A 49,645-nucleotide genomic window follows, 5' to 3' on the forward strand; every position below is an offset into this window, starting at 1 on the left:
CCCTACCGGATTTCGCAAGCCGCTGGCATATACCCTCAACCCTGTTCCATCGGGTTTAAGTTCCAATATAGCAGCACGAAGAAACTCATTCGCTATACCCTTCTCTGCTATATTTGATCCGGAACCAACCGCTATATATATTCTGGAGCCATCTTTACTGGCCAACAGATTTCTGGTCCAGTGGCGATTTGCTTTACCGGCAGGAAGATCCACCAGCTTCTCTCCTTTTCCCGTGATAGATAATTGTCCGGATGTATAGGGATATCGCCATAATCCATCGGTATTGGCTACATAGAACCAATCTCCCAATATCAACATACCGAAAGGCTGGTTGAGGTCTTTCAAAAACACCTTGCGTATTTCAGGTTTACCATCGCCATCGACATCACGCAATAGAGTAATGCGATCAGCACTGTGCCGCAGACTATTTGATTTGGAGGCCCCTATAATATGCGCACCAATTCTTTCGAGGAAAGGATGATTGGAATTACTTTCTGCTACGAGTATATCTCCATTCGGTGTAGTATAGAGCCACCGTGGATTATCAAAGCCATCGGCATAGCGCACTACGGTAAATCCTTCCGGTGCCTTGGGTGTTTCTCCCTCTTTCCAGCCAATCACATGGCTGAAGTTCATAGACGACTTCGTAGCATGCGGTGCCGGCAAACTATCAGACAATACCGCGCGTGCTTTGCCCTGTGCCAAACCTACAGATGCACTTAACAAAAGCAAAAGCACCGAGAAAATGTATCTCATAGCATCGGAGTTGATTGTAGAATATACTTTCCGTTTTCCTCAAGCCGTCACTTCTTAAAGAGTGTGGCTCCGAAGACGATCACAATAATGAACGCCACCAGGAAAATGAAGAAAAGTATTTGTGCGATGGTGGCGGCTCCTTCTGCTATACCACCGAATCCGAATATTGCCGCAACAATGGCAATGATGAAAAATATGGCTGCCCAGCGTAACATATATTATACTGTTTAGTGATGAAATATATTTACTAACAGGTATAGCAAATTAAAATGTTATGCCATGAGCGAATAGCCGGTAAACAAAGTGCCTGCGTGACAGCGATTGCGTAAAATGATCTACAGCAGGATAGCGCGTTTCTATAAGAGGGTAAAACAACGAACAAGTCACATACTGCCGGCAACTAAATTTGAATATACTTTCACTTTATCAGTATCGTATACCTTGCGAGTAGTGAAAGCGTAATTTTAAGAATCTTTTAAGCGCAATCGTTCAACATAATATATAGGGTGGCGTTACTATTGTGAACGTGATCAGTATATATTTTTTTACTGATCGCCAAGTATATATAGTCTTGAACTTACTCACCATTTTACTTATGAAGAATGTAAATTTTCTGAAGGCAAGTGCCTTCATCGCTCTTGCCTTTTTAATGACTCAGTGTGCTATTGTACGTCCCGGAGAAGTGGGCATTGTACAACGTATGGGTGTTATACGCGGAGCATCCATCACACAAGGTAGTCGTTGGTTCAATCCATTTACTTCTAAAGTTGTCAAGATCAATGCCCGCACAGTAGAAAGCTTTAATACACTCCCGCTCCCGACCAAGGAAGGTCTCAGTGTAAATACCGAGATCAGCTTACTGTATCACGTAAATCCTGAATCTGCCAAAGCTGTATACACGCGATTCGGCAGAAACTATGAAGAGGTTATTGTGCTCAGTAACTTTCGTGCAACCGCGCGGGAAGTATCATCGCGTTACTTTGCCAAAGAGTTGTATGCTACCGAGCGAACCAAGATCGAAAAAGCTGTAGCCGAAGAGTTGAGTTCGCATATAGCACAATATGGATTTGTTGTAGACGCGGTACTGTTAAAAGATATAGACTTACCTGCTCAACTGGCACAGGCTATCGAAAACAAAGTAAATGCCGAGCAGGCTGTTTTACAGATGGAGTTTGTAGTGGAGAAACAGAAGAAGGAAGCTGAGCGTTTGGTAATAGAAGCAGAAGGTATCAAGAAAGCACAGGACATCATCAACCAATCACTCACCGAAAAACTGCTGCAGTATAACAACATACAAATGCTGAAGAGCCTGGTAAATTCACCCAACACAAAAGTAATTGTTACCGGCAGCCAGCCATCGCAGTTGATGGTGAATACGGATAAGAATCCGTAAAGCTATATTTCGATTGATAGAAAGAAGGTCTGTGCATAGCATGGACCTTTTTTATAGGTATATAGCAGGTAGAGTTTCATTCAATTGTCGGAGAGAGAGAATTGCACTATCAGTGCTAACGGAAAGTAATACGCGCTTTTCAATACCCCTAAAAACAAAAAACCGCGATAGTTCGCGGTTTAAAATGTTGAGAGCCCCCTGTCGGAATCGAACCAACGACCTACTGATTACAAGTCAGTTGCTCTACCAGCTGAGCTAAGGAGGCCTTTCTCTTCACGCCTTCTGCGTTAATGAGGGTGCAAAAATAAATCAAGTATGGATATCCGCAAATGTTTCTTTGAAAAATTACTGAAGAAAATTTCATTTTTTTTCGATACTGAATCCACTTTTCTATTGGAGAAATGAACAACTGTGTAGAAATAAAAAGTCTCACCCCTGTAAGTGAGTGAGACTAAATGACTTCGAATATATAAACCGTTCTAGATGGTTTTAAGCATCTTTAATTGATCTTTCAATTGCTTGAGGTGCTCAGTTGCTTCCCTGATCTTGTCGTTAAATTCAATGCGCACACTTTCGGCATTTTGCGAACGTGAAAAGAACTCCAGGTTGTTTCTCCAGAGAGCAATGTCGTTCTCCACCTTGCTGATCTTCTTGCGAATCGCCTGTTCTTTCTGGAAGATCTTGCGATCGGCCATCGGATCGTTCTTCAGATCGCTAAGCTGGTTCTCCAGCAACAGCTTGCTCTTATCGTCTTCGCTAAAGCCCTGTATATGGCCTACAAACTTATCTACGGCTTCATGGTAGCGGTTACGGATCGCACTGATGTCTTTGCGCGGAACAAAACCTATCGCGTTAAATTGATCCTGTAATTCTTTCAGTATATCCGCAGAGGCGGTACCTGCTGCTGCATGACTCTCGAGAGTCGTGCATATATCTTCTTTCAGTCTGAGGTTCTCGACCTGTTCGTTTTCTACTTTGCCATGCTGTGTGCGGCGTTGATCGAAGAAGTAATCGCAGGCATCTTTAAATTCCTTGAATACTTTCTCGCGAAACTTCTCCGGCACAGGACCCACTTCTTTCCATTTTTGCTGAAGTACTTTCAATTCATTGGAAGTCTTCTCCCAATCATGACTCTCTTTCAGCGCCAATGCTTTTTCTACCAGCTCATTTTTCAATTGCAGATTCTTCTCGCGCTCTTCATCGAGCTTCTTGAAGAAAGCATTTTTGTTATTGAAGAATGTTTTGAATGCACCCCAGAATTTTTTGTTGATCTCTTTGGCTTTTGCACGCGGCAATCCTCCGATCACTTCCCATTTCTTCTGTACATCGAGTATCTCTTTGGTCTTCTGATTCCACTCTTTAATGCGATCGGAAGTAAATGTAGAGAACTCCTGTACTTCATCGCTAAGCCTGGCCTTCAAATCAAGATTACCGTGAAGTTCCTGTTGTAATTTTTGAAGGTACGCATCACGCTTGGCATATACTGCATCGGATGCTGCCTTGAAGCGTTGCCATACTACTTCTTTATCATCTTTCGGTACAGGACCTATATGTTTAAATTCGTGATGCAGTTCATTCAACTCACGAATAGCATCTTTGATGATCTCGACATCGGCCAGTTTTTCGGCACGTATACAAAGCTCTAACTTCGATTCGAGGTTTCTCCTGCGATCAAGTTCCTTGAGTTCGAAATATATACTTTGATTATCGTAGAAGCGGTCTACCAGCGCATGGTAATTTGCCCACAACGTTTTTGCCTGTGTGCCCGGTACAGGCCCTATAACTTTCCATTCTTTCTGCAGCTCCTTGAATTGCTCAAACTGCTCATCCGAATTTTGAGAATCGGCCAGTACACGGATCTTCTCCAATAACTCCTGCTTTCTCCGAAGGTTATCATTCTTCTTCTCTTCCTGCAGGCGAAGATGATTCGTCTTCCGGTCGCGAATCAATTTGATGTTCGCATCGAATATAATATCCGATTCATCGCCTTTATATTCGAAGTCTTCTGCAGTACCTCCTGCAGCAACGAACTTCATCAGCGCTTCCGCTTTCTCTTTCTCGCGTATATCATCATATAGCGGTTTGATTTCGCGTATGATAGTATCGACACGTCTGAAGTTATCGTCTTTGGCAAGATCTCTGATAACATTGGCGAGTTGAACCTTCGAGTAATTACTGTAGTCAACATGTTCTTCTTCAAGCGGTTCGTCCGCTCCTTCATGATGATCTGCCAGATCAATCTCTGAGTTCAATGTATTGCCATGGTTCTCCGCCAACCCGGCCTCGTGAACATTTTCCTCTCGTTTATCTCTTTCCATTTCCATGGTCAATAAGTCAATCTAATGATACGCGCTTAGCGTAAATTTAACTAAAAAAGCCTAATTCATTCGCGGATCTACCGGGTAGTTGGAATATATCGAAAAACGCCCGCCCATACTGTCGAGTGCTTTCTTCCAAATCATAGAAGGTTCGGTATCGAATAACAGCTCATCGGTAGCGAAATCACATACGATCCATGAATCATCTTCCAGCTCTGTTTCCAATTGTCCCGGCCCCCAACCACTGTAACCCAGATAAAACCGTATATCTTTTGATTGAACGACACCTGTGTCTATCTGGGTTATCAGTCCTTCAAAATCTCCTCCCCAGTATACATCCTTTATTATCTGTACAGCATTTTCCAACACAAGGTTCCGATGAAGAAAATGTAAAGTATCCTGCTGCACAGGTCCTCCTACGTAAACGATGCCTTCAAGTCTTTTAATATCCTCCATCACTTCATTTACTTTAAGTATAGAAGGTTTGTTCACAACAAAGCCGAACGATCCTTCTTCATTATGTTCACACAACAACACAACCGTGCGCTCAAAATTAGGATCCGGAAGAAAGGGTTCTGATATAAGTAACCTTCCCTTCTCGGGCTTCAATTGATTTTTATACTTGAAAAACTCCATTAGGGTCTTATTGTATGACGGAATTTATCCATCAATTGTTATATGAATAAAATACTTAACCCTCATCTGTGCAAATTTTATTTCTGATGGCATACGAGGTTACAAATTGTGGTTCCTTAAAACGATTGTTAATCAGGCCGGAAAGTTTTAGAGGAACCAACACCTGCGTGTATAGTTTTAAACTCTAATTTTGATTCTGCATGAGAAATATCATGTTGAGACATTGTTGTAATGCAGACCTTTACAGACCATTACATCTTTACTTTTAAATTTTTAGATACTATGGCGGCCATCGCTGATTTGAGAAAAGAATATTCCAGGGCATCGTTAGATGTTGCTAATGTACTGCCAGATCCTGTTAAGCAATTTGAAAAATGGTTTCAGGAAGCTATACAAGCGCAAGTGCCTGAACCTAATGCCATGACGTTGTCGACTATCAATGCACTTGGCGGACCTTCCAGCAGAATCGTTTTATTGAAAGGTATTGAGAATAACAAGTTTGTATTCTATACCAACTATCAAAGTTCAAAGGGGAAAGAACTGGAGCGTGTACCAGCGTGCGCGCTAACATTCTTCTGGCCCGAGCTTGAGCGCCAGGTAAGAATTGAAGGTATAGCGAGTCGTGTAGATGCAAAAAGATCGGAGCAGTATTTTCAAAGTCGCCCGCGCGGTTCTCAGGTTGGCGCCTGGTCGTCACCACAAAGCACCATCATCAAAAATCGAAATATACTTGAAGAACGTGTTGAGCAGATTGAAAAGAAATTTGCCGGATATGAAGTATTACCCAAGCCACACCAATGGGGAGGATTTGAAGTGGAGCCTGTTATGATTGAGTTCTGGCAAGGAAGACCCAGCCGCCTGCACGATCGCATCCAGTTCAACAACGTAGATGGTTCCTGGAAAATTTACCGCCTGGCGCCATAGTATAGGTATATACATGCAGGTTAGTATAGGTATATTTCAGAAATGACTGCAGGCTTCAAGATGCTGGCCGCTAGTGGTGAAGTGTGAGATTAGTGGAGTCTCTTTACACTTCGGCATTCGTTAATCGATATTCCTTGTTCGATATTCGAAAAGCTGCTGGCTTCCGGCTACAAGCTACCAGAGATGTTGAGAATAGAAATGTGCATTCTATACTGCAACATTCGTAGAAGGCCTAACACACACGTGCTAACGCACCAACATAAAACACGTTATGCCAGATCGAAGAGATCATTTACCCCAATCAATCTCCTCACGGTAAAGCCTTCACCATGTGAAGCACCAATGGCGTGACCAAACTCAAGCGCGCGTGATTCGATCATTTTAAGAAAAGCAGGATTGGAAATATAGGTCTCTGGTTCTTTGCTTGCAGGATCAAAGAACTGCGACTTAAATGCTTTGATGGCGTCTATCTTGGTGTTCCAGTGGCCGGATATATCTACAACAAAATCAGGCTCAATGAGCAGGCTCTGTATATAGTGATATACTACTTTTGGTCGCCAGGGCTGTTGCAGGTTACCCTGCTCATCTTTGGTTTCAATCTTTACCAACCCTGAGAGAAAGCTTGCATCATACGCCAGCGATGCTCCTTTGCCATGATCGATGTGGCGGTCGTAAACAGCATTACACAACACAATCTCGGGCCTGAACTTTCGTATAGCCTGTACAACTTTCAATTGATGCTCAGGATCATTCTGAAAGAATCCGTCTTTCAAACCCAGGTTTTCCCGCACTGATACACCCAATATTTTGGCAGCGTTGGCGGCTTCTTCAGCGCGTGTTTCTACTGTGCCGCGTGTACCGAGTTCGCCTTTGGTAAAATCAACGAGCCCAACGGTATGGCCAAGCGCAATGTGTTTGGCAATCGTTCCGCCACAGCCGAGTTCAGCATCGTCCGGGTGTGCGGAAAGAACCAGTATATCAAGTTTCATTTGGTGGAAATGGTTAATAGCAGATCAATCAAGTTTGTTACAAACTTAATCAATCTGCTATATATCAAATGTTCGTGGAATTTTTATCAGGCGGTTTGCAGCTCTTTGGCTACCAGGAATTTCTCTGCATCGAGCGCACCCATACAACCTGTACCGGCTGCGGTAATTGCCTGGCGGTATACTTTGTCGGTGGCATCGCCTACGGCAAATACACCTTCTATATTTGTTCTGGTGGAACCTGGTTGTACTTTGATATACCCGGTTTCATCCATCTCGATAAAATCTTTGAAGATATCGGTGTTAGGTTTGTGACCGATCGCGAGGAAGAATCCCTGCAGGGTAATATGTTTCTTCTCTCCTGTTTTGTTATTGACTAAACGTATACCCGTTACACCATTGTCATCGCCTATAATTTCTTCAGTCTCAGTGTTCCAGTGTACTTCTATATTTGGTGTACTCAACACGCGGTTTTGCATGATCTTGGAAGCGCGCATCTCTTCACGTCTCACGATCAAATGTACTTTTGTACAAAGCTTGGCGAGATAGGTTGCTTCTTCTGCAGCTGAATCTCCGGCACCCACCACTGCTACTTCTTTACCACGATAGAAATATCCATCACATACTGCACAGGCAGAAACACCTCTGTTATAAAATTTCTCTTCAGAAGGAAGACCTAGATATTTAGCGGTAGCGCCTGTGGCTATAATAATCGATTCTGCTACGATCTCATCTTTCTCATCGATTGTTACCTTGTGTGGATAGCCCGAGAAGTCAACCGAGGTTACAAGACCATAGTTGATCTTGGTACCAAAACGTTCTGCCTGTTTCTGCAGATCAATCATCATCTGCGAACCATTTATACCTTCCGGATAACCTGGAAAGTTCTCAACATCATTCGTTGTAGTAAGCTGTCCTCCCGGCTGCCCTCCGGTATATAATACAGGATTCAGACCTGCACGAGCAGCATAGATTGCAGCGGTATATCCGGCCGGGCCGGAGCCAATGATGAGGACTTTCACTTCTTCTTTTGCCATAAATAAAATTTGATACGATAACAAAATAAAGGGCCTCGTAATTCGAGACCCTTAATATATTTCAAAAATTTTGGATTCTAACCCAGGTAAGGCTTCAAAGCTTTACTTCTGGATGTATGACGTAAGCGTCTGATGGCTTTCTCTTTGATTTGACGAACACGTTCGCGAGTCAGGTTGAACTTCTCACCGATCTCTTCCAGCGTCATGGAATGCTCACCGTTAAGACCAAAGTAAAGCGTAATAACATCTGCTTCGCGTTGTGTAAGGGTAGAGAGTGCACGTTGTACTTCTCTGCGAAGAGAATCGTTCATTAACCCTGAATCAGGTGTTTCTTCGCTGTCATTCTCCAACACATCCAGCAAGCTGTTCTCTTCACCCTGAACAAACGGTGCGTCCATGGAAACATGGCGACCTGATATCTTCATGGTATCGACAACTTCTGCTGTAGTTACATCGAGTACTTCAGCAAGCTCTTCCGGAGAAGGCTCGCGTTCATACTTCTGTTCGAGTTCAGAAAATGTTTTTGAAATTTTATTCAACGAGCCTACACGGTTCAAGGGTAAACGAACAATACGAGACTGTTCGGCAAGAGCCTGCAGAATCGACTGACGGATCCACCATACGGCATAGGAGATGAATTTAAAACCACGTGTCTCATCGAAACGCTGAGCAGCCTTGATCAAACCTAAATTGCCTTCATTGATAAGATCACCCAATGAAAGACCTTGATTCTGATATTGCTTGGCAACGGATACAACGAAACGGAGGTTTGCTTTTGTGAGTTTCTCTAATGCTATCTGATCACCTTCTTTGATACGCTTTGCCAACTCCACTTCCTCATCTGGCGTAAGGAGGTCAACCTTACCAATCTCCTGAAGGTATTTATCCAGTGACTGGCTCTCTCGGTTGGTAATTTGTTTACTGATCTTAAGCTGTCTCATGTTCCTTCTGTACTCTGTTTACGTTTATCTAACAATATACTGTTAAAAGTTAGTTCCTGTCAATTACTGGTCTACGATTATTCAGCCGCAGTTGTTTCCTTCTTTGGCGGACGAGGTAATAATACTTTTCTTGATAGACGGAACTTGCCAGTTTTTTTGTCTACTTCGATCAGTTTTACTTTTATCTCTTCGCCTACTTCCAGTACGCCTTCCATTGTTTCCAGGCGTTCCCATTTGATCTCTGAAATGTGCAGCAAGCCATCTTTACCTGGCATGAACTCCACAAATGCACCAAATGGCATAATTGACTTCACTTTTCCATCGTAAACTTCTCCTACTTCCGGAACCGCTACAATTCCCTTAATGCGTTTCAACGCAGCATCCATTACTTCCTTGCTGCTGGCAAAGACATTAACAACACCTTTGTTGTTAACCTCTTCAATAACAACGGTAGCGCCTGTTGTATTCTGAATATCCTGAACAACTTTACCGCCTGGACCGATTACAGCACCGATCATTTCTTTCTCGATGATGACGGTTTCAGCACGTGGTGTATGTGGCTTCAGATCAGCGCGCGGAGCCGCGATGGTCTTCTTCATTTCGTTGAGTATATGAAGTCTTCCTTCGCGAGCCTGCAGCAATGCTTCGTTCAGTACTTCGTATGTCAGGCCATCAACCTTGAGGTCCATCTGGCAAGCAGTTATACCGAACTCAGTACCGGTAACTTTGAAGTCCATATCGCCCAAGTGATCTTCATCTCCGAGAATATCAGAAAGTATAGCATACTTGCCTGTTTCGCTATCGGAGATCATACCCATTGCTATACCTGATACCGGACCTTTCACTGGTACACCGGCATCCATCAATGCGAGCGAGCCCGCACATACTGTTGCCATGGATGATGAACCGTTTGATTCAAGGATATCGGATACAATCCGTATGGTATAAGGATTCTTTTCGTCTGGAGGAAGCACTTGTTTCAGTGCGCGGAATGCCAGGTTACCGTGACCAACTTCACGTCTGCCAGGGCCTCTGTTCGGTTTTACTTCACCGGTTGAAAAACCAGGGAAGTTATAGTGCAGGATAAACTTGCTTGATCCGGAGATCATGGCCCCGTCTATCATTTGCTCATCGAGCTTTGTGCCCAGGGTAACCGTTGTAAGCGATTGTGTCTCGCCACGGGTGAAGATAGATGAACCGTGTGTTGAAGGAAGATAGTCAACTTCAGACCATATCGATCTGATCTCCCGAGTTTTACGACCATCCAAACGTACCTGTTCGTTAAGTGCCAGGTTACGCGCAGCCTTCTTTACAATATCTTTATAGTAACGCTTTACCAGCGCAATGTTCACCGTTGTGTCTTCCGGAAGAGATTCAAGATACTCGTCCAGTGGCTGAGATAAGGCTTCTGATCTTTGCTTCTTGTTGGTCAGCAAACGGGCCGCTGCTGCATATACCGGCTCATAGAACTTAGCCCACAACTCAGCACGAAGTGCTTCATCATTATCTTCGTGATTGTATACACGCTTTTCTTTTTTACCGGCAGCTTCTGCAAATTCGATCTGCACTTTGCATTGCTCGATGATGGTTGTGTGAGCCACTTTCAGTGCTTCCAGCATTTCAGCTTCGCTCACTTCTTTCATCTCACCTTCTACCATCAATATGTTTTCGATAGAAGCAGCAACGATCAGGTCTATATCTGCGCGTTCTTTGTCAGCCAGTGAAGGGTTAATTACAAACTTGCCATCGATACGTGCAACGCGTACTTCTGATATTGGTCCTTGGAAAGGTATATCTGAAATCGATAAAGCAGCCGATGCAGCAAAAGCAGCCAGAGCATCCGGCAAAGCATTCTCATCACCGGAGATCAGGTAGATCATCACCTGTGTATCTGCATGGTAATCGTTTGGGAAAAGCGGACGTATAGCGCGGTCAACCAAACGGCTGATCAGCACTTCGTAATCGGATAATTTACTTTCGCGTTTTAAAAATCCACCCGGTACTTTACCGGTGGAAGCAAATTTTTCTTGATAGTCAACAGACAATGGAAGGAAGTCTGTTCCTTCTTTGGCGTCCTGAGCCGATACAACGGTAGCCAGTAACATGGTGTTACCCATCTTCAATACAACAGAACCATCGGCCTGGCGTGCAAGCTTTCCGGTTTCAATAGTTATCTCGCGGCCATCCGGCAACTTGCAAGATTTAGTAATAACATTCGGTTTCATAAAATAGATGTGTTAGAGATGAATCCCGCACAGGATTTACCTCGTTTTTTAAAAATGCAAAAAGGGAACCTTTGTTCGGGTTCCCTTCGGGGAATGTAGATTTCTTATTTTCTAAGGTCGAGATCTGCTAGGATCGCCCTGTAGCGTTCGATGTTGGTGTTTTGGAGGTAATTCAGAAGCTTTTTGCGCTTACCTACCAATTTCATGAGGCCTTGTTGCGTAGCGAAATCCTTCTTGTTTTCTTTCAAGTGCTCGGTCAAGTGATTGATCCGATGAGTGAACAGGGCAATCTGCGACTCCGGAGAACCCGTTTCTTCTTTCTTCTTACCGAAGCCGTGTTTCAAAAACAGACCTTGTTTAATTTCAGTAGTTAAATACATCTCAAAAAATATTTTATCTCTTTATTTCAGCGGGCAAAGGTAAGCCAAAATGGCCGAATTATCCAAAAAACCATCAAACTTTCGAACAGATTTAAACCGGTTGCACCTTGTTTTGTTTTCTTTTCTGTGTAAACCATCTCTTCACTTTATCGGCTGCAACACTATAAAAATCAGCTTCAAAGAGGCGTGCATCAATGCGTGCCTGGCGTAGGAAGAACATTCCTGTAATAAATAAAAGAACGTCTGCCATCCAAACCCCGGCCGGGATACTCAGGCTCCCCTGCTTGGCCAGCTTCTCTCCCTGCATGGTGAGTACATAATATACTATAAAGAATAGTATAGATACCAAGAAGGGAACACCGAGCCCACCGCGCTTGATGATCGCCCCCAGCGGAGCTCCGATCAGGAACATGGCGATGCAGGCAAATGAACTGGCAAAGATCTTATGCCACTGTATTTCAAAGATGCGTAACTCAGTAGTATAATTATCGATACTGGTATTGGCGTTTTGAACCTGGCTTTTTACCTGGCGGGCCATGTTTGCTGCACCCTGCCATACATCTTGTGCCGGCTCTTTTAAAAATATACTATCTACTTTAGCCTGGAAGGCTGAATCGGATAGTATGATCTTCTTGGGAGGAACGGCCGGTATAACAGGCGTTACCTTTTTAGGCTTAGGCTTTGACCTGGAGCGATTACGCACCGGTTTCTTCTTTACAGTATTTAGCTTGGCAAAGTCACGATCGTCACGCCTCTTCACAGCAGTTTTATGGGTGTTCGGTTTCTTATCCGTATCTGCTTTCCTGGCGACCGGTTGAGATTCTGCTTTTTTAGGCTCCTCTTTTTTCGATTCTTCTTTCTTTATTACAGGCGGAGGTGTTGCTGCCTGCTGGGCTACCGGCTGAGGTTCTAATTTCATCTTATCACGATAGGGCAATGAGTTGATCGAATCGCGATAGCGTTTATAGTTTAATACCTCACGCGGCATGATGAGTGTATCTTTCCGAAAGTAAAAACTGAAGTAACTCGGCCTGTATAAATAGTGTGTTAAGCGTTGGCCCATAACCTCGCGGCTTACAGAGTCTATATCTCCATCCAACTGACTGAGGTTACGCATGATTCGGTTATTCTGAAACCATTTCTTATCGGTGCGATCCATCTGGAATGATGACAGATCGAATACTACTTGTGTCTTATCAAATTTACTTCGACTTAACGTCTCCGGATTTTTATTTCGCTTCTGCCCCACTACTTCGCGTTCGTTGCTGGCGCCTTCTGTATAATTGAATCCATTGAACAACTCGAATTTAAGATAGCGCTCATTTAGTATAGTCTGCATTCTTCCCGAATCAGCGATTGTTACTTCTTTATTGCCATCGTTCTTCCGGTGATCATATACTATCACATCTTTCAGGGTAATACCATCCGGAAATTTCTTGTTTACCTTGATGCTGATATCATTTATACCATTATAGAAAGCCCCTTCACGCAAGTCGAGTGCAGGTTTCTTTTGTTTGATATCGTAGAGAAGACTATAAGCTTCCAGTGCAGCTTTCGGCACCAGGTCATTGTTCGCATAAAAAGCGACAACCGTTAATCCCAGCACAAAAATGAAAATAGGCAACAAGGCTCTCACCAACGAAACACCCGAAGCTTTGATCGCGGTGAGTTCAAAATGTTCTCCCAGATTTCCGAACGCGATCAGCGATGAAAGTAATACGGCCAACGGTAGGGCTGTGGGCACCGTGAATACAGCAAAGTGAAAAAACAATTGACCAAGTGTCCAGTAATCTAGCCCTTTCCCAATGATGTCATCAAAGTACTTGAGCATGTTTACGTTGAGCAGAATGAAAACAACTACCAGGAAGGTGATGAGGAACGGGCCGATAAATGCACCCAGTACGAGTTTGTCGATTCTTTTCATGGTTAGTCCTGCGCTCAAAAATAACGCCAATGCCACGGAATTAATCACGATGGAGAATAAAAAATGAAATTAAAGTCTCTCCATCCACATGTTACCTGAACTGGTGTGACTGAAAAACATGGAGAACAGGTCTGAAGGATCGGCTCCCGAAGTTGAAACTAAGAAATTGGCATACAAGAAGTTGATTCTATACTTCTACCAAAATTCCGATTTACTATAGAAGGCCGGGCACGGTATAAGTTTATACTTTCTGCGATTCTTATCGTTGCGAGCAGGAAGTTCGTACGTGAGTGAAAGTTCGTGGGCTCCTCCGGAAGAAGTTTCGAGCTTGGAGATAGTAAAGTCGTAGCTATACCCTACGGTCAGGTTCTTCAAATATAGTCCGGTAAAAAGGATCAGTGCATCCTGCTCAAGTGCATTGGCTACATTTTTGGAGAACGGCTTTCCCCGATACCACACGCCTACTGAGACAGGATCGACATGAAAGTTAACGCCCAGGTCAAGTTGTGAGAACGAAGCACCCTGCATACGGTAAATGAACGAAGGTGTCAGATATACTTGCTTGCCGGAGCGTGGCCCCTGACTCAATTCCAGTTTCATACCCGCATGTATGGCGGTCTTCATAGCAAGTCGGCTCTCCTCTCCTACAACCGAAATGTTCGGGCGATTCATGTGCATGAACGATGCACCTAACCATAACTTCTTCGAGTATAGTAAAAAGCCAGAGCCAAAGTCAGCATAGTTAGGTCTGCCGATTTGATCCAATGCCGGATCGAGCGATGTGCCATTATACTCCAGGTCATCGCCCATGCGAAGTTTAGAACGATCTATACCATTGGTACCATAACCAAAAGAAAGGCCCGGAGAGAATACCAGCTGATCGTTCAGTTTTACTTTATAAGAGTATAATATACTGATCGATGTACTCCGCCAATTAGCAGACCCCATTTTATCGGATGTGACCAGAACGCCTATACCACTGCGTATCGAGTTGATAAATATATCGTACGATGCAGCATAAGTAGAAAATGCCTGTGGAAGACTCGGCCACTGCAGGCGATGATTTACCACTAAACGCTGGCGTGGTGTTATACCGGCAAAGCCCGGGTTCAGATATAGCGGTGCCTGGTAATATTGTGAGAACTGCGGATCCTGCGCGAAGGCAACACTGGAGATAAATATCAGGCAGATTTTTATAACGATCGATTTCATGTTAGTTGTTTCTGAAATATGCGAGTACGTATGCCGGGCGATCTATCGAATAAGTGTAACATCGCCTACGCGGGTAATGCGTTGACCATCCGATTGCGTCAGGGCTATTTTATATACATATACTCCTGCCGGCATAAATTTTCCATGGCGGTCGTATCCATCCCACCCTATATCTGTATCGTGACTTTCAAAGACCATGGAACCCCAGCGATTAAATATTTGCAGCGTATATTCGGTGGCGCCTTTTATTTTCGGCAGGAACACATCATTGATACCACCGCTCACCACCCGACCACCGGAAGGACCAGCCGGACTTGGCGTAAATGCATTGGGTATAACCATCGATCCTCCAACAATCGCAGTTACTTCCTGCTGAGCCGAATCGTAGCAGGCAAACAGACCATCTGTAATGCCATCGCCATTTATATCCTGATCGCCATAATCTTTACCGGCACGCAGTGTTACGGTATATTTCCCTTCCGTAGTATAGGCATACCGTGGTTCGAAATCGGAAGAGACGCCTCCGTCACCAAAAGACCATTGGTATATATCGGCCCCGGTGGAGAAGTTCATGATCTGAAGTTCGGTATCAGGAACATAAAGAAGATCGGTACGCACTTCAAAAGCAGCATCCGGCACATCAAACACTTTTATACCGGTAAATTGTGCATCAGCCGATTGGCCTGACACGGAATAGTTCACATTCAGGTATATATCATATATACCCGGACTGGTAATGCGAAATACCGGAACACGCAAGTTGGAAGTAGTAACCAATACACCCTGGTTATATAACTTCCATAAAAAAGTATCCGCACCGGTCGATGTATTGTTCACCACTATATCTACCGGAAAACATGCAGCCGAGGGTGTAGCCGTAAAAGACGCTGTTAATTCAGACACTGGTATACGAAGCACCTTTGTGACGGATGCCACACAGTATTCATCAGCCTGTGCAGCCAATCGGTTCACAGCACTTAGCGTAACATTTTTGGCTCCTGTAGTTTGATATTGTACGGTATAATGTATACCATCATCACTTACCAGTGTACCGTGCAATCCGAAATCCCAGCTATAGTTAAAGTTCTGTGGCTCGATAGAACGACTGGTATTGGTAAACGTAACTTCCGATACTTCGCCCTTCAGCGGCACAATCGTACCGATCTGGAAATCTACCGTTGTGCCCTGGTATACATTAACTTGTTTTTTATATACTGCCTGGCAACCTTCCTGGTTTGACGCCTCGTATACGATCTCGTAAACAATTGGATCTTTCATGGTATAGTTGTTAAGGGTATAATTTACTGTATGTTGTCGCGGCTGCTCATCCAGTCGTGCAGAAGAACCGAGTTCACGATAATACCAGGTGCCTTTATCAACACCCGAAGAATTATCGTAGAAGGTAATGGTTTCGCCACTGCATAGCGATGTTTCTCCTGTTACAATATTGATCGCTATAGAGGGAAACACTGTTACATCAGTACTGGTATATTTCTCCATGCAGGCCGGGTGTTTGGCAAACAACTTCACGTTATAGATAGCAGCATCTTGCGTGGAGCTTGTAGGGAAACGATGTTTGACTTGCTGCAGACCCGTTGCTATAGAACCTGACTTAAATTCGCTGATTGTTCCATCGGCCCACTCCCAACGGTAGTCAACACCATTATCAACTTTCCAGGTAAAGGTAAATTCTCCGCCATCGCATTGCATACTGGAACCTGTTACCGTGAACTCCGGATTTACCTGGATCACCTGCACAGACACGGGTGCCGGCAATTGTTTTACCTCACAACCATTGCCATCTGTTACTGCTGTTATCGTATAGGTATCATTTGCTTTTACACTGGGAATTGTGATCACCGTGTTCTTTCCGCCTTGACGTTTTGGAGATATACCCGCTGTAGCAGAAGTATAGATATACTCGATAGGCGCTGTGCCGGTGGTAAGATCGAGCAGTAACGACAATGGTTCGCCATAACAAATCTGTGGAGTGTTTGTTTTGAATGTTACTTCGGGTGTTGGATTGATCGTGATGGTTATCTTCTCTGTTTTTCCCTTCACATCGCAGGAAGAAGGTGTGCCATGCAACGTAGATATACTTCTCACCAGTCTCCGATAATAGTGTTGTTCTCCCTGCGGATTTGCCGTGGTGAGTATAGAAGGATCGTATGATTTACCGATAGCATTAGGTATGGTGCTCCACGCGGCATCATTGGTTACATCGCCACTCAAAGATTCCTGCCACTCATAGGTATAATTACCGGTGCCTCCGGATGCAGGAGCGATTTCCTGTATGGCAGCAGGATGGGTACCGGAACATATACTCTGATTGTATCCGATAAGTCCGCTATACAATACCGGTGGACTTACCAGGAATGCTGAAGTGGGTTGTGATGTGCAGCCGTTCGCATCCAGTATGGTAATTGTATAGGTGCCGGCTGTGAGGCTGGTGAAAGTAATACTTCCTCTCCCCTTTAGATTTACTATATCGGTGCTGCCGGCTTTGGTAAGTATAGCAGTATAATCCTGCGCAGTGTTACCGCCCGTAAAGAATACAGTAATGGAACCATCGCTGGCATCTTTACAACTTACATGGAAACCATTGGCATCGGCCGGTATAGTTACCTGGGTGACAGATACCGGTTCCGGTTGTGTGAGCACCTGTGTGTTGGATGTTGCTTCACAGCCATTGGAATCTTTTACGCGAACACTATAACTGCCTTGTCCGAGGTTTTCAAATATACCATCGATGTTCGGGTCTGTTATACCGGTTTGCAATATTTTATACTCGGTATAGGGTGTTGTGCCTCCCGTTACGGTAGTGCGCAGTATACCGTCTTTCTGCAGGAAACAGCTTATCGGTTTATCGATTGTGAGTATAGCTTTCGGAGGATCGATAACAGTAATCACTTTTGCTGCTACCGGGCTTGCACACACCGCATTGTTTTCACGCACGGAAAGAACTATATCTTCCGTTTGGAAATTCACCAGTATATTACCGGTAGATTGTCCTTCAATAATATCAGCGCCCCCCGCTGTATTATCCGAAGCTTTGCGGATTTCCCAGTTATAGGTTGATGATGGATAATTATTCGGTGATACATAGAATGCTACAGAAGTATTGTTCTCGCACACTACATCGGCTCCCCGGATCAACGGAGTGGGCGGAGCCGGCAACACGCGGATCTCTTTTTCAATAACAGCACCACTGCATCCATTCAGTTCTGCTCGCACTTTTATCTTGCCGGTATATATATTAGGGAATTGCAGCATCAGGTAAAAGTCGTTCACCTGTCCACCACCAAAAACTTTGAATTGTGTGTTTGGATCATCCGGCACTTCCCAATAATATTTAGCTCCCGGTATAGGCGACACCTGGTATATTTCAACCGGAGACAACGTTGAGCCTTTACACACAGACTCACGACCATTGATGGCGATAAGTGATGGACTACCATTGATCAGAATAGTAAGTTTAGCAATGGCTACGCACACCGGTGCATCGGTATACGAAACACGTGCATATACTTCTCTTTTACTGGTAACGTTAATGTTACCTATAACAGGCGATGTATTGGCAAGCGCATCAGCTTCGCTATTATACCACGCTATTGTTACCTGCTGTTCCGGGGTAACAGCCGATGTATACCTTGCATCACGAAGATCTATACCGGACACGGTAAGGCTGCCGGGCGTCTCTTCACAAAATGTTACCAGGCCATTGATCACGCGTGGTAACGGGCGTACGTTGACCGTTACCCGGGCATCGCTCGTGCAGGCTGTATTTAACTCACGTACACGTGCTATATATACCTGCCCGCTGGCTACATTTACCTGGGGCGATCCGGGATTCGTTATTACTATACCAACCGGTGGCGCAGCATCTTTATACCAGGTAATCTCTCGCTCCGTTGCATTCAGCGTAGTGACAGCGTTTTCATAGTTGGAAAGTGTTACACTGGTAAATCCGGAATTTACTTCACACTCGGTAATGCCTACATCTTTTACCTGCGGTGGTGTTACGCGCTTTAAGGTAATCGATGAGGGTTCCGATATGCATTTGCCACTAACACTTGTTACCGTCCACGTTACAATGGTGCTTGCAGGTACATCCGGTAAATTCCGTACGGTAGTATTCGGATCACGTGGATTATCGAACGTAACGCCTGCCTGTGTTGTGCTCCATTGACCACTGGCACCGTATAGAGGTTCCGTTGCGTTCAGCTTTGCAGCATCACTGCAAATGTTTAGCAAGTCTGTTCCCGCAATAGCTTCCGGCTTGCGATCTATATTGATCGTAATTGCCTGCTCCACCGTTGTACACACACTCGCAGCATTGGGTTGTGCTGTGAGCTTTACCTGAACGGGCACCCCCATTATATAGTCATCCGCAGAAGGTATATAGGATGCTGCCACCGTATATATACCTGAACCGCTGATAGCACTGGTTGTTATCGTTCCCTTACCGGATATGTTTACCCACGATGCCTGAGCGAAAGGCCCATCCACTGTACCAGTCAACGGTATCGGTTCCAGTTTTACAGCATCCAGACATATAGCGGGTATATCGGAAGCTTTTACGCGTACAGGCTCATCAAAGCGAATGGTTACATCATCCGATTTTACAAAGCAATTATTACCACCACTGCTGACCGACCAGCGAAAAGTATAACTGCCATATACCATTGCCGCTGCTCGAAGCATGATTGAAGAAGTTGGAGATGAAGGATCGAGTATAGCAACATTGCATACATCGCCGCTGCAACCACCCGGACCGCTCACAATAGTCCACGTACCGGAGCCAATAGCCGGTGCGTTGCCTTCCAGCTCTGTCTGTGATCCGCAGACGGCTTTATCATTTCCGGCATCCGGATCAGAAGGAGTCGTTCCGAAATCAATGATCACATCATCATTGCTGGAACACATACCATTGGTTACCGTCCAACGCATGCGATATACGCCGGCATACTGTGCCTGTATCGTTATAGCGGTATTGGGGTCGTGTAGATCGGTTGTGAATGTCGGGGCCGGGAGACCCGCGGGCACGCTGGCGACATACGTCCACGTTCCGCTTCCGGGTGCAGGATCGCTGGCATTCAGTGGAGCAGAAGTCAGCGAAGAACAAACGAACTGATCCTTCCCCGCATCAGCCTGGAGAGGCTCTGCAAAAACTTCAACCAATTCTTCATTACTGAATACTTCATTACATCCGCCATTCTTTACCACAGCACGGAATGCATATTTTCCCGCTGCTAAAATTCCAGGAGTTATCGTATTGGCGGATGCTGCACCGGTATAGGGAGTATAACTTCCGGCATCTTTCTTTACTTCCCATCGCACAATGTCGCCTGTGTTTCCCGAAAGCGTTATTGGATCAATAGCCGTACTGGCACATACATCGCTCACTGTGGACAACGTACCGGCTACTGTAGGGCGATAGATACGAATGTTAAATACTCGGGACTTCAAACACGTGGGTGCCCCGGTATACTGCCGATTAACAGTAATGGTGCGGTCTACATAGAGTGCAGTACCAAAACTGGCTATAGCAATGTTGAAAGTAGCAGAAGATGCAGTGCTCGATGCAAGCGTTACACCGCTCGATCCAGCCCAACTATAAGATGTTGCACCTCCTACAGGTTCTACTACAGGAGCCGGCAACGATATGGTTAACGTACTGCTGTTACATACAGCTGTTGAAAGCGCTATAGCAGGATCCGGTATAGTCAGTGCTTCGCGGATGGTGCGAACCACCAATGTCCTGGGGCTCTCACAATTGGTAGCACCGGCCGTAGTGGCCTGTTGACTTACCCATGCTTTTAATGCCACTGCCGTTGTATTATTTACCCAGCCGGGATGTGCAGTAACCGCCAGTGTTTTACTGGTAGCAATCAATTTACCCGGACGATCGGGCCCGGGTATATTTTCATACCAGCGTACAATATTGGCTGCAGGTACATTGCTTACAACAAATGCGGAAGGAGTTGTTCCATTACAAACTGTTTGGTTAGTGGCTGTGGGAGCAACCGGTGGCGCTACAATTCTTATATAGGATATTCTTACAACCGGAGCGTGATCGCCATTGGCAACATCGGCCGGAGGGCCTGGTATAGCAGGATCATCGTACGGATTGCAGAAGTTCCAATAGCGTAAAGTTATAGCAAACACATCACCTGCTTTTGGAAAGCCTGTACCAAAACCACCGGGTGCCGTGATGCGAAGTGTGGGTCTTCTGCGGGCATCGTCTACATATACCGGACTAGCCAGGTATGCTATACCACGCGGGTCACTATAGTTGGCCTGTATATCTGCACCACCGGTGCCGGTAACTGGTACACCATCTATAGCTATATTCGGAATCTTGCTGCCGGTAACAGGCGTATTGTAAATGATCTGCTGCCAACGGTTCTCAATATTAGGAGACTCTATCGGGTTGGGAGGTTGCTGCATATATAGCGAACTGCAGTTCCAGTTGGTTGCATCATCAAAAACAACATCAATGTTCTCGCCCTCACACACCAGGTGTTCCGTAAGTTTTGTAACAGGCGATATAAGACCGACTGATCCTCCGTTGAAATCATCTGTACGCCAAGAAGCAATTTTCTGCAACTGTCGTGTAGTCGTGCAGAATTTTCCGTTGTATCGCATGGTAATAACCACCGGATATTCGCAATTACTTTCTGAGGGAAAGGTATGTGTACGGGCAGCCGAATATTTCGTATCACCGGTAAGCAAGGGTATAACTTCGGTAGCGCTTCCGTCACCCCAATCGTATACCAGCTCCAGCACACCTGTCGGTACAGGAGACGTGAATGATACGTTATAGGTAACATTCGCATTAACCGGAGCACAAAGCCCTACGGGAAATTTATTACTGCCAAGAGAAGTAACGGTGGGAAGTCCTTCGCACTGCGCGGATGCCTTTGAAAAACGGAGCAGCATTACACTAACGAGCGCACAAGACAATACAAGTTTTACACCTGATAATGTACTCATGATTGGGGGTTGTTTTTTAAAAAAATTCAGGATACTGCTTACTTACAAATTCAGCTAAAGACAATCTCCGACATCGCAGCTCAAATAATATTCGCCAGGGCAGAGTAGAGAAAGAAGGGCGAACAGCAACACGGTAACCTTAGCGTGTTAAACGTATGTTGATATGTATCCTGTAAAAATTATAATACAAAAATGACAGGTGCCACAACGTATATTCCTGATGAAAGGAACCGGAACCTTACGCAGGTTGCCGCAGGGATAAATATCAGGATTCGTACATAGAGTATATATAGCTGTAGAGATTGTTACTCACATGCCGTTATCCATTTTAATTAAGCGTTGCTACAGGTAGTATATGCGTGCAACCATTTATGCGTTTGGCGCATGTTGATTCCATGCAAGAATATATACTGCTTAGGGCATCTATATAAATATAAACTATAAATGTTTTATTTCGATACCCGTCAGGCTATTTTATTTCTGAACATACTCGTATTGAAATCTTCTACATAATGTATCCATTCCGAAAGTGTAAGAATTGTATTTGATAAAAAGAATAATGTAGTACGACTACGAGCAGTTAACCTGCAAACGTTTATCTAATCAACATACGATGTCTCATCTGGTGTCAATAGAAATTTTTCACATCAGTTTGCAGCCCCTTTCCTCAATTCAGAATGTATTCAGAATTGCCGCTTTACTTGCCCCCATGTTTCTATCAGGTATAGCACTATTTATATGTGCCTTTATTGCGTTTTCGCTTAGCGCGGTTTGTGGTGGTGGCGCGGGACTTCTTATGATCCCTGTGCTGGGTTATGTACTTCCGGTAACACAAGTACCGGCAGCACTTTCTATTGGCACGGTATCATCTTCTGCCTCACGCATTATTGTTTTTGCTGCTCGCATACGATGGGATATTGTACGATGGTTTGTACCTACAGCTATACCGGCTGTATTTATAGGAGCATGGCTTTTGCGCTTCGTTAACCCGCTATACCTGGAGATCATCATGGGTATATTTCTGATCAGTAATTTACCCTTGCTGTTTCGTAAGGAGAGCAGTAAGAATGATACGCACAAAACATCGCGTGTATTGCTGCTCATTATTGGATTTCTCGCAGGCTTTCTTTCCGGACTTACCGGTGCTGTGGGCTTGCTGTTCAACCGCTTCTACCTGCGATACGGACTTACGAAAGAAGAGATCGTAGCCACGCGCGCTGCCAATGAAATGATCCTGCACGTGATCAAGCTGGCACTCTATATATCGTTTGGTCTTATGACCATGAAAGTGTTATTGTTTGGAATTATCGTAGCGATAGGCGGACTATTATCCTCACAATTTATGAAATGGGGACTTCCCCGTATCAGTGAATTTTTCTTCCGCAAAGCGGGCTATACTTCCATGGTATTATCTGGTATAGTAATGCTGACGCAATCCGGGCAACAATTAATAACAGAGAACAACGCTAACTTTTCATTCGCTCCTGTTTCACAAGGTATAGAATCGAAAATACAATGGCAGCAAGCCAACCTGTCTATTGAATTTGAATATGATGGCGGACTGGAATACGAACGCGAGATACCACTCACAGACCTGGCACCCGATCATCAACAATATATAGCCTCTCAGCAAGGCAATGCCGACCATGTGCGTATCGAAGAAGTGTTCAGTATGGATAGCCATTCGTATGAGGCCTACTTCTTTGAGAACAATAAACTTATCAGGAAAATAGATTTTGCCGTTACACCACGAGGCGAGATGCTATCCGGGATACTGTATCCAACCAGTTTATAATTCCGCTTTCATTCATACCCAATCGTATGCAGTAAAAATACTGTGGTATACATCATTATACCAACGTCAAAAGCAACGTATAGCTGCTCTATTTTTGTGTATTATTTATTCAACACAAAGGTATGAACAAGTTTAAAGGAAAAACAGTAGTAATAACAGGCGGTAACAGCGGTATAGGCTATGCCACAGCAAAAGAATTTAAGGAACAGGGTGCTACCGTGATCATCACCGGACGCAGAAAAGAAGCTATACAGGAGGCCGCACAATCTTTAGGAATAACCGGCATAGTGGCTGATCAATCAAAAGTAACCGATACAGAAGCACTCGCTGCACAGGTGAGCAAAGAGTTTGGTAAAGTAGATATACTCTTTATCAACGCAGGCGTGGTAACAGCTTCTACTATTGAATTGGCTACTGAAGCACAGTACGACAACATGATGGATATAAATCTGCGTGGAGCTTTTTTTACACTAAGCAAATTTATACCGCATCTGGCGGATGGCGCATCCGTTGTGTTTCTCTCATCTAACACGGCAAGCATGACCAGAGCCGGATCATCGATTTATAGTGCCAGCAAGGCAGCACTCAATTCGATTATGAAGACTGCAGCGGTGGAACTCGCTCCGCGCAACATCAGAGTAAACTCCGTAAGCCCCGGTCCTACTGAAACCGAGATCATCGACAAAATGGGATTTGATGAACAAACTGTAAAAGCTATAAAAGAAGATCTCATTACAAAGATACCGTTGCACAAAATTGCCAGCGCAGCAGATATAGCCAGTATGGTAGCCTATATATGCGGAGACGCTTCCAGTTTCATCACCGGCTCTAATATCATTATGGATGGAGGCATGGTGCTGGGGTAGTTCGTGTCGTTAATCGTTATTAGTTAACCGTTAATAGTTGTTCGTGTGTGTGAAATCCATTTGCACGGAGTAATACAAAGGAGACGCAGAGTTATACAAAGCATAATTCTGCGTCACTTGGCTCCCGATAGCTATAGGGCTAACACACTCACTCCTCACACCCACGATTAACGGATAACAATTAACTATTAACACTTCCCAGATCAAACGGCAGCGTTCTCACGCGCACTCCCGTTAGATCAGCAACAGCATTTGTCAAGGCAGGAGCAAACGGAGGCAGGGCAGGCTCTCCTACTCCTCCTGCCTTTTCTTCATTGTTCATAATATATACTTCTATAGGGGGCGTGTCGGTTAAGCGCGGCAAAGTATATTTATCGAGATTCGTCTCTGCTACTTTGCCATCTTCAAAATGTATAGCGTGTTTTACTGCAGCACCTAATGCCATTACAACACTTCCTTCCACCTGCGCGCGAATAATGTCAGGATTAACATACCAGCCGCAGTCTATCACAACAAACACCTTATCAATTGCTATACTTCCATTTCCCTTCTTCGAAACTTTCACCACCTCTCCCACGATACTCCAATATCCTTCCGTAAAAGCCACACCCCATCCATCATGCTTCTTCTTTCCGCGCCATCCGCTGAACTCTTCCAGTTTATCCATCAGTGCTGTATATCGTGGCGTGGTCACATGACGCCTGCGAAAATCGAACGGATCAACGGCAGCTTTTATAGCCAGCTCATCCAGAAAACTTTCATAGGCAAATACATTGGTAGATAAAGATATGGAACGCCACCACATCACAGGTATAGGAGCATGCAAAGGAATAATGGCAGAACTTACCTGAGGAATGGCTTCTATAAGAGGTTGCCACAAACCTTCCAGTATATCCCGCTGTGGAGATATAGTGGTTGGTGGTTTTACTTCCCACCCCAGGTTTTGCCCGGCACGTCTCGAATCAAATGCCTGTATCTTTCCCAACTCATTTAATACTGCCCGACATCTATATACTGCTCCCGGCCGATAAGGTCCTGTGCGCATATCATCCTCCCGTGTCCAGATAACTTGCACGGGTGCTTTGATGTGCTGTGATATAATCACTGCTTCATGTGGATAATCCGGTGAAGCTTTTCTTCCAAAACCACCACCGAGAAAAGTCATGTTTACTTCCACTTTCTCTACCGGTAAATTGAGCCTCGCACTAATATCTTCCTGTATCCAGAGTACATCCTGTATCGGGCCCCAGATGGTACACGAATCTTCTTTTACATCGGCAATACAATTAACCGGTTCCATACAACAGTGCGACTGGTATGGCGTTTCATATATAGCCTCTGCCTGCATAGATGCCTGCCGGTATAGTTGCTCAAACTTTTCAGCCGCTGGTAAATTGATAGTTTCCCTTTTCGCATCTTCATGCATCTGGGTATATAACTGCTCCGAGCTATATTTCTCAAAGTCGGTATCATCCCATACTATACGAAGTAATTTTCTCCCTTGTATAGCAGCCCAGGAGTTGGTAGCAACAACAGCAACGCCTTCCTGCTCATGGCCCAATACAATACGTCCTGTTTTAAATACGTGTGTAACGCCCGGTACTTTTCGTGTTTCGGTATCATCAAAGCTTTTTACTTTGCCGGCATATCGCGGGCTGCGTTCTACAACCGCATAGTGCATGCCCGGTAATTTTTTATCAAGACCAAAGATGGCAGCACCATTTACTTTGAGCGGAGTATCTTTCCGGGGAAGAGGCTTTCGCACAACTTTATAGTCTTTAATCTTCTTCAACGGTACGGCTACGGGCGGTGTCAGATGCGAAGCTTCTTCTACGAGTTCGCCATAGTGATATTGGTTACCGGTAGGTTTGTGAATGACCTTTCCTTCTTCGGCATAACAGGTGGCTACAGGCACGTTCCATTTTTTAGCGGCCGCGGAGATCAGCATCTCACGCGAAGTTGCACTCAGCTCCAGCAATTGCTGATACGAACCGCGAATGGTAACGCTGCCATCGTAGATCGTTAGCAGACTTTTATACCTGCGCTGTATGCCCGTGGGCGATACAATATTTACCTGGTCTATGTTTACTTCCAGCTCTTCTGCTATGATCTGCGGAACCGACTGATAAGAGCCCTGCCCCATCTCGGCACGATGGTATACCAGCGTTACTTTTCCCGAAGTATCAATGCTGATCCAGGCATTGAGTGCGACAGACGAACTGTTCACTTCATTTATATTAATAACCTTTCCTGCTGTTGCTGAGGTTGCCATACTATATCCCAGCGCCAACGCGGCCCCGGAATAACCCGACAGTTTGATAAAGTTTCTTCGTGTAATGGCAGATCGCTTCATATACAGTCGTCTTTTGGTCTATGAAGTTATACCTGAAAATCCAGCGCAGGGCATCTGAATGACAACGTGCCGAATATTATTGATGAAAGGAACGCTATACCCGGTTACAGAACAAAGCACCGCTCAGGCCGAATTAGTTTGGAGTTGTTGAGGGGCGCCTTTAACTTACTGACTTGTATGACGAGAAGTAACAAACTCCGCTGGACGCAACTGGGTATTATTACCATCGCTTGGCTGTTGTTAGCCATTTTCATGACGGTGTACGATCACCTCGTGCTGCACTCGGCCTACTCAACCGGAATACAGGAGCAATATTCATTTTTACTCTCCATGTTCTTTAATATGGGCTCAGCCTTGATGGGCTCGCTGCTGGGAGGAAGTTTCCTGGTGTTTTATGTCAATGTAAAATTTCAGGACAAACCGTATGGCTATACGGTTGCGGCAGTTATCCTGTGGTATATTGTCGTTATATCACTCATTATGTTAACGCTGGGGCTGGTAGCCGTGCCGTTGCGTACCGGCAAACCTTTCTTTGACCCGGCATCACAGGAAGCATTCAGTAATTTTCTGCACGATACTTCTCGCACTAAAAATATTATGTACTGGCTGGTGGTTGTGGCCTTCACACAACTTGTACTACAGATCAACAATAAATTCGGGCAAGGTGTATTCTGGAAAATTATCCGCGGATTATATAACACACCTCGTGAAGAGACACGCATCTTTATGTTTCTCGACCTGAACGCATCTACTACCATAGCAGAGACGCTGGGGAATGAAAAGTACCACGAGCTCCTGAAGGACTTCTTTGCTGACATAACATATCCGATCCTGGAGAACAAAGGCGAGATATACCAATATGTAGGCGATGAAGTAGTAGTAGCCTGGACTTATAGGGATGGCGTTGAGAACAATCATTGCATCAAGTGCTTCTTCGATATCAAGCAACACATTAACAAGAACGAGGCCATGTATAAACAACGTTATGGTCTGGTGCCCTCTTTCAAGGCGGGTATTCACTGTGGCAAAGTAATAGCCGGTGAGATCGGCATCATCAAGCGTGATATTACTTACTCAGGCGATGTATTGAATACTACCTCGCGTATTCAGCAGCTCTGCAAGGAGTTTAAAAAAGAACTCATCGTATCAGGCGAGGTACTCTCCGAGCTTCGTTTACCGGAAAGCTATCGCACTAATCCTTTGGGCTCGATTCAGCTACGGGGTAAAGAAAAGCATATATTGGTGAACGAGCTTTCTGCCGGTGCATAATTCTATTTTATCTTCGCCCCCTTTGTATACTCTATAAAAGTAAATATGCCAGGCTATAGCCCGGCATATTGCAATTATAAAACATCCACTATAAGAACTTTATTTTCTTACTACCTGAAACGTACTGCTAAATCCGGCACCGCTGATAGTGATATAGTATATCCCGGTTTTCCAGCCTGAAACATCAATGCTGCGTGCCGTTGAGTTGTTTCGCTGTTCGAGTACTGTTATACCCTGAGCATTCTTTACCACCACAGCGTGTTGCGTTGCTCCTGCCGGTATCGTATAGCTGAATTGATCTTCAACCGGATTCGGATATACGCGAAGTGAAACACTTTCTTCAGCGGTGGCACTGGCTGCGCGTGCTGTTCCGGATACAATTCCATACGTGAATTTCTCCCAGGCATCGATCGCCGGGCGCGTGCAGGTCATCGCCTGCGCACCATTCTCGGACGATATATAGAATGTATTATTGCCGCGCAGGGAAATAGTGCCATCACTGTTGGTGATCCAGTCAAACTTCTCCCAATCCTGTACAGCAGGACGATTACAGGTAATGGCCTGCTCACCATTTTCAGAAGATATATACTTGCCAACATTCTGCAGCGCAACCTTGCCACCACCAGCGTCCACTACCAGGAACTGGTTCCAGTTTTGTATAGCCGTAGCGTTGCACCACATCGGGCCTTCCCCATTCTTGGAGCTTACATACTGATTGTTTACACCACGCAGCCACACAGTTTGCCCGATAGGAACGACAGCCGTGGTCTGCACGTTGATCTTCACTTCCGTATAACTGTTCCAGAGGTTCACGGAATTTCCATGTCCTACTATACGAACGTACTTTCCGGTTTTAGCAGTAAACGAGAAGGTCTGCAATGCCAGCGATGTGCCGCTGCTTACCTGCCCGGTAGCAGCAGCAGTCCATGCGTTGCCATCCGTTGACACCAATACATCAAAGGTAGATGTACGCACGTTGCCGCTATAGAAAGCAATCTGCACTCCGGTAACAGATGCAGTATTGCCGAGACAGAATTGTATCCACTGGCCATCTCCTTCGGCTGACCAGCGTGTAGCCAGGTTGTTGTCGAGTACATTGGCTGGTATATTTCCATCATTCGCACTGGCGGTAACCGGCTCGCAGGCTGCACTGCCAATCGTGATAGCAATGGCAGCAGAGGTTGTGACAGCACCTGTGTTGTCGGTTGCCTTCCCGGTTAGAGAATACGAACCGGCTGTTGCACCGGACCATGTATAGCTATAGGGAGCAGATGTATCTTCACCCAGTTTAGTAGTACCTGCATAAAATTCTACCTTCGAAACTGTGCCGTCACTGTCCGATGCATTAGCGGTGATATTCACAGAAGCACCCGTAGCAAATGTAGCATTGTTCGCGGGTGCGGTGATACTCACAACGGGCGGGGTATTGGTCGGACCCGACTGTACTGGCTTCCACCAGTTACCGGATATATAGAGCATGCACAGCATATTGTAGGTATCTTCAAAGTATCCTTCCTGCATGTTCCTGATAGTATTCCAGCCGCTGTTCAAAAATTGCTGATGGGAGGCATCACAAGTAGCAGCCGCTACTATAGGGGCTATAAATACAGCCGTCTGGTAATTGGAACCTGAAAGCGGAGTACCATCGAGATTATACCCGGCACGAATATTTGCCGGATTTCCACCGGTAGCATTTTTACTCCACGTAACAATCTTGTTAGCAATAGTCTTGGCGTTGTTGGTGCTGTACTGTGCGTAGTCCATTACAACCCGCAGCGGTACACGACAGGCATTGTAATAATATTTACCGGTAGTAGGCCCTTCATCTTCCTGCGGCTGATACGGTGGCGCAGGCTGCGGTGTACTATACATGACAAAATCAGAGATCAACCCGGTGGCAGAAGAATAATTCGTGATGATCTGGTTATATACCGAATAGAGATTATTGGCAAGATCATCCCAAATCGTTTCACCGGTGTGATTCTTAAAAGCATGTATATGATCGAACATCCAGTCGGAAGGACGTGTGCTATAGATATCATTACCGGCATCATCCGACAGTCGCAGACGCAATGCCGAGCTGATATAGCTTGCCTTCAACCCGTTGGTGATCATCTTCTTCGCGGCATCCAGGTAATTGATCGTACCTGTTGATCCCCACTGGTAATGCGCCAGTAAAAGCGAGTATGCTATATCCATATCACCATCGGTAGCGGAGCCTATATTTCTCGAATTTTCATCAGGAAACACCTGCCATTGCATCAGGTTGTTGTTATTCACGCTGCGATGTGTATCATACATCCGGTATAATCCATCATAGTACGTTTTAGCATTGGCATCATAGCCTGCCATCAGCACGGTGATGAGCATACCGTATCCGTGCGCTTCCGAGTTGGTAATCGCTTCTGCACTTCCGCCTGTACTATTGGCACGTACATAGTATCGCTGCGAGTTTACAGTCGATTGTCGCAAGTGTGCCGACTTCCAGTAATTATAGTACGCGGCTACATCGCTGTTCAGTGTAGCCTGCGTTACGTGATTGGGCTTGATACATCCCGGCCAAGTTACAGCTTGCGGAAAAGGTTTATTCTGTGCCAGTACCACGTGCGTCAACAGGCAACTGACGATGAGTATAATCGTTGACTTATTAATCATATTCATATCTACAACTGGTATATATCGTGTATATCGCTATGAATCTTTATCGTTTCAATACTTTGAACGACTGACTGAATGCTCCACTGGAAATGCGGATATAGTATGTGCCTGGTTTCCACGATGAAGTATCCAATGTATTCTCTCCTGCCGATTTAGCCACCAAGCGCAACACCAGGTTGCCGGTAGAATCTTTTACTTCAACAACATGCTCCGTAGAACCAACGGGTGCCCTATACGTTAACTGGTTCACTACCGGATTCGGGTAACTGGTAATAGCCGTTTCGTTGCTGGCTACAGAAGTTGTTGTTGCCGCCAGTGCTGACACCGTACCATAGGCAAACATTTCCCATCCGCCTATCGCGGTGCGGGTGCAGGTCATCGCTTGTGTGCCATTTTCGGAAGATACATAGTAACCGTTGTTACCGCGAAGAGATATACTGCCATCGCTGTTGATGATCCAATCGAATTTCTCCCAGTCCTGGAACGCAGTTCGATTGCACGTCATCGCTTGTGTACCATTCTCTGATGATACATATTTACCTACATTCTGCAAAGCGATCTTGCCACCACCGGCATCGACCACGAGAAATTGATTCCAGCCTTGCACGGCAGTAGCATTACACCACATGGGGCCTTCACCATTTTTAGAACTTACATATTGGTTGTTGAAACCACGCAGCCATATAGTCTGACCGATGGGCGCACCGGCCACGGCCTCAGTGTTGATCTTTACTTCGGTGTAACTGTTCCAGAGGTTCACGGAATTTCCATGACCTACTATACGAACATACTTTCCGGTTTTGGCAGCGAATGAAAATGTTTGTAACGCCAGTGATGTACCACCGCTTACTAAACCAGAAGCTGCCGATGTCCAACCATTACCATCGGCCGATACCTGCACATCGAACGTAGAAGTACGCACGTTTCCATTATAGAATGCAATTTGCACACCGGTGATCGAAGCTGTGTTGCCGAGACAAAATTGAATCCACTGTCCATCACCTTCGGCTGACCAGCGTGTAGCCATGTCGTTGTCCAATACATTGGCAGGTACATTCCCATCGTTCGCGCTCGCTGAAACGGGTTCGCACGATGAGGCACCGGATGGAAGTTGTGAGTGCGTTGCTGTAAGCCAGCCAACAAAGTGATTTTCTATAGCATCCTCAGTACGGTTCTGATTCAATACATAGTTTTGTGTCTGAGGTATAGATAGTCCAAGTTGTGTATAGCGCGCCAACAGTATTTCGTAAGGAGCGCTCTTTCTGGCCCATGCAGATTCTGATTGATAGTTGGGGCTTCCCGTACCAAGTAATCCTTTTACATACGCCTCGGCTCCCACGAGCAAGCGCGGCTGACTCAGTCCGCTGGTTCTCAGGAAGAGTGCGTTGTCACCTTGCTGGTGTGCTACTTCAGCTGATTCTGTTAAGCCGATCAACACATATTGCGAGTGAACGAAGTCGCGGTATAATTCGGGGATTTCACCTATAGAAGTAATGGCATCAAATTGTCCTGTAACATGATTATATCCGGAATTATAGAGTGATGCATCGTTCAGAAAAACTCCGGCCGACATCAATGAAAGATCTTTTGATATGAGCCAGTTCGCGGTTTGATATATAGGACCGTTGACGTACGTGAGTATTTTTCGCACGAAAGAATTGAAAGCACTCACTTCACCGGATGGCCATCCGGCCGCACCGTTGTTATAGGTCTTGATAATCTCCGCCCCTGCCAGCCATATAGGGAGCGCCCACGAAGCCTCCAGCGTTGGTTGATTCGGAGTATTACTTGGTGTAGTTATACTCTGAAAGGTAGACGACCACGCATTCATGATCTGGATAGCTTTTGTTTTGTGCGCAGCGTTTCCGGTTACAACCCATTTGATAGCATGCGCGTAGGTAGCATGTGCATCTCTGCGAAAAGCATCTTCAGAAGTCGAGCTTCCTGAACCGATCACGTTAACAACAGCATACGGCTCCGGGTTATAGGTCAGACTTCCACGGGAATCGTTGGATAAAGCCTGGTAGCCCGCAACGATAGGGCTACCGGCATTGGCAGCCACTGCGGCCTTGATGAAATCAAGTTCTGCCTGACTGCTGAAAATTCCGGGGTGCCGGAACACCGCAGGGCTTTGCGATTGGCCAATGGTAAATACCATCAGCAGGAGAATGATGGATAGTAGTTTCTTCATGTCTGTTTGTGTTAGATGAGCATTGTATACATCAACAGACGCTGAGCACAAGACTATTCCCTGACGAAACGAGTCTGTACACTTATTGAACGGCAGAGTAAAATTATTGAACGGTAACAATATGTATATCGTCACCCAATGGAGAGTTTATCAATAGCATCAGCCATGTAAATATATACGTGGCAACGGTTAATTGGTACAGAAAATAACTTTCCTCACAGCGCAGAGATTCTAAGTCGAGATTCAGCCAGGATATTTTTTCTTCAGCGTATCAACTGAATGACTGATCAATGATTCCAGAACGCTCAAATCTATATCACTCAATTTTTTGATATATATACATCCCTTGGTAGCCTTATGCTTTCCTAATTTCTCCAGCAGTTTGGGATGATCGGCAAAAGCTGGCATAGCATATACGGTGATGTTTTGCTTGCGGGGCGAAAATCCGGTGAGACAGGAATCACCTTCATGGCCACTCTCATATTTGTAATGATATTTTCCAAATCCTACAATGCTCGGTCCCCACATCTTGGGCTTGGCACCGGTAACTTTCTTCATCATTTTTGCAAGTGCATAGCAGTCATCGCGAACCTGTTCGTTTGTTATAGCATCCAGAAAATCTTCTACGGATTGCTCGGTGGGTTTTGTTTTTTGCTCAGCCATAAAATATACCGCTACACATTTCGGTATATAAATGTAATACATAACAGGCTTTTACCGAAGGCGCATACGGCATTTGTTTCTATTGGTGATTGCATCGTATCTTCACACAGGCGCATCACTTTATTACATAACGCCTGCTAACATGAAAACATTGATTACTCCCTGGCTATCGGTTAAGAACGGAGCACAGGCTGTTGTTTTTTATAAGGCAGCATTTGGTGCCACAGAAGTATACCGGATGGATGCACCTGATGGCAGTGTAATTGCCAGGCTCTCGGTAGATGGTGCCGAGTTCTGGGTTAGCGATGAGTCACTTGACAATATGAGTCCGTTGTCGTTGGGAGGTTCTTCTGCACGCATGATCATAACCATTGCAGATCCCGACACCTTGTTTGCCCGGGCACTAAAGGCCGGTGCTACGGAAGTATACCCTATAAGTGAAGAACATGGCTGGAGAATTGGCCGTCTCGTTGATCCTTTTGGTCATCATTGGGAGATTGGCCATCCATTAGACAAATAATCTATACTATATATTACACTATTCAAACAGCGAAGTATATTCTTTCGGCAATGCTGTCAACGGTTTAATCTTTATATCTTTGAAAAATACTTCTGCGGCTTCACTTTGTAATTGTATCCTGCCTTTCGTCATTGGTACAGACGTACCATCGGGTTGTATATAGCGCGAGTTCTTCAATACCATTACAACGTGTCCGTTCACTATATGGAGGCTCTTGCCTTCAAAACTGATCAGCTCTATAGAGGTCCACTCTCCCATCGGGCTCTCATAATTCTCCGAGCGCAGGCAAAATCCTTCGCTGCCTCTTCCAAAAGGTCGGAACGGCTGCTTCTCATTCGCTACACAATTCATAATACCTTCGGATTGGAACGACCGGATATCGATAGCGGAATTTGCCTGACACCAGAAATCTCCCATGTGTCCTTCCATGATCTGAAATTCCTGCGAGAGCATCCACGAGCGCCAGTACTCTACACCGGCTTCACCAATGGAGTTATATAGTATACCGGAGTCGCGAAGCTTATCTTTTCTCGGTTCGTCCTTTCGCTCTCCCCATTTTACCTGCAGTTTTAAATGATAATTATCGTATTCCTTCCGGGTAAATAAACATCCGTAAATTTCTCCGCTAACCCGCAGCACCGGGCCGCTCTTCTCGTTCAGCACGGAGAATACATGTGTTTCATCCTTGTTATACCCGATTGGTTGCAGTTCCTTACCGGATTCGTCTTTCGGTATATTTCCATTATAACCACGCTTGTGTCGATAGCTCAGATATGTTTGCCATTGAGAGAGATCTTTATCCAGGAGAGGCGTCCATTCATCAGCCGGACGCATGGAGATAAGCAAAACGCCAATGGAGAAAATGGCGACCGAAAGCAGGAATGACTTTTTCATACAGGGGTGTTCAGGTAATACACAATAAAAGTACCGACTTGCCGCTTTTTATAAATTGTACAAATCCATTATTTGTCGGTACTTTTATGCTTTATGAAACGATACGTTCTGCACGAGCCCTTTAATATTTACCGTTTTGAAGTTTCCCAATGGCCACACCCGGTACATAATCATACTTATTTCGAGATCATTTTTATACTAAAAGGAAAAGGCATCCACAACATCAATGGCAACACCTTCCGGTATAGTGCAGGTGATATATTTCTGCTGGGGCCGGAAGATTACCACGATTTTGAAATACAGGCATTAACTGAGTTCTGCTATATCCGGTTTAATGAATCTTTCAGCAGCAATACCCTGCAGGATAAGAACAAGGACTGGCAGCAGATTGTAAAAATGGTGCTGCATACTTCGTGGCAAGGTAAAGGATCGATCGTACAAGACAGGCGGGAGAAACAAAAACTACACAGCCTGCTACAGGTATTGCAGAGTGAATATGAAAATCGCCACGAACTGCATTTCGAAGTAATTCGCGACAGCCTGATGCGAAGTATAATGACAATCCTTGCCCGAAATATATCCCGGCAGGCTCTCGCAGTATCAAGTCTTAAAACTACTTCCGTGGAAGCGATGCTCCTTCACATCCGGCAGAATATTTATAAACCTGCACAGCTAAGCATGGAGAGTTTGTCCGAAAAATTTAATCATGCCCCTACCTATCTCAGTATTTTCTTTAAGAAGCATACGGGAGAATCGCTGAAGCAGTATATCGTGAAGTACAAGATCAAACTGATCGAGGCACGATTACTCTATAGCCCGTTAAGCCTCGCAGAAATTGCAGATGAATTTGGCTATACAGATGAGAGTCACCTCTGCCGGCAGTTCAGAAAATATACCGGCATGACGCCCACAACATTTCGTAAACGAAAATAGCCCTGTCGGTATACATCTGTGAGATGCTATACCATGCAGGGGATATTATACCTTTTAAAGCAAATACTAATCGTACAGGAAGGGTGTATCGGAAAACTGGAAAGAGACTTGGCCGGTTTGTGTGTCGCGGCTTACGCCTATATATACTTTACGGCTGACAAAGAAGTAAACATTCTCTGTAGTCGTTTTGTTTACAATAGCTCTGATCTCATGGCGTCCTTCTGAAATTACCCCCTTATAGATACCATCTACACAAACACCCAGCAACGCGCTGGTAGTAAGTTTTCCATTAATAACTTCATGGTTATCCACCAGCACCTGAACCTGGTCGCTGTCAAAGGAACCCTGAACATCAACTCCGTATTCAAAACTTTCACGATCATCATTATGGCATGCACCAACGAAGACCAGTAATAATACGACAGCAAGTGAAGTCTGTTTCATAGGGGGATCGTTTTGTTCTTGGACACTTATTATCACCGGAAGGTTGGAATGTCTCATAAACAAATATAGAATATCCCCCGGTGTATCAGTTCAGCGAGGCATTCACTCCCGTGAATTTCGATTCGTATTCGCGGGTCTTGCGCATCATTTCTTCCTGCGTTGCCTGCAGCTCTTCCATATTCTGACGCATCTCTTCTTCCTGTGCCCGCATTTCTTCCGCCTGCTGTTGGGCTTCTTCCAAAAGCGCTTTAATGCGTTGCGTAGTGCGCGATGAAACAATAGCAGACGCTATATTTTCGGCAGCCTTTTCAATAAACTGCATTTCATATTCGCGCAACTCGTTGAAAGATGCTACTTCAATCACACCTACTATTTCATCCCGTGTTTTTACAGGTACCAGGTATATACATCGCGGAGCGGCATCGCCCAGGCCCGAAGTAATTTTCACATAATCCTTCGGCACAACTGTCATATATACCGGGGTTCGTTCCTGGAAACATTGTCCTACCAGTCCCTCTCCTATTGCCACACGCTTATCCATATATTTTTTCCGGTCGTATGCATAACAGGCGGTTAACATCAGGGCTGCATCTTCTCCCTCACCATCAATCAAAAATAATCCTCCCTGGTTAATACCGGTATATTTCACGAGGCTTCTCACAAAATCATCCGCCAGCGCTACAGGGTTATGCGTATGTTGTCGTATAACATCACCGATCCTGGTAATGCCCACAGTAATAAACTTATCCTGATGCTCGCGCTCGTGCGACAGCTTCAGGTTATCACGCATTCTCAACAGCGATTTACCGAGTTCATCCTGCTCATCCAATAAAGTATAGCTCATATCCAGGTTGCCTTTGCTGATCTCTTCGGCAAAGGCAACGTTGTTCACCATATTGGCAACCTGTTTTTCCAGCAGCACAGTTTTGCGTGCATCGCTGGTAGTGGTGCGACCAAGATCGTACGACCAGTAAGCACATATACCCATAATAACTGCCGCCAGCAAAGCATGAAACAGAAATGCCTGGAGATCCATATAGTCGAGTTGTGTAAAGTATATTTCCTTCATGCCCTGGTATTGTAACCATGCAAACAAAGCATGATGAACAACCGTGATTAGCAGAAGCGGTATAATCAGCGTCCAGTTACGATACGTGATTAACAGGGCTGATCCTACAAAGAAAAAGAAGTGCATTTCAAATATACCATGCATCTGGTAAATGAACTGCGCGGAGAAAATAGCAAAGACAGCACTGAGTACATATTGATATAGCGTGTATTGTGGCAACAACCAACGTGTAACGAAATACGCCAGTAAGCACAAACCTCCCACACCAATCGCAATAGCGTATGTATGGTAAAAGAACGACAGGAAGATACCAAACAGGAAATAGGCAGCAAGAGCAAAGTTCATAATGCGATCAGACTTTTCATTAATGCTCTGAAACGCAGCCTTACGAATCTCCCGGCTAAGATTAATGGATGTTGTCATAGACCTTTTTGATAGAATGAGAATCTTTTATAGTTAGAATAATATAGGGGCAGATGATGATTCGTCACCGGGCAAAGAACACCCGTACGATTGCGTGGCCACTATACCAAAAGCCGGTGAAGGCTGATGATTTAGCAGTGCCAGTAGTGAGAGCTCGGCAAAGTTGGATGCTTTGGTGGTACAATACCGTGCGCGATTATAGTTTCCGCGATAATACAATTTCCCGTCTGCATCAACAATGGCAGCCTGTGGCGTAGAGTATACACCGCATGCTGTTGCAATAGCTTGCTGTGTATCCGTTACGATAGGTATATCTTCTCCGAATGTGTCGGCAGCCTGTTGTCGTCCTTCTTCGGAAGAAACAACGATCGTGAATGCAACTTCACTACGATAACTCCGGATCAGTGATTGGATATAACGGGCATTGAACCTGGAACAGGGACAATCAGGATTATAGAAATGGAAGAAGTAGGCACGTTGCTTTCCGAGGCTGGCTGGCAGTTGAACGGCCTGCCCTATGGTAACCTCTTTATAATCAGCGGGTACAGGAGTTGGGAGACTATATTTTGCATCCTGCTGCCAGAATAAGACAGCTACTCCTGTTGAACATCCCATTAACATCAATACTACGATCGCTACTCTCACCATTCCTGTTTACGCTTAATCATATACGATACAAATACATTAACCGGTTTCCGGTCAGATTGTTTAAAGTATACAAATAAGAATCCCGCGTGGTGAAAACCATGCAAACGACCTGAAAAGAGATGTGAGTCACGTTTCGTGTCTCAAATCAAAAAGAGATAAAACCTGTTTGGGAAAGATTGCCAGAAGTATATACTTACCGGCTTCATGATCTATAGCAGTGATGGCTGCCTGTCAGAATGGGACGCATCTATAGCGCACAACGACATATGTCAAACATATAAAATTCTACACGTAAGCCGATGATCAGAACTTACTACTTGATCACCAGCTTTTCTGAGAACCATTCTTTGTCATCAAATGGATTGATCCAAAGGATGTAATTACTGTACACTGTTCCAACATACGGAGTGTTGTTGATGAGTTTGATTAACTTTTTCATATACTATAATTTATTTATTAGTACTAACTGGAACGTGCGTCAAAAAGTTTCAACTTTTATTATGAATCTCAGAAGTGTTGTACGAATAACACTTAATTTCTCATTCTCTTAACAAAAGCAAAATAACCCGTTGTCCGTTACTTCACCGAGATTTATACTACGGCTTATAATTATATACAGGATCAATCTATACATTCGTTCACCATAAAATACAGACGTGAGGTGTTGGCAATATTAGTGTAACCGTTTTATGGACATTTAAAAAGGTTCAACGCATGTTGAGCAGTATATATAGTCTGAATGAACAACGGCCTATATAGTTAAATCCCGGCAAAACGTTTAACGAATCATTACACATATTATGCAAATATTATTACTCATCCCCTCACGTCAAACTAACAGGGTATACAGCGCACTGGTTGTATTCCTGCTCTGCATTACATCGTATAGCCTATACGCACAATTACCGGTGGGCTTTACCGCGAAGAAGTTAACCGGTGATAATATAAATGAAGCAACGGCTATGGCACATGCTCCTGACGGGCGCATCTTTCTGGCAGAGCGATCGGGCGCTGTAAAAGTATGGCAGAACAATACCGTCAGTACGGTTCATACTGTATCTACTACAACTGCTTCTGAGCAGGGATTGTTGGGCATTACACTCCACCCTAACTTTACCCAGAACGGCAAGTGCTATATATTCTATACCAACCAGGCGATGACGATTCATTACCTGGATGTGATCGTGATCAACGCAGCTAACCAGGTTACCTCAGTAACACGCATCATGGAGTTTGACCCGATCATCAACGGGTTTCATAATGGCGGAGCGATCCTGTTCAAGAATGGTTTGCTCTATGTCGCTATAGGAGAAAGTAATGCTCCGGCAGAAGCGGCAAAACTGGATACATACCGCGGCAAGATTCTTCGCCTTACAGAAGATGGCCAGCCCGCTCCCGGCAATCCATACTACAACGAAGCGGGTGCCAGCCGGCAGAAGCGAAGTATATGGGCAATCGGTATGCGTAACCCGTGGAAGATGAGTCTTGATCCGCTGTCGCAAAAGATCTTTGTTGTAAATGTAGGCGGTAATTATGAAGAACTGGATGATGTTACCAATCCCGATCCCGCGAAGAACTATAATTATGGTTGGGATCAGAACGGTCGCTCCGGTCCTGAGCAGGCAGCCAATACCATCACCGCTGCATTTTACTACGGACATACCGGTTGGGGCTGTGCTATAACATCGGGTACATTTTTCAATCCTGCCACTACGAATTATCCCGACCAGTATAAGAATCGTTTCTATTTTACAGACTGGTGCTCGGGCTGGCTGCGCAGTATAGATGCTGCCAATCCGCAGTTAAACCAATGGCAGGAATTTTCTGCAACAGGCTTTGGTTCTATACTTGGTACCAGCGTAGGTATAGATGGAAATATATACTATATCAAATATAATACTACCGGCAGCTTGTGGCGCCTGGAGTACAACAACACGCAGGCTCCGGCTATAGTTAACCAACCGGCAAGCCAGACCGTAACAGCAGGCGATCCGGTTACCTTTACGGTAAGTGCTTCCGGTGCTACACCCTTCACCTATCAATGGCAGAAGAACAATGCACCAATAGCAGGTGCTACTTCCAATACTTATACTATATCTGCTGCAACAGCAGCAGATGCAGGCAATTACCGCTGTATAGTCACCAACGTTAACGGTACAGCCACCAGCAATAATGCTGCTCTTACGGTATTGCCATTCAATGCCAAACCGGTGGCCGACATTACACTGCCGCTCAGCACTACTACATGGAATGTGCTGGATGTGATCAACTATGCCGGTACAGCCACCGACCAGGAAGATGGAACACTGGCCGCCTCTGCTTTTCATTGGGAAGTTCGCTTCTTTCATAAAGACAATGCTACCAGTGAGCACTGGCATCCCGGCCCCGTTGTTCCATCCGGTGTGAAGTCCGGTACATTTACGGCCGACAATGGCGGAGAAACTTCTCCTAATATATGGCTTCGTATTATACTTACCGTTACCGACTCCAACGGACGCACCGGTAAAGATTCGGTAGATATATACCCAAACAAAGTAACCATCACAGCACAGGCAAATATACCGGGACTGAACCTGGTATTGGGTTCGCAAGGCACAACGCCCTTTAGCAAAACACTGGTAGTAAATGGGCTGATCAACCTGCAGGCTATTACACCCCAGGTACTCGGCAACAACAACTATGCATTTACCAGTTGGAATCATGGCGGAGCGGCAAGTCAATCCATTCGTGTGCCTGCTGTCAATACAACCTATACGGCTAATTATACCGTTACATCATCCATTCAAAATCCGTATGGCGGAACGGTGCGAACAATACCGGGTAAAATTGAAGCGGAAGATTTTGATACGGGCGGGCAAGGCATTGCTTATAACGATCTGAGTACCGGCAACGCAGGCAACGGTTATCGCACTACCGATAATGTAGATATACAGGGCTGCTCGGAAGGCGGCTTTAACATTGGCTGGGTAGACGCAACGGAGTGGCTGGAGTACACGGTAAATGTTACTGCGGCAGGAAGCTATACCTTGCAACTGCGCATCGCTACAACAGCCGCTAATAAAACCATGCACGTAGAACTGGACGGACAAAATATATCGGGCACGATCAATGTTCCTAACACCGGTGGATTTCAGGCATGGCAAACCGTGAGCGTTACAACGCCCACACTAAGCGCAGGACAAAAGGTGCTGCGTGTTACCTTCGACAGCAATGATATAAATTTGAATTATATCAACTTCACGGGTTCGGCAAACAATGCTCCCACCGTTGTACTTACTGCTCCGGCCAATAACACTACTCTTACAGCTCCCGCCACGACAACGTTAACCGCCACGGCTACGGATAGTGATGGCACTATTACACTGGTAGAATTTTATAACAATACAACACTGCTCTCCACCGATGCTACTGCGCCCTATAGCTATACCTGGGCGAATATAGCCGCGGGTACTTATACCCTTACTGCACGCGCTGTTGATAATACAGGCGCAGCCACTACTTCTGCCCCTATAACGCTAAACGTAACAGGAACAGTACCTCTTAATCTGGCGTTGAACAAACCAGCCAAAGTATCTTCTTTCGAGAACGGAGGGTTAACCGGACCAATGGCGGTGGATGGTAATTTAGGCACCCGCTGGTCCAGCGCCTTTAGCGACCCTCAATGGTTTTATGTTGACCTCGGTGCTATATATACTCTCAATCGCATAAAGATCACGTGGGAGAATGCCTATGCAACAGCCTATGAATTACAAATATCCAACGACACCACTTCATGGAACCGGATCAAGGATGTCACCGGCAATAATCAACTGGTAAATGATTATACCGGCTTAAACAATACCGGGCGCTATATACGGGTATATGGCACTGCACGCTCTACACAATATGGTTATTCTATATTTGAGCTGGAGGCATACGGAACTGCTGCGTCTCAATCCGTGATTACTACAACAGAGAAGACGGACGATGATGCCAGCATGATGATACTGTATCCTAATCCATCCGATGGGCCGGTAACAATACAGTATACGTTGAAAGAGGCCGGGCCGGTAGTGCTTACGTTGCATTCCGATCAGGCTGCACCTCAGGTAGTAGTCAATAAGAACTTACCAGCCGGTAAACACCAGGCAGCGATCGACCTGCGCATGAAACCAGCCGGTATATATTATGTAACATTAAAGCGTAATAATTCGGTACTCACGCGCAAGCTTGTAAGAAAGTAGAACACTGGTTGATTTCTAAAGTAAAGATCCTGTTACATTCATCGGAGAAGTAACAGGATCTTTTATGTATATATCCCAGGCTATCTATAGCTGTCGAATACTATAGAGATATGTTATTCGCTTTTCAGTACCGTTGCCGGGTTGCTCTTGGCTACTTTTAATGTTTGTGAACTGATCATAATACCCGCCAATGCTATCACGATCAATAAACCGGTAAACAACTCTCCTATACCAACGGGTTGATGATAGGCAAACTTGGTAAGTATAACACGATCGAAGAGAAGATAGGTTGCCGGTAATGCTACCAGTGCGCTGATAATGAGCAACACGAGGAAGCCGCGGCTTAGCAAATACATCAATCCCATTTCACTTGCTCCCAATACTTTTCGTATACTGATTTCTTTCAGCCGTGTTTCAGCAGTAAACACCACCATACCAAACAGGCCCATCGATGCTATACCTACTGCAAGGAACGAAAGAAAACCAATCACCTTTACCATAACAGAAAACTGGTTGTAAGCTTCCTGGATCTGGTCGTCATAGAAGCGTGCATCCAATGGATGAACTTTATCAAGCTTGTGCCAGGCCTTATCGATGGAGGCAAGTGTAGCCGGCAGATCGTGTGAAGCAATCTTTACATTCAGGTATCCATACGTCTTGCTGGTAGCATAACAGATAATGAGCGGTTCAATATCATTCATCAACGTGCCATAATGAAAATCTTTTAGAACGCCCACTATGGTAAGTTTCTTGTTTTCCAAAATGATCTCTTCCCCGAGAGCACGCGCAGGATTACGATTTGCTATATTGAATCGCTTCAACACCTGTTCATTCACAATAACTTCACTCTCTTCTGTGCTATCGGGTTTAGCATGCAGGTTTCTTCCGGCAAGCAATTCATGTTTATGAAGCGGCAGGAAATTTTCATCTACGCGGTTTATCCATACACCGGCCGAATCATTGGTTGCGCTATATTTGATCTGTGTTCCATATATACTGCCGAGGCTTGTTACCATCAGCGAGCGGGATATACCGGTTACTTCCGGAAGTTCTTCCAGTTCTTTTGCAAGCTGATCGCTGTTCACTCCGTTCAGGTTGATGTTGAGTATATTTTCAGTAGTAAACCCAAGATCGAAAGTGAGAAAGCTCTTATACTGATTATACCCAATAATTGTAGTGGTAATAAAGATAAGCGAGAAGGTATACTGCACTACAATGAGCGCCTTGCGCAGCGTTACATGCCGAAACACCTGCATGGATGATACATCTTTCAGCACGCGTATAGCATTGATGCGCGCAAAGAACAATGCCGGCAATATACCGGACGCCAGCCCGACAACTATTGCCAATACTATAAACCAGCCCACGAGTTGTAGCGTGAGTTGCAGCGATACAAGCTCCTGCAGTTGGGGAGCCAGCAAAAGAAATTGCGTACGCAATGCAAGGAATAATAAAAATGAAACCGACAATGCAAGTAAGGCAATGATAACAGACTCGGCCATGAACTGCCCCAACACATGACTTCTGCGCGCACCGATAACTTTACGAATGCCTACTTCGCGTGAGCGTCTTAATGAACGTGCTATAGAAAGGTTGGTATAATTAAAGCAGGCCGAAAGTATAACTACTGCTGATAATCCTCCCAATATCCAGAGAGCAATTTTATTGATACTGGGACCGATCGGGTTTCCTAAATTCCCCTGGAAGGGAATTTCAGCGAGCGTCATCAGTTCAAGTTGTATCTGACGATTTTGCAGTGCTGTATTCTCAGTCGCGGCAAGCTTATTAAGGCCAGCCTGTATCGTGGGTATATCTTTTTTGTCAGGAATGGTAATATAGGTATAATTCGAGTATATACTTTCCCAGTTCATCAGGTCACCGTCTTGATCTGCTTTGGTGGTTTCTATCGTGGAGAAAGATACGAGTACATCAAAGTGCATGTGCGACAGTTTTGGTATATCTTTCATCACGCCTGTTACGGCATAGGTATCACTGCCGATTTTAACAGATTGTCCCAATGCATTGGTATTCCCGAATAATTTACGCGCTGTGGTTTCGGTAATCACTAATGAGTACGGTTCCTTCAGTGCCGTATGCGCATTACCTTGTACTAATGGAAACGTGAATACCGTAAAGAAAGCATCATCTGCCCAGAATCCTCCTATCGGAAAGACATTCTCTCCTATTGCAGCGTCACCGTCAAAGCCTCTGCGCATCAACGTTACATCTTCAATACCCGTGATCGTTTCGCGTATACTTTTTCCGGCTTTAACGGAAGATGTAGCCAGCGTAGATGAATTACCGTTACGTTCATCAGTTGTATTTACCCGGTATATTTCTGCTTTCTTCTCATGAAAACTATCGTATGAAAGCAGGTCTGACAGAAAAGAGATCACCAGCAATCCAACGGACATGCTAATGGCCAGACCTATAATGTTGATAGCGGAGAACAACTTATTGCGCACGATACTGCGCCCGGAGGTTTTGATATAACTTCCAATCATAATCCATTGAATGATAAGGTTGAGAAACTGCGGTCTTCGTACAGTATATATCCTGAAAAATTTCAGCACATCCAGTATATAGATGAAGCGGGCGCGTCTTACACCTTTCGCTTTTACATTGCGATCAAAGTATTCGTGAAGATCGCCTTCGAGGTCTTCCAATATTTCCGGGCGGCAATACCATTGCAGCCATCGTGTTGCCCAGGCAGGTGGTGTCGGAGGTATATCTTTTTGCTTCATGCGCGTTTCAGAACAAGGTCCGGAATTCTCTCCCATAGCTGATCGCGTACTTCTTTCGCTTTGATCAACGCTGCTTTACCGCCACTGGTAACTGTATAGTATCGCTTGCGCTTTCCGCCACGCGTGTTGGTAGCTTCGCCCAGCTTGCTCTTTACATATCCTTTTTCTTCCAGTCGGTTCAACACGGCATGTACTACACCCAGCTTGGCTGCGCGTCCTGTACTTTTCTCAAGCTCATCACATATAGCCACACTATAGGCATCCTGTACCAGCGCAGCAATAGTTAACAAGACGAGTTCTTCAAACTCACCCAGGTTTGTTCCCTTCATGATGTTATTTATTACGTAAATGTATGTAAAATAGTTTTGTAAAAACAACAGCAGGTGCCGATATAAATTTTTCTTATGAGGTATAACATCTATGCCTTTGCTATAGAAACTATATATCCGGAAGTTATAAGCCATTAAATATTTATGTATTAGAGAATCACACGCGTGCGCAGTGTGTCTTCGTGAAGAACTTGCTGTGATGAAAATAAAATAGCTATCCTGAGTATAATTCGCGTCCGAAAAAATTACATTCGTTACAAGGATTTAGTCTCTCGGCACAAATCCGGTTTACGGTTATTGTACAAGTTGTTTTAACCCACTATATACCATGAAAATGAAATATACTTTTCTCCTGCCCGGGGCTTCGGCCCTGCTGCACAACCGTTTCACAGCTATATGCATGATGATTACTATGCTCGTATCGTTCTCGTGCGAGAACAACCAGGATGTTGCTCCTGAGAAAACTGCACTCACCCCCTCTCCCGTGCTGAACTATATCCGGCAGCTCGGCTTTGCAGAGAACAGTATACAGGAGAACAACACACATTATATTGTAGAAGAAGATATACTCTTCCCGAAGAATATGGTGGTGCCTGACGATGCTCATGGACGAACCGAGCAGTATTATACCGGGAGCCTTGTTTCGTTTGTTAACCAGAGTAATATCCGGGTAAAGATCGATGCATCAATGACAGCTGCACCGGATATGACTGCCGAGATCAACTCGGCTATAGCACAATGGAATAATTTACTGAATAGCCGCATAACCTTTACTATAGTTACGGGCACGTATGATATACTGATCCAAAACACCAACCTCGGCACCGGTGTATGTGGTCAGGGTACATTTCCAAGTGGTGGTGTTGCCGGCAATCTCATTCAGATCAATAAGTCCTATATAGCGGGGAACTCTTTCGATCAACGACAACGTACGATCACGCATGAGCTTGGGCATTGCATCAGCTTCCGCCATACCAACTGGGCTGCACAGGGCGAATCATCTGCACTGGATGTACCCGGTGTTGGTGGTACCGATGCAGGTTCGCTGATGAACGGAGGCCAATGCGGTATTGGTGCTGCTTATCTTGACACCAACGACAAGGCTGCTACCTTCTCGCTATATCCAAATATAGTATCAAGCCTTATCTATAATTCTTCGTATCCGTTCAAGATCACCTGGAATGCTGGCGTGAAGACCAGCGGTATAACCCGCTATGATATCGAATATACTTTTGTTTCGTCACGGCTCGGCACATTAACCGGTTCCGGTACATCAACTACAGCCAGCTTTACTTTTCCCTGGGTAAGTGGTCAATATTCCGGTTCTCCATTAACTACCAAAGTACGCACACGTTTTACTGACGGCACTATATCTCCGTGGGTATCGGCCAGCACTACCATACCGTAACGGTTATACGTTATACGTTATACGTTATACGTTAATCGTTATTCGTGGAAAGCCGGATAACGATTAACTATTAACGTGCAACGGCTCCAATAGAAAAACAACATCGGTTCTCCATTGGGAAACATCTGGCTCCGTATCGGGATCAGTCAGATAAAATTCGGTGCGTCCTCCCCACACAACACCGTTCGCAGCGGTATATATTTTCTCCTGCAATCCTTTTTCTGCAAGCCATGATTCCAGTTTCATGTGTGCATCTTTCAGGTGAGCATAATCGCCTGTATAGGTAATCGCTGCATACGTACCTTCTGGAAATGTGCCGGGTTGTATAAAGCCATCGCCCGGGCTATACGTTTTTACCGGTACACCTACTTCTACTTCCAGCGTATCATCTTCCATGGAATGATATAGAAAAAATACGGGGCCATCTTCCGCTATTCCTTTCTCTGCAAGCCAGGCAATTACTTTGGGAACAAGCGGTGGAAGCAAAGCCGGAATATCCCGCATCTTTACATGGGAGCGAATGGCCATATACTTTTGGGCGGGGCGTTGTTCTATAATTGGTTCAGTCAGCATATATATATAGTAAAGATTAAGTGGTCGCATAATTATGCCTGGTGATCGCGGTCACCTCCCACGAAAGGAGCACCGGATAACGCTGCTAAAGTAGCGGAAGCGGGAGTATTGCTGTGCTATAATTACGACAAGTTAGGAGGCTGAATGCGACAATGTTAAGCGAAGATTTTTACAAGGTATTGAATACTGCATGCCGAGTACTTTCAATGGTGTAACACTCGGTGAGAGTTACTCTTGCCACTTCATTTTCAATGTGCTTCTGAACAATAAAATACTATATTTGTATAGAGGTCCATCAACATTTTTTTACTGTGAGGAAACAGAGATGAATTTACGAACATTTGTTTTTATTATCTGCGCCCTCATTACTATTTACCCGCGTCAGTCACGGGGACAGAATCCTGAAAATATAGACAGCCTCAAGCGTGAATTACAAAACGCAGTGGCCGACACACAGCGTGTAAAGATTCTTTTTACCATTTCGATGAAGTACCAGGGCTTCGAGCCAGACTCTGCTATGGCGTATGCAACAAAAAGTCTGGAGAAATCAAAAACCATTCACTATACCAAAGGACAGGCAGATGCATTATTGCAAATCGGGCGGTTGAAACGTGACCAGGATAATACTGTAGAAGCACTCAACAACATGTTTGAAGCGCTGAAACTATACCGTGAGATTAACGACCAGGTACAGATCGCCAATTCACTCAACGATATTAGTATAGTGTATGCGAACTCGAACGACCTGGAGAAATCACTTGACTACTTCAAGCAGTCACTGGAGATATTTCAACAGATGGGCGATGAGAAAGGCGAATCGTATGCCCTCAACAACATCGGTATCATTTACCAGGATCTTGGGAATGAAGCGATGGCAAAGGAATATTTTATCAAGTCGTTAAAGATAAAAGAGAAGAATAAAGATCTCTATGGTATATCGCGCGGCTATAGCAACCTCGGTTCAATTTCCGAGAATCACCAGCAATGGAACGAAGCGTTGACTTATTACTTCAAGGCTGACTCGATCTTTGAACAAACCCAAGACCTGCAGGCGCAGTCGATAAACTTCTCTGCTATAGCCCGTATAAAAGAAAAACAAGGCAACGTTGCTGAAGCTATACGCTACGCCACACGTGCGCTGGAGAAAGGCAGAGAGATCAAAGCACTATCGCCCATGCTAAAGGCCAGCAAGCTGCTGGCATCATTCGAAGAGAAGCGCAGCAACTATAAAGTTTCCCTCTCCTATCAAAAATTATATAACGAACTGGCAGATAGTTTACATAATGAAACTAACCGTGCAAACCTCGAAGAACTGAAGGCTCGCTTCAACCTCGAAGAAAAAGAGCGCCAGATTGTATTGCTCAAGAAAGACCAGGAGTTGCAACAGGCACGACTGGAGAGTAAAAATATTCTGGCCTATTCACTCACTGCCGGAATTGTTTTACTATCACTGGTAATCGGCTTGCTATACTATGCTTTCCATACTACACGCAGTAAGAAGAACAGCCTTGCATTAAAGAATCAGGAAATTGAAAAACAGAAAGACGATCTCGACAAACTCAACAAAGAAAAAGATCGCTTCTTCTCCATCCTGTCGCACGATCTGCGCGGACCGCTCAACTCGCTCAAAGGTTTCTCTTACTTGTTAACCGAGCATGTGGATTCCCTTACTACTGAAGAGCTGATGATGATGCGCACCAAGATTGATAACTCACTCGACAATCTCACAGAACTCATCAATAATATACTCGAGTGGTCGATGACATCATCGCGCAAACGCAAATGGACGTTCGATAAGATTAACACCACAGCACTTATTCAGAAAAATATAGCGCTATACCAAACCATGGCCGAGAGCAAAGGTATAAAACTGCAGTTCCATCCTATAGGTGAGCTATATGGCTATGGCGATTA

At 44.9% G+C, this 49,645-nt stretch carries 34 protein-coding genes and 1 tRNA gene (1 of these 35 running past the window's edge); 10 read left to right on the forward strand and 25 right to left on the reverse strand.

Translation table 11 applies throughout. The features are described 5' to 3' along the window. A protein-coding gene (locus tag VIN08_RS02690) for a sorbosone dehydrogenase family protein (RefSeq protein ID WP_331959830.1) crosses the window boundary here: on the reverse strand, positions 1-756 show its 5' portion. It extends 528 nt beyond the left edge of the window; only the first 756 of its 1,284 coding nucleotides appear in the window; it begins with the start codon at positions 754-756; the stop codon falls past the left edge of the window. Positions 757-803: 47 nt separating this feature from the next. Next, positions 804-971, reverse strand: coding sequence for a DUF1328 domain-containing protein (locus VIN08_RS02695; RefSeq protein WP_331959833.1), 168 nt, complete (start codon positions 969-971; stop codon positions 804-806). Between the two features lie 380 nt (positions 972-1,351). On the opposite strand from VIN08_RS02695, the gene VIN08_RS02700 reads away from it, so the two are divergent. Further along, positions 1,352-2,149 (forward strand): prohibitin family protein, encoded by a 798-nt coding sequence (locus tag VIN08_RS02700; protein WP_331959837.1) that lies wholly within the window; start codon positions 1,352-1,354, stop codon positions 2,147-2,149. 192 nt (positions 2,150-2,341) lie between these two features. On the opposite strand, the gene VIN08_RS02705 is transcribed toward VIN08_RS02700, so the two are convergent. The 3 genes from VIN08_RS02705 to VIN08_RS02715 form a co-directional block, all read right to left on the reverse strand. After that, positions 2,342-2,414 (reverse strand) — tRNA-Thr (locus VIN08_RS02705). 214 nt (positions 2,415-2,628) lie between these two features. Beyond that, the gene (locus tag VIN08_RS02710; RefSeq protein ID WP_331959840.1) at positions 2,629-4,473 is read right to left on the reverse strand and encodes a DUF349 domain-containing protein; all 1,845 of its coding nucleotides are present in this window, start codon (positions 4,471-4,473) and stop codon (positions 2,629-2,631) included. A 54-nt stretch (positions 4,474-4,527) separates the two neighbouring features. Next, positions 4,528-5,103 carry a YqgE/AlgH family protein gene (locus tag VIN08_RS02715; protein WP_331959843.1) on the reverse strand — a complete coding sequence of 192 codons (576 nt, stop codon included), beginning with the start codon at positions 5,101-5,103 and terminating at the stop codon, positions 4,528-4,530. A 282-nt stretch (positions 5,104-5,385) separates the two neighbouring features. Between VIN08_RS02715 and pdxH the strand changes: the two genes are divergently transcribed. Next, complete coding sequence (pdxH, locus tag VIN08_RS02720) at positions 5,386-6,027, forward strand: pyridoxamine 5'-phosphate oxidase (protein WP_331959846.1); 642 nt, start codon at positions 5,386-5,388, stop codon at positions 6,025-6,027. 269 nt (positions 6,028-6,296) lie between these two features. Here pdxH and bshB1 read toward each other — a convergent pair whose 3' ends face one another. The 8 genes from bshB1 to VIN08_RS02760 form a co-directional block, all read right to left on the reverse strand. Beyond that, a complete protein-coding gene (gene bshB1 / locus VIN08_RS02725; RefSeq protein ID WP_331959849.1) occupies positions 6,297-7,016 on the reverse strand; it encodes a bacillithiol biosynthesis deacetylase BshB1 in 720 nt (239 codons plus the stop codon). 86 nt (positions 7,017-7,102) lie between these two features. Then, positions 7,103-8,050 carry a thioredoxin-disulfide reductase gene (gene trxB, locus VIN08_RS02730; protein ID WP_331959852.1) on the reverse strand — a complete coding sequence of 316 codons (948 nt, stop codon included), beginning with the start codon at positions 8,048-8,050 and terminating at the stop codon, positions 7,103-7,105. Between the two features lie 77 nt (positions 8,051-8,127). Then, on the reverse strand, positions 8,128-8,991 hold the full coding sequence (locus tag VIN08_RS02735; protein ID WP_073130761.1) for a sigma-70 family RNA polymerase sigma factor: 864 nt from the start codon (positions 8,989-8,991) through the stop codon (positions 8,128-8,130). 77 nt (positions 8,992-9,068) lie between these two features. After that, positions 9,069-11,216 (reverse strand): polyribonucleotide nucleotidyltransferase, encoded by a 2,148-nt coding sequence (pnp, locus tag VIN08_RS02740; RefSeq protein WP_331959863.1) that lies wholly within the window; start codon positions 11,214-11,216, stop codon positions 9,069-9,071. Positions 11,217-11,320: 104 nt separating this feature from the next. Next, complete coding sequence (gene rpsO, locus VIN08_RS02745; RefSeq protein ID WP_331959866.1) at positions 11,321-11,596, reverse strand: 30S ribosomal protein S15; 276 nt, start codon at positions 11,594-11,596, stop codon at positions 11,321-11,323. A 91-nt stretch (positions 11,597-11,687) separates the two neighbouring features. Beyond that, a complete protein-coding gene (locus VIN08_RS02750; protein ID WP_331959870.1) occupies positions 11,688-13,520 on the reverse strand; it encodes an LptF/LptG family permease in 1,833 nt (610 codons plus the stop codon). 195 nt (positions 13,521-13,715) lie between these two features. Continuing rightward, a complete protein-coding gene (locus VIN08_RS02755; protein ID WP_331959873.1) occupies positions 13,716-14,732 on the reverse strand; it encodes a type IX secretion system membrane protein PorP/SprF in 1,017 nt (338 codons plus the stop codon). 42 nt (positions 14,733-14,774) lie between these two features. Further along, positions 14,775-21,728 (reverse strand): gliding motility-associated C-terminal domain-containing protein, encoded by a 6,954-nt coding sequence (locus VIN08_RS02760; RefSeq protein WP_331959876.1) that lies wholly within the window; start codon positions 21,726-21,728, stop codon positions 14,775-14,777. 709 nt (positions 21,729-22,437) lie between these two features. Between VIN08_RS02760 and VIN08_RS02765 the strand changes: the two genes are divergently transcribed. After that, positions 22,438-23,523: a sulfite exporter TauE/SafE family protein gene (locus tag VIN08_RS02765; RefSeq protein WP_331959879.1), complete on the forward strand. Its 1,086-nt coding sequence runs from the start codon at positions 22,438-22,440 to the stop codon at positions 23,521-23,523. 122 nt (positions 23,524-23,645) lie between these two features. After that, complete coding sequence (locus tag VIN08_RS02770) at positions 23,646-24,389, forward strand: SDR family oxidoreductase (RefSeq protein WP_331959882.1); 744 nt, start codon at positions 23,646-23,648, stop codon at positions 24,387-24,389. Between the two features lie 181 nt (positions 24,390-24,570). Here VIN08_RS02770 and VIN08_RS02775 read toward each other — a convergent pair whose 3' ends face one another. Next, entirely contained in the window at positions 24,571-26,742 is a 2,172-nt protein-coding gene (locus VIN08_RS02775; RefSeq protein ID WP_331959885.1) for a xanthine dehydrogenase family protein molybdopterin-binding subunit, read from the reverse strand. A 177-nt stretch (positions 26,743-26,919) separates the two neighbouring features. On the opposite strand from VIN08_RS02775, the gene VIN08_RS02780 reads away from it, so the two are divergent. Next, positions 26,920-28,011, forward strand: coding sequence for an adenylate/guanylate cyclase domain-containing protein (locus VIN08_RS02780; protein WP_331959888.1), 1,092 nt, complete (start codon positions 26,920-26,922; stop codon positions 28,009-28,011). A 99-nt stretch (positions 28,012-28,110) separates the two neighbouring features. Here VIN08_RS02780 and VIN08_RS02785 read toward each other — a convergent pair whose 3' ends face one another. The 3 genes from VIN08_RS02785 to VIN08_RS02795 all read right to left on the reverse strand — a co-directional run bounded on the left by VIN08_RS02785 (position 28,111) and on the right by VIN08_RS02795 (position 33,565). After that, positions 28,111-30,672, reverse strand: coding sequence for a glycosyl hydrolase family 8 (locus VIN08_RS02785; protein WP_331959891.1), 2,562 nt, complete (start codon positions 30,670-30,672; stop codon positions 28,111-28,113). 40 nt (positions 30,673-30,712) lie between these two features. Continuing rightward, positions 30,713-32,860, reverse strand: coding sequence for a discoidin domain-containing protein (locus tag VIN08_RS02790; protein ID WP_331959894.1), 2,148 nt, complete (start codon positions 32,858-32,860; stop codon positions 30,713-30,715). Positions 32,861-33,103: 243 nt separating this feature from the next. Beyond that, on the reverse strand, positions 33,104-33,565 hold the full coding sequence (locus VIN08_RS02795; RefSeq protein WP_331959897.1) for a DUF1801 domain-containing protein: 462 nt from the start codon (positions 33,563-33,565) through the stop codon (positions 33,104-33,106). Between the two features lie 100 nt (positions 33,566-33,665). Between VIN08_RS02795 and VIN08_RS02800 the strand changes: the two genes are divergently transcribed. Next, positions 33,666-34,043 (forward strand): VOC family protein, encoded by a 378-nt coding sequence (locus VIN08_RS02800; RefSeq protein ID WP_331959900.1) that lies wholly within the window; start codon positions 33,666-33,668, stop codon positions 34,041-34,043. Positions 34,044-34,061: 18 nt separating this feature from the next. On the opposite strand, the gene VIN08_RS02805 is transcribed toward VIN08_RS02800, so the two are convergent. Beyond that, complete coding sequence (locus tag VIN08_RS02805) at positions 34,062-34,937, reverse strand: DUF1080 domain-containing protein (protein ID WP_331959903.1); 876 nt, start codon at positions 34,935-34,937, stop codon at positions 34,062-34,064. A gap of 93 nt (positions 34,938-35,030) precedes the next feature. Between VIN08_RS02805 and VIN08_RS02810 the strand changes: the two genes are divergently transcribed. Beyond that, positions 35,031-35,870 (forward strand): AraC family transcriptional regulator, encoded by an 840-nt coding sequence (locus tag VIN08_RS02810; RefSeq protein WP_331959906.1) that lies wholly within the window; start codon positions 35,031-35,033, stop codon positions 35,868-35,870. 66 nt (positions 35,871-35,936) lie between these two features. On the opposite strand, the gene VIN08_RS02815 is transcribed toward VIN08_RS02810, so the two are convergent. The 4 genes from VIN08_RS02815 to VIN08_RS02830 form a co-directional block, all read right to left on the reverse strand. Beyond that, on the reverse strand, positions 35,937-36,314 hold the full coding sequence (locus VIN08_RS02815; RefSeq protein ID WP_331959909.1) for a hypothetical protein: 378 nt from the start codon (positions 36,312-36,314) through the stop codon (positions 35,937-35,939). 85 nt (positions 36,315-36,399) lie between these two features. Continuing rightward, the gene (locus tag VIN08_RS02820) at positions 36,400-37,806 is read right to left on the reverse strand and encodes a GAF domain-containing protein (RefSeq protein WP_331959912.1); all 1,407 of its coding nucleotides are present in this window, start codon (positions 37,804-37,806) and stop codon (positions 36,400-36,402) included. 33 nt (positions 37,807-37,839) lie between these two features. After that, a complete protein-coding gene (locus VIN08_RS02825) occupies positions 37,840-38,454 on the reverse strand; it encodes a redoxin family protein (protein ID WP_331959915.1) in 615 nt (204 codons plus the stop codon). A 313-nt stretch (positions 38,455-38,767) separates the two neighbouring features. Beyond that, positions 38,768-38,893, reverse strand: coding sequence for a hypothetical protein (locus VIN08_RS02830; RefSeq protein WP_331959918.1), 126 nt, complete (start codon positions 38,891-38,893; stop codon positions 38,768-38,770). A gap of 361 nt (positions 38,894-39,254) precedes the next feature. Between VIN08_RS02830 and VIN08_RS02835 the strand changes: the two genes are divergently transcribed. Next, entirely contained in the window at positions 39,255-42,677 is a 3,423-nt protein-coding gene (locus VIN08_RS02835) for a PQQ-dependent sugar dehydrogenase (RefSeq protein WP_331959921.1), read from the forward strand. Positions 42,678-42,790: 113 nt separating this feature from the next. Here VIN08_RS02835 and VIN08_RS02840 read toward each other — a convergent pair whose 3' ends face one another. Both VIN08_RS02840 and VIN08_RS02845 read right to left on the reverse strand, forming a co-directional pair. Further along, positions 42,791-45,421, reverse strand: coding sequence for an ABC transporter permease (locus VIN08_RS02840; RefSeq protein ID WP_331959924.1), 2,631 nt, complete (start codon positions 45,419-45,421; stop codon positions 42,791-42,793). Then, on the reverse strand, positions 45,418-45,750 hold the full coding sequence (locus tag VIN08_RS02845; RefSeq protein WP_331959927.1) for a PadR family transcriptional regulator: 333 nt from the start codon (positions 45,748-45,750) through the stop codon (positions 45,418-45,420). The genes VIN08_RS02840 and VIN08_RS02845 overlap by 4 nt, the downstream gene beginning before the upstream one ends. 328 nt (positions 45,751-46,078) lie before the next feature. Between VIN08_RS02845 and VIN08_RS02850 the strand changes: the two genes are divergently transcribed. Beyond that, positions 46,079-47,158, forward strand: a complete 1,080-nt coding sequence (locus VIN08_RS02850) for a M57 family metalloprotease (RefSeq protein ID WP_331959930.1) — start codon at positions 46,079-46,081, stop codon at positions 47,156-47,158. Between the two features lie 63 nt (positions 47,159-47,221). On the opposite strand, the gene VIN08_RS02855 is transcribed toward VIN08_RS02850, so the two are convergent. Beyond that, complete coding sequence (locus tag VIN08_RS02855) at positions 47,222-47,731, reverse strand: GyrI-like domain-containing protein (RefSeq protein WP_331959933.1); 510 nt, start codon at positions 47,729-47,731, stop codon at positions 47,222-47,224. Between the two features lie 325 nt (positions 47,732-48,056). Here VIN08_RS02855 and VIN08_RS02860 point away from each other — a divergent pair. After that, positions 48,057-49,645, forward strand: a 1,589-nt coding sequence (locus VIN08_RS02860) for a tetratricopeptide repeat protein (protein WP_331959936.1), incomplete at its 3' end; no start/stop codon positions are given.

The sequence above is a fragment of the Ohtaekwangia sp. genome, from assembly GCF_036568665.1.
In the GTDB taxonomy this organism is placed as follows: domain Bacteria; phylum Bacteroidota; class Bacteroidia; order Cytophagales; family Cyclobacteriaceae; genus Ohtaekwangia.

What these genes read in the sequence shown, in the direction of transcription:
- pnp (WP_331959863.1), bottom strand. Translation starts at nt 11,216, where the DNA reads ATGAAACCGAATGTTATTACTAAATCTTGCAAGTTGCCGGATGGCCGC.
- VIN08_RS02770 (WP_331959882.1), top strand. Translation starts at nt 23,646, where the DNA reads ATGAACAAGTTTAAAGGAAAAACAGTAGTAATAACAGGCGGTAACAGC.
- bshB1 (WP_331959849.1), bottom strand. Translation starts at nt 7,016, where the DNA reads ATGAAACTTGATATACTGGTTCTTTCCGCACACCCGGACGATGCTGAA.
- VIN08_RS02790 (WP_331959894.1), bottom strand. Translation starts at nt 32,860, where the DNA reads ATGAAGAAACTACTATCCATCATTCTCCTGCTGATGGTATTTACCATT.
- VIN08_RS02775 (WP_331959885.1), bottom strand. Translation starts at nt 26,742, where the DNA reads ATGAAGCGATCTGCCATTACACGAAGAAACTTTATCAAACTGTCGGGT.
- trxB (WP_331959852.1), bottom strand. Translation starts at nt 8,050, where the DNA reads ATGGCAAAAGAAGAAGTGAAAGTCCTCATCATTGGCTCCGGCCCGGCC.
- VIN08_RS02785 (WP_331959891.1), bottom strand. Translation starts at nt 30,672, where the DNA reads ATGAATATGATTAATAAGTCAACGATTATACTCATCGTCAGTTGCCTG.
- VIN08_RS02800 (WP_331959900.1), top strand. Translation starts at nt 33,666, where the DNA reads ATGAAAACATTGATTACTCCCTGGCTATCGGTTAAGAACGGAGCACAG.
- rpsO (WP_331959866.1), bottom strand. Translation starts at nt 11,596, where the DNA reads ATGTATTTAACTACTGAAATTAAACAAGGTCTGTTTTTGAAACACGGC.
- VIN08_RS02805 (WP_331959903.1), bottom strand. Translation starts at nt 34,937, where the DNA reads ATGAAAAAGTCATTCCTGCTTTCGGTCGCCATTTTCTCCATTGGCGTT.
- VIN08_RS02735 (WP_073130761.1), bottom strand. Translation starts at nt 8,991, where the DNA reads ATGAGACAGCTTAAGATCAGTAAACAAATTACCAACCGAGAGAGCCAG.
- VIN08_RS02855 (WP_331959933.1), bottom strand. Translation starts at nt 47,731, where the DNA reads ATGCTGACTGAACCAATTATAGAACAACGCCCCGCCCAAAAGTATATG.
- VIN08_RS02765 (WP_331959879.1), top strand. Translation starts at nt 22,438, where the DNA reads ATGTTTCTATCAGGTATAGCACTATTTATATGTGCCTTTATTGCGTTT.
- VIN08_RS02815 (WP_331959909.1), bottom strand. Translation starts at nt 36,314, where the DNA reads ATGAAACAGACTTCACTTGCTGTCGTATTATTACTGGTCTTCGTTGGT.
- VIN08_RS02830 (WP_331959918.1), bottom strand. Translation starts at nt 38,893, where the DNA reads ATGAAAAAGTTAATCAAACTCATCAACAACACTCCGTATGTTGGAACA.
- VIN08_RS02780 (WP_331959888.1), top strand. Translation starts at nt 26,920, where the DNA reads ATGACGAGAAGTAACAAACTCCGCTGGACGCAACTGGGTATTATTACC.
- pdxH (WP_331959846.1), top strand. Translation starts at nt 5,386, where the DNA reads ATGGCGGCCATCGCTGATTTGAGAAAAGAATATTCCAGGGCATCGTTA.
- VIN08_RS02850 (WP_331959930.1), top strand. Translation starts at nt 46,079, where the DNA reads ATGAAAATGAAATATACTTTTCTCCTGCCCGGGGCTTCGGCCCTGCTG.
- VIN08_RS02750 (WP_331959870.1), bottom strand. Translation starts at nt 13,520, where the DNA reads ATGAAAAGAATCGACAAACTCGTACTGGGTGCATTTATCGGCCCGTTC.
- VIN08_RS02840 (WP_331959924.1), bottom strand. Translation starts at nt 45,421, where the DNA reads ATGAAGCAAAAAGATATACCTCCGACACCACCTGCCTGGGCAACACGA.
- VIN08_RS02715 (WP_331959843.1), bottom strand. Translation starts at nt 5,103, where the DNA reads ATGGAGTTTTTCAAGTATAAAAATCAATTGAAGCCCGAGAAGGGAAGG.
- VIN08_RS02700 (WP_331959837.1), top strand. Translation starts at nt 1,352, where the DNA reads ATGAAGAATGTAAATTTTCTGAAGGCAAGTGCCTTCATCGCTCTTGCC.
- VIN08_RS02845 (WP_331959927.1), bottom strand. Translation starts at nt 45,750, where the DNA reads ATGAAGGGAACAAACCTGGGTGAGTTTGAAGAACTCGTCTTGTTAACT.
- VIN08_RS02810 (WP_331959906.1), top strand. Translation starts at nt 35,031, where the DNA reads ATGAAACGATACGTTCTGCACGAGCCCTTTAATATTTACCGTTTTGAA.
- VIN08_RS02710 (WP_331959840.1), bottom strand. Translation starts at nt 4,473, where the DNA reads ATGGAAATGGAAAGAGATAAACGAGAGGAAAATGTTCACGAGGCCGGG.
- VIN08_RS02760 (WP_331959876.1), bottom strand. Translation starts at nt 21,728, where the DNA reads ATGAGTACATTATCAGGTGTAAAACTTGTATTGTCTTGTGCGCTCGTT.
- VIN08_RS02755 (WP_331959873.1), bottom strand. Translation starts at nt 14,732, where the DNA reads ATGAAATCGATCGTTATAAAAATCTGCCTGATATTTATCTCCAGTGTT.
- VIN08_RS02795 (WP_331959897.1), bottom strand. Translation starts at nt 33,565, where the DNA reads ATGTATTACATTTATATACCGAAATGTGTAGCGGTATATTTTATGGCT.
- VIN08_RS02695 (WP_331959833.1), bottom strand. Translation starts at nt 971, where the DNA reads ATGTTACGCTGGGCAGCCATATTTTTCATCATTGCCATTGTTGCGGCA.
- VIN08_RS02825 (WP_331959915.1), bottom strand. Translation starts at nt 38,454, where the DNA reads ATGGTGAGAGTAGCGATCGTAGTATTGATGTTAATGGGATGTTCAACA.
- VIN08_RS02820 (WP_331959912.1), bottom strand. Translation starts at nt 37,806, where the DNA reads ATGACAACATCCATTAATCTTAGCCGGGAGATTCGTAAGGCTGCGTTT.
- VIN08_RS02835 (WP_331959921.1), top strand. Translation starts at nt 39,255, where the DNA reads ATGCAAATATTATTACTCATCCCCTCACGTCAAACTAACAGGGTATAC.